Origin of the sequence: Martinezella lusitana (assembly GCF_014207095.1) — a bacterium.
GTDB classification, from domain to species: Bacteria; Pseudomonadota; Alphaproteobacteria; order Rhizobiales; family Rhizobiaceae; genus Rhizobium; species Rhizobium lusitanum_B.
In genome coordinates, this window is sequence record NZ_JACHBG010000010.1 from 1 (window position 1) to 56661 (window position 56661).

Annotated in this window: 54 protein-coding genes and 1 pseudogene; 24 read left to right on the top strand and 31 right to left on the bottom strand. The window is 58.4% G+C overall.

Going from position 1 to position 56661, the window contains the following annotated elements; all coding sequences use genetic code 11:
- Nucleotides 1-144: 144 nt before the first annotated feature.
- Together GGD46_RS19950 and GGD46_RS19955 are read right to left on the bottom strand one after the other, a co-directional pair.
- Complete coding sequence (locus tag GGD46_RS19950; RefSeq protein WP_184707092.1) at nucleotides 145-1506, bottom strand: hypothetical protein; 1362 nt, start codon at nucleotides 1504-1506, stop codon at nucleotides 145-147.
- A 1028-nt stretch (nucleotides 1507-2534) separates the two neighbouring features.
- The gene (locus tag GGD46_RS19955) at nucleotides 2535-3509 is read right to left on the bottom strand and encodes an NmrA/HSCARG family protein (protein WP_313206317.1); all 975 of its coding nucleotides are present in this window, start codon (nucleotides 3507-3509) and stop codon (nucleotides 2535-2537) included.
- 42 nt (nucleotides 3510-3551) lie between these two features.
- Between GGD46_RS19955 and GGD46_RS34260 the strand changes: the two genes are divergently transcribed.
- The 6 genes from GGD46_RS34260 (at nucleotide 3552) to GGD46_RS19985 (ending at nucleotide 9713) form a co-directional block, all read left to right on the top strand.
- Nucleotides 3552-3950 carry a helix-turn-helix domain-containing protein gene (locus tag GGD46_RS34260; RefSeq protein ID WP_184707373.1) on the top strand — a complete coding sequence of 133 codons (399 nt, stop codon included), beginning with the start codon at nucleotides 3552-3554 and terminating at the stop codon, nucleotides 3948-3950.
- Between the two features lie 508 nt (nucleotides 3951-4458).
- Complete coding sequence (locus tag GGD46_RS19965) at nucleotides 4459-5460, top strand: 3-oxoacyl-ACP synthase III family protein (protein WP_184707094.1); 1002 nt, start codon at nucleotides 4459-4461, stop codon at nucleotides 5458-5460.
- Nucleotides 5461-5465: 5 nt separating this feature from the next.
- Nucleotides 5466-6449, top strand: coding sequence for an NAD(P)-dependent oxidoreductase (locus tag GGD46_RS19970; RefSeq protein WP_184707097.1), 984 nt, complete (start codon nucleotides 5466-5468; stop codon nucleotides 6447-6449).
- Nucleotides 6446-7270, top strand: a complete 825-nt coding sequence (locus tag GGD46_RS19975; RefSeq protein ID WP_184707099.1) for an MBL fold metallo-hydrolase — start codon at nucleotides 6446-6448, stop codon at nucleotides 7268-7270. Before GGD46_RS19970 ends, GGD46_RS19975 begins: the two co-directional genes overlap by 4 nt.
- On the top strand, nucleotides 7267-8565 hold the full coding sequence (locus GGD46_RS19980; protein ID WP_184707101.1) for a F390 synthetase-related protein: 1299 nt from the start codon (nucleotides 7267-7269) through the stop codon (nucleotides 8563-8565). Before GGD46_RS19975 ends, GGD46_RS19980 begins: the two co-directional genes overlap by 4 nt.
- The gene (locus GGD46_RS19985; protein ID WP_184707103.1) at nucleotides 8562-9713 is read left to right on the top strand and encodes a hypothetical protein; all 1152 of its coding nucleotides are present in this window, start codon (nucleotides 8562-8564) and stop codon (nucleotides 9711-9713) included. Before GGD46_RS19980 ends, GGD46_RS19985 begins: the two co-directional genes overlap by 4 nt.
- Nucleotides 9714-9723: 10 nt before the next feature.
- On the opposite strand, the gene GGD46_RS19990 is transcribed toward GGD46_RS19985, so the two are convergent.
- The 3 genes from GGD46_RS19990 to GGD46_RS20000 all read right to left on the bottom strand — a co-directional run bounded on the left by GGD46_RS19990 (nucleotide 9724) and on the right by GGD46_RS20000 (nucleotide 13013).
- Nucleotides 9724-10716: a Rieske 2Fe-2S domain-containing protein gene (locus GGD46_RS19990; protein ID WP_184707104.1), complete on the bottom strand. Its 993-nt coding sequence runs from the start codon at nucleotides 10714-10716 to the stop codon at nucleotides 9724-9726.
- A complete protein-coding gene (locus GGD46_RS19995; protein WP_184707106.1) occupies nucleotides 10713-11840 on the bottom strand; it encodes a GNAT family N-acetyltransferase in 1128 nt (375 codons plus the stop codon). Before GGD46_RS19995 ends, GGD46_RS19990 begins: the two co-directional genes overlap by 4 nt.
- 252 nt (nucleotides 11841-12092) lie before the next feature.
- A complete protein-coding gene (locus GGD46_RS20000) occupies nucleotides 12093-13013 on the bottom strand; it encodes a flagellin (RefSeq protein ID WP_184707108.1) in 921 nt (306 codons plus the stop codon).
- Between the two features lie 431 nt (nucleotides 13014-13444).
- Here GGD46_RS20000 and GGD46_RS20005 point away from each other — a divergent pair.
- Nucleotides 13445-13549 (top strand): annotated as a pseudogene (locus GGD46_RS20005) (IS6 family transposase); the annotation flags it as partial.
- A gap of 111 nt (nucleotides 13550-13660) precedes the next feature.
- On the opposite strand, the gene GGD46_RS20010 reads toward GGD46_RS20005, so the two are convergent.
- The 3 genes from GGD46_RS20010 to GGD46_RS20020 all read right to left on the bottom strand — a co-directional run bounded on the left by GGD46_RS20010 (nucleotide 13661) and on the right by GGD46_RS20020 (nucleotide 16011).
- Nucleotides 13661-14674: a glycosyltransferase gene (locus GGD46_RS20010; protein WP_184707110.1), complete on the bottom strand. Its 1014-nt coding sequence runs from the start codon at nucleotides 14672-14674 to the stop codon at nucleotides 13661-13663.
- Between the two features lie 44 nt (nucleotides 14675-14718).
- Nucleotides 14719-15498 carry an HAD family hydrolase gene (locus tag GGD46_RS20015; protein WP_184707112.1) on the bottom strand — a complete coding sequence of 260 codons (780 nt, stop codon included), beginning with the start codon at nucleotides 15496-15498 and terminating at the stop codon, nucleotides 14719-14721.
- 63 nt (nucleotides 15499-15561) lie between these two features.
- Nucleotides 15562-16011 (bottom strand): OsmC family protein, encoded by a 450-nt coding sequence (locus tag GGD46_RS20020; RefSeq protein ID WP_184707114.1) that lies wholly within the window; start codon nucleotides 16009-16011, stop codon nucleotides 15562-15564.
- A 20-nt stretch (nucleotides 16012-16031) separates the two neighbouring features.
- Between GGD46_RS20020 and GGD46_RS20025 the strand changes: the two genes are divergently transcribed.
- A complete protein-coding gene (locus tag GGD46_RS20025) occupies nucleotides 16032-16721 on the top strand; it encodes a GntR family transcriptional regulator (RefSeq protein WP_210325652.1) in 690 nt (229 codons plus the stop codon).
- Nucleotides 16722-16745: 24 nt separating this feature from the next.
- On the opposite strand, the gene GGD46_RS20030 is transcribed toward GGD46_RS20025, so the two are convergent.
- From GGD46_RS20030 to ytfQ, 5 genes are all read right to left on the bottom strand, one after another.
- Entirely contained in the window at nucleotides 16746-17516 is a 771-nt protein-coding gene (locus GGD46_RS20030; RefSeq protein ID WP_184707116.1) for a FadR/GntR family transcriptional regulator, read from the bottom strand.
- Nucleotides 17509-18477 (bottom strand): galactofuranose ABC transporter, permease protein YjfF, encoded by a 969-nt coding sequence (yjfF, locus tag GGD46_RS20035; protein WP_184707118.1) that lies wholly within the window; start codon nucleotides 18475-18477, stop codon nucleotides 17509-17511. Before yjfF ends, GGD46_RS20030 begins: the two co-directional genes overlap by 8 nt.
- Nucleotides 18474-19502, bottom strand: coding sequence for an ABC transporter permease (locus GGD46_RS20040; protein ID WP_184707120.1), 1029 nt, complete (start codon nucleotides 19500-19502; stop codon nucleotides 18474-18476). The genes yjfF and GGD46_RS20040 overlap by 4 nt, the downstream gene beginning before the upstream one ends.
- Nucleotides 19499-21022, bottom strand: a complete 1524-nt coding sequence (ytfR, locus tag GGD46_RS20045) for a galactofuranose ABC transporter, ATP-binding protein YtfR (RefSeq protein WP_184707122.1) — start codon at nucleotides 21020-21022, stop codon at nucleotides 19499-19501. Before ytfR ends, GGD46_RS20040 begins: the two co-directional genes overlap by 4 nt.
- 128 nt (nucleotides 21023-21150) lie before the next feature.
- Entirely contained in the window at nucleotides 21151-22113 is a 963-nt protein-coding gene (ytfQ, locus tag GGD46_RS20050) for a galactofuranose ABC transporter, galactofuranose-binding protein YtfQ (protein ID WP_184707124.1), read from the bottom strand.
- 712 nt (nucleotides 22114-22825) lie between these two features.
- Between ytfQ and GGD46_RS20055 the strand changes: the two genes are divergently transcribed.
- Complete coding sequence (locus tag GGD46_RS20055) at nucleotides 22826-23446, top strand: PadR family transcriptional regulator (protein WP_184707377.1); 621 nt, start codon at nucleotides 22826-22828, stop codon at nucleotides 23444-23446.
- 4 nt (nucleotides 23447-23450) lie between these two features.
- Nucleotides 23451-24749 (top strand): NAD(P)/FAD-dependent oxidoreductase, encoded by a 1299-nt coding sequence (locus GGD46_RS20060; protein ID WP_184707126.1) that lies wholly within the window; start codon nucleotides 23451-23453, stop codon nucleotides 24747-24749.
- Nucleotides 24750-24792: 43 nt separating this feature from the next.
- Here GGD46_RS20060 and GGD46_RS20065 read toward each other — a convergent pair whose 3' ends face one another.
- On the bottom strand, nucleotides 24793-25257 hold the full coding sequence (locus GGD46_RS20065; RefSeq protein WP_184707128.1) for a cupin domain-containing protein: 465 nt from the start codon (nucleotides 25255-25257) through the stop codon (nucleotides 24793-24795).
- A gap of 156 nt (nucleotides 25258-25413) precedes the next feature.
- Between GGD46_RS20065 and GGD46_RS20070 the strand changes: the two genes are divergently transcribed.
- Entirely contained in the window at nucleotides 25414-26130 is a 717-nt protein-coding gene (locus GGD46_RS20070) for an MgtC/SapB family protein (protein ID WP_184707130.1), read from the top strand.
- Between the two features lie 216 nt (nucleotides 26131-26346).
- Here GGD46_RS20070 and GGD46_RS20075 read toward each other — a convergent pair whose 3' ends face one another.
- A complete protein-coding gene (locus GGD46_RS20075) occupies nucleotides 26347-27273 on the bottom strand; it encodes an alpha/beta hydrolase (RefSeq protein ID WP_184707132.1) in 927 nt (308 codons plus the stop codon).
- A gap of 109 nt (nucleotides 27274-27382) precedes the next feature.
- Here GGD46_RS20075 and GGD46_RS20080 point away from each other — a divergent pair, with 109 nt between their 5' ends.
- Nucleotides 27383-28102: a L,D-transpeptidase gene (locus tag GGD46_RS20080; protein WP_184707135.1), complete on the top strand. Its 720-nt coding sequence runs from the start codon at nucleotides 27383-27385 to the stop codon at nucleotides 28100-28102.
- An 85-nt stretch (nucleotides 28103-28187) separates the two neighbouring features.
- Nucleotides 28188-28781, top strand: coding sequence for a DsbA family protein (locus GGD46_RS20085; RefSeq protein WP_246806416.1), 594 nt, complete (start codon nucleotides 28188-28190; stop codon nucleotides 28779-28781).
- Here GGD46_RS20085 and GGD46_RS20090 read toward each other — a convergent pair.
- Nucleotides 28778-29386, bottom strand: coding sequence for a DsbA family protein (locus tag GGD46_RS20090; protein WP_184707139.1), 609 nt, complete (start codon nucleotides 29384-29386; stop codon nucleotides 28778-28780). The genes GGD46_RS20085 and GGD46_RS20090 overlap by 4 nt on opposite strands.
- Entirely contained in the window at nucleotides 29383-31218 is a 1836-nt protein-coding gene (gene dsbD, locus GGD46_RS20095; protein ID WP_184707141.1) for a protein-disulfide reductase DsbD, read from the bottom strand. The genes GGD46_RS20090 and dsbD overlap by 4 nt, the downstream gene beginning before the upstream one ends.
- A 110-nt stretch (nucleotides 31219-31328) precedes the next feature.
- On the opposite strand from dsbD, the gene GGD46_RS20100 reads away from it, so the two are divergent.
- Nucleotides 31329-31991: a response regulator transcription factor gene (locus GGD46_RS20100; protein WP_184707143.1), complete on the top strand. Its 663-nt coding sequence runs from the start codon at nucleotides 31329-31331 to the stop codon at nucleotides 31989-31991.
- Entirely contained in the window at nucleotides 31991-33349 is a 1359-nt protein-coding gene (locus GGD46_RS20105; RefSeq protein ID WP_184707145.1) for an ATP-binding protein, read from the top strand. The genes GGD46_RS20100 and GGD46_RS20105 overlap by 1 nt, the downstream gene beginning before the upstream one ends.
- Before the next feature lie 125 nt (nucleotides 33350-33474).
- On the opposite strand, the gene GGD46_RS20110 is transcribed toward GGD46_RS20105, so the two are convergent.
- Nucleotides 33475-34662, bottom strand: a complete 1188-nt coding sequence (locus tag GGD46_RS20110) for an MFS transporter (RefSeq protein ID WP_184707147.1) — start codon at nucleotides 34660-34662, stop codon at nucleotides 33475-33477.
- A 33-nt stretch (nucleotides 34663-34695) separates the two neighbouring features.
- Here GGD46_RS20110 and GGD46_RS20115 point away from each other — a divergent pair, with 33 nt between their 5' ends.
- Nucleotides 34696-36276, top strand: a complete 1581-nt coding sequence (locus GGD46_RS20115) for a PLP-dependent aminotransferase family protein (protein ID WP_184707149.1) — start codon at nucleotides 34696-34698, stop codon at nucleotides 36274-36276.
- Nucleotides 36277-36425: 149 nt separating this feature from the next.
- A complete protein-coding gene (locus tag GGD46_RS20120; protein ID WP_184707151.1) occupies nucleotides 36426-37010 on the top strand; it encodes a flavin reductase family protein in 585 nt (194 codons plus the stop codon).
- Nucleotides 37011-37153: 143 nt separating this feature from the next.
- Here the strand turns inward: GGD46_RS20120 and GGD46_RS20125 are convergent, their stop codons facing one another.
- A complete protein-coding gene (locus tag GGD46_RS20125; RefSeq protein WP_184707153.1) occupies nucleotides 37154-38086 on the bottom strand; it encodes an AraC family transcriptional regulator in 933 nt (310 codons plus the stop codon).
- Between the two features lie 109 nt (nucleotides 38087-38195).
- Here GGD46_RS20125 and GGD46_RS20130 point away from each other — a divergent pair, with 109 nt between their 5' ends.
- The 3 genes from GGD46_RS20130 (at nucleotide 38196) to GGD46_RS20140 (ending at nucleotide 39629) form a co-directional block, all read left to right on the top strand.
- Nucleotides 38196-38555 carry a carboxymuconolactone decarboxylase family protein gene (locus tag GGD46_RS20130; protein ID WP_184707154.1) on the top strand — a complete coding sequence of 120 codons (360 nt, stop codon included), beginning with the start codon at nucleotides 38196-38198 and terminating at the stop codon, nucleotides 38553-38555.
- Nucleotides 38556-38869: 314 nt separating this feature from the next.
- Nucleotides 38870-39397: a hypothetical protein gene (locus tag GGD46_RS20135; protein ID WP_184707156.1), complete on the top strand. Its 528-nt coding sequence runs from the start codon at nucleotides 38870-38872 to the stop codon at nucleotides 39395-39397.
- A 70-nt stretch (nucleotides 39398-39467) separates the two neighbouring features.
- Nucleotides 39468-39629, top strand: a complete 162-nt coding sequence (locus GGD46_RS20140; protein ID WP_069615659.1) for a DUF1328 domain-containing protein — start codon at nucleotides 39468-39470, stop codon at nucleotides 39627-39629.
- A gap of 216 nt (nucleotides 39630-39845) precedes the next feature.
- Here the strand turns inward: GGD46_RS20140 and GGD46_RS20145 are convergent, their stop codons facing one another.
- Complete coding sequence (locus GGD46_RS20145; protein WP_184707158.1) at nucleotides 39846-40220, bottom strand: hypothetical protein; 375 nt, start codon at nucleotides 40218-40220, stop codon at nucleotides 39846-39848.
- Nucleotides 40221-40868: 648 nt separating this feature from the next.
- Here GGD46_RS20145 and GGD46_RS20150 point away from each other — a divergent pair.
- From GGD46_RS20150 to GGD46_RS20165, 4 genes are all read left to right on the top strand, one after another.
- Complete coding sequence (locus tag GGD46_RS20150; RefSeq protein WP_184707160.1) at nucleotides 40869-42872, top strand: ABC transporter ATP-binding protein/permease; 2004 nt, start codon at nucleotides 40869-40871, stop codon at nucleotides 42870-42872.
- Between the two features lie 65 nt (nucleotides 42873-42937).
- Nucleotides 42938-43351, top strand: coding sequence for a hypothetical protein (locus tag GGD46_RS20155; RefSeq protein ID WP_184707162.1), 414 nt, complete (start codon nucleotides 42938-42940; stop codon nucleotides 43349-43351).
- A gap of 6 nt (nucleotides 43352-43357) precedes the next feature.
- A complete protein-coding gene (locus tag GGD46_RS20160) occupies nucleotides 43358-44590 on the top strand; it encodes an HlyD family secretion protein (protein ID WP_184707164.1) in 1233 nt (410 codons plus the stop codon).
- A complete protein-coding gene (locus GGD46_RS20165) occupies nucleotides 44572-46566 on the top strand; it encodes a glycosyltransferase (RefSeq protein WP_184707166.1) in 1995 nt (664 codons plus the stop codon). Before GGD46_RS20160 ends, GGD46_RS20165 begins: the two co-directional genes overlap by 19 nt.
- A 75-nt stretch (nucleotides 46567-46641) precedes the next feature.
- On the opposite strand, the gene GGD46_RS20170 is transcribed toward GGD46_RS20165, so the two are convergent.
- From GGD46_RS20170 to GGD46_RS20220, 11 genes are all read right to left on the bottom strand, one after another.
- Entirely contained in the window at nucleotides 46642-47307 is a 666-nt protein-coding gene (locus GGD46_RS20170) for a GntR family transcriptional regulator (RefSeq protein ID WP_184707168.1), read from the bottom strand.
- 54 nt (nucleotides 47308-47361) lie between these two features.
- Nucleotides 47362-48003 (bottom strand): flavin reductase family protein, encoded by a 642-nt coding sequence (locus tag GGD46_RS20175; protein WP_184707170.1) that lies wholly within the window; start codon nucleotides 48001-48003, stop codon nucleotides 47362-47364.
- A 4-nt stretch (nucleotides 48004-48007) separates the two neighbouring features.
- Nucleotides 48008-48955: a carbon-nitrogen hydrolase family protein gene (locus tag GGD46_RS20180; RefSeq protein WP_184707172.1), complete on the bottom strand. Its 948-nt coding sequence runs from the start codon at nucleotides 48953-48955 to the stop codon at nucleotides 48008-48010.
- A complete protein-coding gene (locus tag GGD46_RS20185; protein WP_184707174.1) occupies nucleotides 48955-49836 on the bottom strand; it encodes an alpha/beta hydrolase in 882 nt (293 codons plus the stop codon). The genes GGD46_RS20180 and GGD46_RS20185 overlap by 1 nt, the downstream gene beginning before the upstream one ends.
- A gap of 2 nt (nucleotides 49837-49838) precedes the next feature.
- On the bottom strand, nucleotides 49839-50525 hold the full coding sequence (locus GGD46_RS20190) for an ABC transporter ATP-binding protein (protein ID WP_184707379.1): 687 nt from the start codon (nucleotides 50523-50525) through the stop codon (nucleotides 49839-49841).
- Complete coding sequence (locus tag GGD46_RS20195; protein WP_184707176.1) at nucleotides 50525-51283, bottom strand: ABC transporter ATP-binding protein; 759 nt, start codon at nucleotides 51281-51283, stop codon at nucleotides 50525-50527. The genes GGD46_RS20190 and GGD46_RS20195 overlap by 1 nt, the downstream gene beginning before the upstream one ends.
- Entirely contained in the window at nucleotides 51276-52244 is a 969-nt protein-coding gene (locus GGD46_RS20200) for a branched-chain amino acid ABC transporter permease (RefSeq protein ID WP_184707178.1), read from the bottom strand. The genes GGD46_RS20195 and GGD46_RS20200 overlap by 8 nt, the downstream gene beginning before the upstream one ends.
- A 3-nt stretch (nucleotides 52245-52247) precedes the next feature.
- Nucleotides 52248-53162 carry a branched-chain amino acid ABC transporter permease gene (locus GGD46_RS20205; protein ID WP_184707180.1) on the bottom strand — a complete coding sequence of 305 codons (915 nt, stop codon included), beginning with the start codon at nucleotides 53160-53162 and terminating at the stop codon, nucleotides 52248-52250.
- Nucleotides 53163-53252: 90 nt separating this feature from the next.
- Nucleotides 53253-54443 (bottom strand): ABC transporter substrate-binding protein, encoded by a 1191-nt coding sequence (locus GGD46_RS20210; protein ID WP_210325654.1) that lies wholly within the window; start codon nucleotides 54441-54443, stop codon nucleotides 53253-53255.
- Nucleotides 54444-54502: 59 nt separating this feature from the next.
- Nucleotides 54503-55414, bottom strand: a complete 912-nt coding sequence (locus GGD46_RS20215; protein WP_184707181.1) for a fumarylacetoacetate hydrolase family protein — start codon at nucleotides 55412-55414, stop codon at nucleotides 54503-54505.
- 12 nt (nucleotides 55415-55426) lie between these two features.
- Nucleotides 55427-56551: a cupin domain-containing protein gene (locus GGD46_RS20220; RefSeq protein ID WP_184707183.1), complete on the bottom strand. Its 1125-nt coding sequence runs from the start codon at nucleotides 56549-56551 to the stop codon at nucleotides 55427-55429.
- Between the last annotated feature and the right edge of the window lie 110 nt (nucleotides 56552-56661).

Here is a 56661-nt window from a genome sequence, read left to right on the forward strand (position 1 = left end):
ATCGCCACACGCTACGACCAACTGGCAAACAGCTTCCTCGGCATGGTCCATCTGGCCACCGCCAGATACTGGCTCAAATTTGTCCACGCCGCCTAGCACGACGCCACAAAGCGGGCGCGGCTTTCAAAGGGCATCGGCCTCTATCTAGTTTATTATTCCGGCACGGTTCGACGCTTGGGGCCGGGAAGAGTTGAAATCATCCGGCTCTGGGGTTCCGTTGCCGCTTCGCCGCCATTGTCGTCCCTGCGCAAAACCGATCTCCAGCGCAGCGGCAAGCAGGCAAATCTTGATCGGCATGATGAGAACGCCATCACCCGGCGAACTCGGGCTACCGAAGAATAGCGTGATGGCCTGGGCAATCATCTGCCACAAAGGCAGATCATAAGGACCGATCAATCGGGATATGCCATACCAGGCCCATGCCGCCCCCCAATCCAGCACCCGATAAAGCAGAATGACGCTGAGCGTCAGTCCCACACCGGAATTCAGGGTCAGGCCAACCCCTTCGGCCAAGGCGCGATAGCGCTTTGCCGTTCCCGCGATGAAGTGCGAGATGAAGTCGCGTATCGCTTTCGGCAACGCCTCCCAGCGCGAAACGGCGCGCGCCATGCGACCTTCCGTCAGCGGTCGTTCTCCATTGATGTCATAGCCGTAGACCAAGGCAGCAAGAGTCAGCCAAACGACGGGATAGAGCGCGTATAGGAAGAGCCCGCGCATTTGCTTGGAAAGAGAAATCGAAGCGGCTTCCGCAGTTGGTGGAAAAGCGGTGGCCGCTGCGGCATCGCCAACCGGGTTGAGAAAGCCGAGGAAATGTCCGACCGTTTCTGGAAGCCTAGCAACCCAGGAGCGGATATCGCCCTCCCAGGTGGAAACAACGTAGAGACCGATAAATGCCCAGTTCGCCTCGCAAACCACAATGACGATCGCCCAGATTGGAGCCTTTGATCGCGTATGCATGAACTTTGCAAAGCGCCGAACTACCCAGGCAACTGCAACCGAAATCAGCAACCAGGCACTACTGCCGAATTTCAGCGGCGCATACCCCTCTCCCGCCAGCATCAGGTCGAGCGATAGTCGGGAATATTCTCTGACCGTATCACCCAGGAACCCCCAGGCTGCGTAGTAAGCGAAGAACGGCACGAGCGTCAGCGCAAGGATCGACGTAAAACCCGGCTCTGCGACCGTCTCGCCTGTTTCAGCTTCGGGTCGGGCGGCCGCGGCGCGCGAGGCAGCATCAAGTGCCGGTAATCCGGGCCGCACGGTTTCGAAAAGCCCGACGATGATCACCAGTTTGAGAAGCACGACAAGGGCCAGGGTCGACAAACCCGCCAATGCATTCAGCCGGCCGATCATGACGGCAAGTTCATTGAGAAGTGCGTTTCCGATCAGCCCAAGCAACCAGAGCGCCATCAGCTGCGGCCAGAAGCGCCATAGCAGTTGCAACGTCAGCGATGGCAGCCGAAACAGGGGCCGGATCAGCGGGCTGGCGTGAGAGAGAGCCGTCATAAAACTGATAGTAGCAATCGAACCGCCGATCGCCAAGTCAATCTGTGATCTGATCTACAGGTCGAGAGAAATGTCCTTTGGAACTCGTGCATCTACAGGTCGAATATTGGTCTGGTGCCGCCGAGGCCGATCACGGCAGACTGAAACCGCTGATCGACCGATGCGAGGATTCGGTACGCGGAGAGCGCAAACTCCGCGCCTTCCAGTGCTTTAACCCGCTATCCGGCTTTCCTACGATCAATGGCGCGAAATAGTGATCCCATTTTCAGGCCGAGTGAAGCACGCTTGAGTAGCTCTGCAGTTGATCCATAAGGCCACGGCAGGCGGCCCCCAGCTAAAGTCCCGCAGGCGCATATATCTCGCGCTCAGACCCAAGCCTTGGCTTTCGACCATAACTGACAACTCCCTCGCGCGTGTAGCGGATCGAGCTCACTGTGCTTGGGATTATCGCCAGTTCTGACTCGGCCTCGCTGAGACTATGATCTGCTCAGCGAGGGAGCACACAGTCGGCGGGGCGGGTTTCCGGACAATCCGGCAATTCCAGGAGGCTCTCACCCCAGACCTGCCGCTTTGTCCTCATTCTCCGGCGCAAATGTCGCAGGCGATCAATCGCTGGAGCTTTTGCCCTGCCATCAGAGGTTAGTCTGATGGCAGGGCAGACCGCCGACGGGTGGCAGTGGTATCGGCGATCGGGGCGATCACCCACTAGCCGGATAAATCTGCGTTGAACACGGACCTTGGTCTGATGGAGAGTGAAGTTTTTCTCCAACGTGGCGTCTGAGGCCGGCAGAATCGCATATTTACTTACAAGTGCCGCAAAAGTGCCGGTTTCGCACATGAACGGTTCATCGACACCCCGCCGCATTGAGCCATAGCTCCAGAAATTTTCAGCGCTCGCTGGTCCAAATTGCGAGCAAATTCACTATGCCCTGCAGGATTTCAAGGTTGGCAACGCGATTTAGCGCAAGCACGATCGCTTACGGCTTGCAGGTTAGGAGATGCCAAAGCGTGCTTTCAGCTGCCCGAGACTAAAGCCGGGTAGACTGATCCGCCTCGCCATTTCTTCCGAACGCGGCATCGAGCGCCTTACGATCGAGGCCAGCAAGCCAGGACCTGAATGAGAGCAGTTCTGGATTAAGTTCACGCATGAGGTTCAGATCGACAGGCTCTGCGAGCGGTCCATTCTCCAAGCTCGACGCCATGTGTGCGAGGTCAGTGTTGGCTGCCAATACTTCATCTGGAAACCGTGCATAGGCGATAGGGCGGCCTGCGGCCTGCGTGAGAGCAGATTCGAGCTGATGTCCCGTAATCCGATCGCCAGCAATCCTTATTGTAGTCCCTGCGAAGCGCGATTTGTCTGAAAACAGTGCGGCAACAATTTTCCCGATGTCGTCTACCGCGATCAGCTGCATCGAATGATCCGGTCGGATCAGGGACGTCAGCCGGCCCTGGTCCAGACCGAAGCCGGGGCGAACGAGCATTTCCATGAAGATCGGCGGTCGCACAATGGTTGCCGTCAGCGGCAGTGTGCGGATATGCGCTTCAATACGAGGCTTGGCGTCGAAACGCGGAACCCCGGTTGGCTTGTCGCCGACGCTCGCCCCTGAGGAATAGATGAAGTGATCGACATTGCTCGCTACTGCCAAGTCAGCGATGGATGTTCCATACCGGACTTCGTCTTCCGCTGACAGATCGGATGGCAGGACGCTGAAGACGCCGTAGGCATCCTTCATTGCAGCGGCCAATATGTCCGTGTCGTCTAACGACCCGCGCACCAGTTCGACATCTTGTTCCCGCAGCGCCGCCGACACGGGATGGATGGGATCACGAACGAGAGCGCGAACATTCCAGCCCGCCTTTAGGAGTGCCTTGGCAACCGATCCGCCTTGCCGGCCCGTCGCCCCCAAAACCAGGATCGGACGTCTGTGATTTGTCATGGGATACCCTCGTTCAGAACAAGGGCTATCCATATATACGAATTGATTCGCATCGGAAGACAGCACATTTCGTAGCCTCAGGCACAAGGATGATACGCTTTGGAAGAAATGGTCGTTGCTACATCGGACGAACAGCCTGAGGGTGGACGCGGTTTCAGGCCGTTGCCATCGAACGGTATTTGCGGACGGCTCGGGGACAAATGGACCGTTCAAGTTCTCTGGCATCTGTCGCGTGCGGGCGCAGAGAGGCTTCGGTTCTCCGCACTCAAGAAAGAAATTGACGGGATCACGCAACGCATGCTGACGCTGGCGCTGCGAAATCTGGAGCGAGATGGCCTTGTTGCCCGTTACTACTTCCCGGAGGTACCGCCACGAGTCGAATACGAACTGACCGATATGGGGTCGGGAATGTTACGCGCCCTGGAGGGTATCAATTCCTGGCTCATGGAAAATTTGTCCAGGATTGAAGAAAATCGGCGCGTCTACGATGATGCCGAGCAACGATAAAATGATTTCGGCGTGCGCGGCGAGAGCTTGAGGGTTGATCTCCCATGGGGTGACCTGCGCTTTTTAAGCATATTCGCATAGGCCGCCCTATCCGACCATGTGAAGGTCCTCGCAGCTATCTACCGTGCCACCAGAGTCGTGTTGATACACAGCTGGTCACAACAAGAGAAGCAATCGTCTCACCCAAACCAGACCGCAAAACCAGGTTCGGAGCAGGCGAGCGACTCGGTGAAAACCGCAATAACGCCCTAGACAAATCAATGGGATGCACTTCGTAGTCCCATAAGCGACCACCGAACGCCGCGTCGCCCCTCGGGGTTGCCCCATCCCATTTCATCTGATTGACCAATGTTTCTCGGTTTTGACAAGCAGGCAGCATGGGTATCGTCGCTCAGCAAGTTCAGGTCCTCAATCCCTGCGGCAGTTGTGGACGCGGTGAAAATTGGGCGTTTTGGCTGCACAGATGTGATACAGCAACGAAACCTGATTGCTGACACCGAGGAGATGGATGCCCTCCACATTTCGAGGAATGAAGATCGTTGGCTCCGGGTGCGCCGTACCGGAAGCGCGATTGCTGTCGACAGAGATCGACGCCCGTCTTGGACAGGCTCCAGGCTGGACCGAACAGCATGTCGGGATCGCATCACGCCACGTCTGTCAGACTGAAGACCAGATCGACCTCGGTGAATTGGCGGCTAAGCGAGCGCTGGCAGCTGCCAGCTATGCGGCGAGCGATGTCGACCTCTTGATTTTCGCGGCCGCCGTTCCCTATCAGTCCATCCCTGCAACCGCGCCGTTGTTGCAGAGACGGCTTGGCATCCCGGATGGGGCCTGTGCCGCCTTCGACGTCAACTCGACCTGTCTCAGCTTTCTAACGGCAAGCGACATCGCGGCCTCATTCCTTGCCGGCGGCAGCTATAAGTGCTGCCTGGTCGTCTCCTCGGAAATAGCCTCCCGTGGCCTGCCATGGCAGACGGATCCGCTTGTTGCCGCCCTTTTCGGGGATGGGGCCGCAGCCGCCCTGTTCGCTCCGGGAGACGGGCCTGCTGGTATTCTTGCCGCTCGCATGGAAACCTATCCATCCGGCTATGAAGACTGTGCGTTGGGCGCAGGCGGGACGCGCTATGATTTTCACAAGGATCCCGAGGCCTTCGCGCGCCATGCTGTGTTTGAGATGGATGGGCGCGCGCTCTTCCGCCATACGATTTCCTATTTCGAGAAATTTCTCGAACGTCTGCTTGCTGCGGCCGGATGGCGACGCGACGACGTCGATCTTGTCATTCCGCACCAGGCAAGTCCCATCGCCCTGGCGCATCTGGCCGATCGATGTGGCTTCGGTGAGCAGCGCATTGTCAATATCATGCGTGACCACGGCAACCAGATCGCAGCCTCCATACCGACGGCCCTCGATATCGCTCGCTCATCGGGCCGGCTGACCGACGGCATGAAGATGCTCATGCTGGGCACCTCGGCAGGACTGTCGTTCGGCGGCCTTGCCATGATCGTTTGATTTCCATGCGGGTGATCGTCAGCGGCGCAACGGGATTTCTGGGAGGCAGGCTTTGCACGCTGTTGCGGGAGCTTGGCCATGACGTGGTCGGCCTTGGCCGAAATACCGACACGGGTCGTGATCTCGAGACAGGTGGAACGCGGTTTGTCAGCGTCGATGTCAGTCAATCGCCGAGTGAATCCGTACTGAAAGAGCTCGGCAGTGCCGATATCTTCGTCCATGCGGCCGGGCTCTCGTCGGCCTGGGGTTTGAGAGAGGCTTTCCAGCAAGCAAATGTTGCGGGCACCCGCCATGCGATGGCGATGGCGCGGGCAGCAGGTGTACGTCGCTTCGTCTTCATCTCGTCGCCGAGCGTCACCTTCCGGTTTTGTGATCAGGCGGACCTGCGCGAGGACGCCCCGCTTCCCAAGCCCGTCAACGCCTATGCCTACAGCAAACAAATCGCCGAGAGCGATGTGCTTGCGGCGTCCGATCTCTCCCCGATCATCTTGCGGCCCCGCGCCATCTACGGACCTGGCGACGTAGCGCTGCTGCCAAGGCTAATCAGGGCGGTGGCAAAGGGTCCGCTGCCTTTGCTGCGCGGTGGCCGCGCGTCCACCAACCTCACCCATGTCGACGATGTCGCGCAGGCGATCCTCTGCGCGATAGAAGCCCCGCCACAAATCGCCGGGCGGATCTACAATATCGCTGGAGATGAAGCCCTGCCCTTGCGCCTCATCATCGAAAGTGTCGCAGCAAAGGCTGGAATTGCGGTTCGGTGGCAAACCGTCCCCTGGCCGTTGGCGCTGAGCGCGGCGCGCTTGGCGGAGGCGATGGCCCGGCTGCAGCGCGACAGGCCGGAGCCGGTCATTACCGCCTATGCTCTTGGCATTCTCGCTTTCACGCAGACGCTCGATATTTCGGCGGCGCGGCGGGAAATCGGCTTCCGGCCGCAGATCCGTTTTGCGGAAGGGCTGGCTCGAACCTTCGGCGGAGGTGCCGCGCGATGAGCGGTCCCTTGTTTATCAACAGTGCCGTCATACGCGCGCCCGAGCGCCTGGTGCTGCGTGGCGGACGATGGACCTTCATCGACATCGCGGTGCGCTACGGACTGTGGGGCCGTCCCCAGCTTGGAGCGGTGCTGATCGACACGGGATACACCAAACGCATCACCGAGGGCCGCGAGCGCTCCCTGGCCATGAAGCTCTATAACGCTGTTCTGAGACCGCGCCTTATCGAGGAGGCCTCCCCGATCGCCACTCTGCGAAGCCATGGGATCGGACCGGAGGATGTCACCTATATCGTCGTCACGCATTTTCATGCCGACCACATCGCCGCCCTTTGTGATTTTCCCAGAGCACGGTTCCTCGCAGATGGAGCGGCCTACGCGAGACTGTCCGCCATGACCTACCGGCAGCAACTACATAACGGTTTTTTTCCGGATTTGCTTCCCGCGGATTTTCGCAATCGGTTGATCTCTGTCGATAGCCGGCCATCGGTCGCCCTCCCCTATGATCTTGGGGACGGCTACGATCTCTTTGCGGATGGCTCTTGTCTTGCCGTGCCGCTGCCCGGTCATGCACTCGGCCATTTCGGATTGCTTTGGCCAAACATGTCGCCGGCATTGCTCTATGCGACCGATACGCAATGGCTGCTTCGCGCGGTTAACGAAGAGCGCGCTCCATCGGGGCCAGCGCGGCTGATCTACAGCGACCGCGATGCTGCGGCAAGGTCGATGGAGAAAGTCAGACGCTTCGCCGCGCAAGGCGGCCGGGTCATGCTTTGCCACGAACCATCCAATCCCACCGCCTTTGGCGGAGAGCGGTCATGAGGCTTGTCCGTCAGCCTTTTCCCATTCTGCGGCTGATCGCTTCATTTGTGCGCACGCGCCTGCTGGCGCGCCGTCTGAAGACGCGGGCCGACGTCGAAGCATGGCAACGACGACGCATCCGCAGCTGGCTGCGCCATACCGTGAGCTCGAAGGGCTACTATCGCGACCGAAACGTTGGCGAACTCGACGACTTGCCGATCGTCGACAAATCGATCGTGATGGCGACGTTCGAGCAGTTCAACAGCGCCGGAGTGTCAAGTGCCGAAGGCTGGCGGCTATTCAACAGCAACCAACAGCGAGACGGATATATTATCGGCGCCAGCACCGGAACCAGCGGCAATCGCGGACTGTTCGTCATCACCAATGCCGAACGATACGAATGGCTGGGCGTGATGCTCGGCAAGCTGCTCCCCGCCTTTCCCTTCGAGACGGCACGGATCGCGCTGATCCTGCCGCTGCACACGGCGCTTTATGATTCAGCCAATCGGACAAGGCGGCTCAATCTCGAATTTTTCGATCTGCGCCGGGGCGTGGCAGCAATCGCGCCGGAGATTGTCGGCTTTGCGCCGGACACCATCATTGCGCCGCCGAAAGTTCTGCGTTGGCTGGCCGAGCAGGACCACACATTGGCGCCGAAACGGCTCTTCAGCGCCGCCGAGGTTCTGGATCCCGTCGACAGAGAAGCCATCGAGAGACGCTACCGAACAAAGCTCGGTGAGATCTACATGGCGACTGAAGGTCTGCTTGCGACCAGCTGCGCCCACGGCACCTTGCATCTTGCCGAGGATGTCATGCATTTCGAATTGCAGCCCGTGCCGGATAGTGACCTCGTATCACCGGTCGTTTCCGACTTTACCCGCCGGACACAAGTGGTCGCCCGCTACCGGATGAACGACCTGTTGCGCATGCGGACAGGAGCCTGTTCCTGTGGCTCGCCCCTGCGTGCCGTGGCCGAAGTCATCGGCCGCTGCGATGACATTTTCGAACTTCCGCGGACGCCGGGTGCCAGGTCTGTTCTGGTCACGCCCGATGTGCTTCGCAACGCAATTCTGGACTCAGATCGAAGTATCACCGATTTCCGCCTTCTCCAGACCGGACCTGACGAGCTGCAGTTGATATTGCCGGATACGGTCTCGCCGAGCGCTGTCATTGCCGCAGAAATGGCGCTTGCGCGGCTCCTGCAGAAACTCGGCACCCAACCGCACATCTCGACTGAGAGACGGATCCTGTTACCGCCTGCCGTTAAGCTGCGCCGTGTGGAGCGGCGGTGGCATGCCTCAAGGAGCAGCGAATGAAGACCGTTCTGATTACCGGCGCACGTGCACCGGTTGCCCTGCACTGGGCGCGGCTTCTGCACATGGCGGGCAATCGCGTCATCCTTGCCGATAGCCATCGCTTTGCGATGGCGCGGGCGACGCGTTTCAAGGCCGCCTACGTCCGACTGCCCGAGCCTCGCAATGCGCTTCAGACCTATGCCAAGGCCGTTGAACGCGTCGTCAAAGACTATGATTGCGATCTCGTCCTTCCGACCTGCGAGGAAATCTTCTTTCTGGCGGCTGCTCGCGACGAAATTGGCGCCGTGATCCCGCTTGTCGCGCCGCCCCTTCAACTCCTCGCCCGCGTGCACGACAAATATAGCTTTGCCATGATGGCGGCAGGCTTCGGCGCAGATCCACCGAAGACAACGCTGCTGCGCAATTCGAGCGACCTTGACGCCTGTCGGAGAGCAAGCAAGGACCTTGTCTTCAAACCGGTCTGGTCGCGATTTGCAGAGCGCGTCTTGATCAGGCCCAGACCTGCTGAACTTGACCGAATTCTGCCCTCGCCAACCGATCCCTGGGTGGCACAGACCTTCCTGCCCGGGGAAGAGCTGTGTTGCTGGGCACTGGCAAGAGACGGAGAAATTCAGGCCTTGCAGGCCTACCGGCCGCTCTATAGGGCCGGGAAAGGTGCAAGCCTTGCCTTTGAACCTGTTAGCAACCCGCATATCCGTCGTTTCGTGGCCGGTTTCGTTGGCGCGAATGGCTGGACTGGCCAGATCTCCTTCGATTTCCGCCATGACGCCCAGGGCCGGTTGTCGGTTATCGAGTGTAATCCAAGAGCGACCAGCGGATTGCACTATTTCGGCGGTGCGGACGGTCTCGCAGAAGCCCTTGTTGCCGGTCATTCAGCAAATGCGTCGCTGACCGGAGCGATGACGCTGCCGCTCGCAATGCTTTGCTACGGTCTACCGGCGGCTATACGCGACCGGGCGCTCCGACGATGGTTCGGCGATTTCCGCAGCATGGGTGATATCGCAGCCTGGCCCGGCGATCGATCGATGCTGCGAGCGCAACTGCAGGCTCTGGCCGAAATAGTTTGCGTCGCAGCCCGCAGACGCACCGGGCTCAAAGCTGCAGCAACTGCCGATATCGAATGGAACGGCGAACCGCTCGGCAGATAGAAGATCCGCCTTAGAGTTCCATCACCAATATAGTCGGCTTTTCAGCAACCTCAGGCCTCTGGCCAGAGAGAATGGCATCGATATGCGGGCGCATGATGTCGAGCGGTCCAATCATCGGCCGGCGTTGACCAAACAGCCTGCGGTTCTTTTCAGCTGCGTGAAGAATATGCTGGTCCTGGCGTAGGGCGATGCGGAAGAACGGCTTGAACAAGAGCGCCTTCAGATAACCGAAGTTCCGCTGCCGCGGACCAGAAAGAATGCCAAAGCCGTGCACCATATCGTCGGTTTCCTGACGCAGGTGAAAGGTCGTCGCCAGGTTGATCGACTTTGCACCCCAGAATTCCAGCTCGGCGATGCCAGGATAACGGAAGCGACCGATGCTGATCGAGCGCTCGCCTTCAAGAAGCCGACTGACAAGCCCTTCCTGCTTCGGCTCGCCCACATAGCGCGCCTCCACCCAACCGTCGCCACCGGTCACGGTTACGGTCACCCGGTAACGTCTGGCGCTCAAACCCCGTAAAATCCCCCTATGCGTGAAATGGGTGTGCGTCGCGTCCAGAATGTTTTCAGCCACTTCGGCCAGCGACGACGTGACCCGGCTTTCGACCGTCATCGACACCGTATCGGCTGCAGCAAGCACAGTGGTATAAGGGATCGCATCGACGGCGTGTGCCGAAAAGAAGACCAGCCCGTCTTTCTCGCAAACGCCATAGGATGGCACAAGTGTCCGAGGGATCGCCCCGACCAGGCCCGGCATGGCCTTGCATGCCCCGGCACCATCGAACCGCCAACCGTGATAGGGACATTCGATTGCACCATCGACAACACGCCCATGCGACAGTGGCGCTGAGCGATGCGGGCAGATATCCGCCAGACAATGGAGCTTGCCATCCGCACGGAACAGGACAAATGCCCTGCCCCCCACCAATACCCGCAGGGGCTTATTGCGGACGGCCCTTGATTGGGCGATCGCGACCCATCCTTCGATTTTCTGATCGCTCAAAGCCTGTAGTTCCTCATGATCGGGATGCCTACCTTCTGCAGTATGGTCCGCACGATTGCCGCGGCACCACGGCTCTTCCATGACAAGTGTCGATTGTAAATTGCACTATACTCGATCGCGGGAACGCCGCCACGGTTCCGCTTGAATGAAGCCGCTCCAGCGCTCATGTTATATAGCAGCCGATGTTCCCTGGCGCGCTGCAACCCAATCGCCATCAGTCGACGATAGAGGCCAGCCTTCACGTCGATTGTTGTGTCGTAGCCGACCACCGGCGCCGACATGACGTCACCTCGGTCGAAGAAGCCGATGATGCCGTCGAGCTGCCCGTCGCGATTGCGGAGACCGTAAAACTGCAGGATGCCAGCCTCATACATCTGTTGCAGCCACAAGGCCGAGTATTGAGGATTCAGGCTGGTATATTTCTGGAGATAGAGCTTCGCGTAAAGCAGCTCGATACGCTGAAAATCCGCGGGCGCAATGTCTTGGTGCTCGACGACGGTGAGGTCGGACTGGATCAAAAGCGCCATGTCGCGCCTTTCATCGCGGTGGACCCGCACCTGCTCTTTGCGGCAGTCAAACAGGTAGACCTGCCGAGCTGGATAGAGCCCGTAACCGCAGGCGCGGAAGTCGGCAATTGTCGGCAGATCGCTGACGTCGTTCAACGAGCGCCAGACGATCGCCTTGCCCGGATGGGACGTGAGCAGCTCCTGTGTCACCTGCTGAATCTCGAGACAACCGAGAGCGCAACCGATGTTGGTTGCCATCAGCCAGTTGTTGGGCTGAACCTGATGATCGAACCCGGTCGCTTGCATCAAGGGCATCGCAAGCCTCAGAAAGCCGTTCAGTATTTGCATCGTGGCCGGGCTTTCGGCCAGATTGCGCAGCTCCTCGCGGGCATAGTCGATATAGGCGACGCTTGGACAGCAAAGATAGCAGGTTGGCGACCGTCGCCAATCGTTGATCGTGAGTGGCAAGAGCTGCGACCCGGCTCGAACCATCATCACTATCGTATCCAGATTGCCGATCAATTCCGATGCCGGATGAGCCTTGAATGCCCGCACCAGCTCTTCAGCCTGAAATGCCGTCGCGCGCGTAGAGATCATCGTCGTGGAAATAGCGGCCATGTCGGGACTGTGTCACTGTCTTACGCGATCAACAATCGCAAGAGGGCGGTATCGATTGAGAATGGCAACCTTGGCAGTAAGATCGAACCCCGAATCATGGCATGGCACACCCAGTGTGTATTCGCTCACTCTGTAGCATACCTGCCCTGGACCATCATCATGAGAGCCAAAAAGAAAACCGCGCCGTCAAAAGAGGGCGCGGTGAAATCTTTATTCTGCGTGTCACCCGGCGGCAGACGCCGAAGTTCCTCATCAGCCCTTGAACAGCGACAGGATCGACTGGCTCGAGGAGTTGGCGATCGAGAGGGACTGAACGGCGAGCTGCTGCTGCGTCTGCAGAGCGGACAGCTTGCTCGATTCCTGTTCCATGTTGGCATCGACCAGCTTGCCAACGCCCGACTGGATCGAGTCGGAGAGCGAAGAAGCGAAGCTCGTCTGCAGGTTGATGCGAGCCGAGATCGAGCCGAGGCGCGAGTTCATGCTGACGATGGAGTTCAGAGCGGTCTGAACCATGTTCAGGGCGCTGGAGATCTGGCCGGACGTCATCTTGCTGATGTCAAGGCTGAAGACCGAATACTGGGTGCCGCCAATGGACGTCTTGCTGCCGAGAATGCCCGATGCCGTGTCGATCGCACCGTTGTTCGCGCCGAACAGAACGTTACCGGTCGCGCCGGTGTCGAACTTATAGTTGGTCGAGCTGACCGAAACCGTGCCGTTGGTGCCGCGGATGAAGGAGGAGACGACCGAAGCCGAACCGCCGTTCTTCGCCATGACCCAGTTTTCGCCGTTGAACGAAGCCGACTGAGCAACGCTCTGCAGCTGCTGCTGCAGCTGGCCGATTTCTTCCTGGATGGACTTTTTGTCAACCGACGGTTCCATGGCGGTTGCAAGCTTGTTCTTGATCTGGCCGACGATGTCGACCGCGCTGGTAGCGGCCGTGGTAGCCGTATCGACCTTTGCGGCTCCGAGGCCGAGAGCGTCGGAAACAGCACCGATAGCGCCGTTGTCGGACTTCATGCTGGTGGCGATCGACCAGTAAGCAGCGTTGTCCGAAGCCTTGGCGATGCGCAGGCCGGACGAAACGTGGCTCTGCGTCTGCTGCAGACTGCCGCTGATGCCGCGCAGCGTCTGGAGAGCTGCCATTGCAGCGTTGTTGGTAAGAATGCTCGTCATTAAATTTCTGCCCCGTTTTTGGCAATTGTTAGAATAAGGGACATTCCGGACCTAGACCGGTAGCGGCATTCAGCATCATGCCTGTTAACCCAATCCGTTAAGGTTAACTCGCCGTTTCGATGGTCCTAAAAAATAGCAATATGGTTAAGGAAGACTAAACTCGACCCTCTTTGGAAGGCACATCCGAGAAAAATTCCCGGATCGGGAAGCACCTGAGTTGTCGAGTCTGGCAGCGGCTCGACCCGAATTTCGACTTGGCATTGATTCATTCAGTCACCAGGATGTCATTGAGGAACTTGCTATATCGACATCGAGGCAGGTCACGCGAAATGCAAAGCTGCTTGAGACCGCTCGCCGCAGCGGAGCAGCCGATATCATTGACCTATTTCAAGCCGGCAATTGAAATGTCCAGTTGGCGATCAGCATGATGGCAAGACCTGCCGCCGAAGCGGATTATCACCGACAAACTGCGCTTATACGGAGCGGCAAGGCGGGACGTGATGTCCGCTGTCGAACATCGATCGCACAACGGCCTGCCTTTTCCTCTACGTCCCAAAGTCCAACCGCAAACGCGCAAAAGAGGGCCGATCAGAGGTTCGCTGAAATGGCGACCGGGAACAGAACAGCCCATCGATGGCTGCGAATTCCTAGGGCCGCTCAGCGATAGAGCGCTTGTAAAGCGCGATCAGCCGCCTTGCGATTTCCGGCCATTCGCGCACCTTCAGCTCGGTGGCTCTAATCTCCGGCGCTGGGTCCGGAGGCAACGCGCCATCGATCAGCCGGGCGACGATGAGTGTTGCGCTTTCAGCGTCTTCTATCGGATAGGAGACCTGCTTCAACCAATCCGGCGTGGTCTCGCTATGAGTTGTCAGTAGCGTTACACCATGATCGAGACATGCGAGCGCCGAGCCACGCTTGTCTGTAACGCCGCCGGGAAAGGGCAAAAGTGCCATATCGGCTGCTGCGAGCTCTCGCGAGACGTTATTTGAGGGCAAGCTCAGTGCCAGGCGCACTCCAAGATCCCTCTCAGCGGCGCGGACCATTTCGACGATTTCGCTGTGACCATCCACGAGCGCCCCTATCATCACCGCTTCGATGTCGCGCCCCGCCGTCTTGAGGCGGCGCACGGTCTCAATGAAGACCTCTATTCCTTTATCCCGCGAAATTTGCCCGAAATAGACGATCCTGCGCGCAGCTCGACGCTCGAGCTGCACAGTATGTCTTGGGATGTTGTTACCGATCGGCATGACGACCAGCCGGCTTTTCGAAAAAGGAAACCAGCGAGCGAAGAGATCCCTTTCTTCTGAGCTGGAAAAGACGACAGCTTTCGACAATAGCGCATAGACCAGAAAGATCAGTTTCCGGGCAAGCGAGAAAAGCCGGAACTCATGCAGCGTCACGAATGAATATGAAAACAAAAGAGGTATGAGCGCCGGCCCAAACGACTTGCCCATTCCAAGCGATGGGTATTGCAGATGAAAAGCAGCGTTGCGGCCATGTCGCCGCCTGATGTCCATAAGCGTCGAGAGCGAGAAGTCGGCTGGATATTCAACAACGGCAGTAACGCCCGTTCCGGCGAACGCTGCCGCAAGTCGTGTCGTATAATCGGCCACACCGCACATGGAATCCCTCGGAGACGCGACAATAAAGACCACCTTCAAGGCATTCTCTCCGAAACTGGCATCCCTGCTATCGATTGCTTGGATCAGCCCCCATACAGACGCGGGCAATACACCAGCAAACTGATAAGATGTTGTAAATGCGCGGACTCTCTCGCCGAGCCAACAACTTTGTCAATGGCCTTGAGACAAGCTCTCTGATGCCAACGATCCTTGGGGCCATTGCCCAACGCGACGGAGCTGAAATCAAGGATCGAGCGGCAGGGACTATCAAAAGGAAAGGGCTGGGCCGCCTTTATTGCGACGACGTCGCAACCCGCTCTCATCCCGGCCTCGATCCCTGCCGGCGCATCTTCGAAGACCAGACACCGGCCGGGCGATACGCTCAGTCGCTCCGCGGCAAGAAGATACCCTTGGGGGTCGGGCTTCCCTCGAACAACATCCTGCGCAGTAATCAAGATCTCGGGAATGGGCAGGCCTGCCGCCGCCAGGCGCTTGACCGCGAGGCTACGGCCAGCGGAAGTCACAACCGCCCACTGGTCGTTCCCCAACTGGTCGACGAATTGCTGAGCACCGCAAACGGCGACGATGCCCTCATCGTCCGCCGCCTCAATTGCTTCGAGCTGCCGTGCCTCGTCGGCTGGATCCATGCCGGGAAGATCGAACTGACGGACAGTGTCTATCGTCCTGCGGCCATGGGAGACTGCCAGAATTTTCTGAAGATCCAGCCCATGTCGCCGAGCCCAGCCCGACCAGACGCGCTCAACGACGGCGCGTGAATCCACCAGTGTTCCATCCATGTCAAAGAGGACTGCGTCATAGTCGCGTTCAAAACACTGGATTCCGGGTTGCCGTTGGGGATTCATATGTGTCCTGCTTCCATTGTACCTGTAAACTTCGTCTGCCCTCCCGAACAAACCACGACGTATCTATGGGATCACCTCGATATGCGTCTTGACGGAGTTTGCGATGAAGCACTGCTCATGGGCCGAGTGATGGAGTTCCGCTTCCATTGCCGCGGCGGGCGCTTCGCCAGCATAGGTAATGGTTGGATTGAGCTCAACGCGGCTGACAACCAATTTTCCATCGACCTTCTCCATCACGCCAGTCGCCTTGTCGGTATAGCTCTCAACGACGATCCGCTTTGGCGCCGCAAGTGAGAGAAATGTTAACATGTGGCAGCTGGAGATCGCCGCGATATAGGCCTCTTCCGGATCGACGTTGGCTTCCACGGAATAAGGAATGGGCACGATATGCGGTGATGCCGACGCCGGCACGACGTGACCGCCGTCAAAGCGCCACGTGTGCGCCCGGCTGTAGCGTTTGTCGGTGAAGACGGCCCCTTCGCGCTCCCAATGCACCTCGACGGTCATTTTCATATTGCCTTCCCTCCTTGCGCATGGCGTGGATTCTGATATGTATACGCGTATACATAAAAACTCAGACAGGCAAGATGTCGATTAGCGAACAACTCAGATCGGAAATCCTTACGGGTGCATTGCCGCCGGGAACCTGGCTGTCTCAGACAGATCTGGCAGAGCGGTTTGAGGTGAGCCGCATACCCGTGCGAGACGCGCTCCAGCAACTCGCCTCAGAGAGATTGGTCGTTCTCATTCCCGGCAAAGGGGCTCAGGTCGTTCAACTTGACCAGAACGAACTTTCGCAGGTGTTTGATCTGAGAATACTGCTGGAATGCGATCTGCTGCGGCATGCCATGGCATCCGTCACCGAGGCCCATTACGGCGAGGTGAAGTACGCTCTTCAAAAGTCCGCTCTCGAAGCAGGCAGGCCGGGATGGGTTGAGGGCGACTGGCTCTTCCACTCGACGCTTTACGCGCCCGCAGGCCGTCAGCGTCAGCTTGCCATGATTGAGGAATTGCGTAGGAATTGCGTTATGTATTCGGCGCGCTACGACACGCTGATCGACGAAACGCCATCGTGGCTCGACGACCACGAAAGGATGGCCTGCGCCTATATTGAAAAACGAACCGACGATGCCGTTTCACTGCTCAAGCACCATATCGAAGGCGCAAGAAAGTATTTGCTTCGGCCACAGGTCCCTCCCTTGGACGCCATCTCGCAAACGTGATTGGAACGAGATTTGAGATGGATGTCAGGCATGCGCGAGGGCGGCGAAACCGCTGAGAACTTGCTGGCGCCCCTCGACGATCACAAACTCCATGGCTTTGTGCGCGGCGAGACCGTCCCGCGCCGCGATGGCATCGACGATCGCCATATGTGTGTCGGCAATATTGGCGAAGTCGTTGGTCGAGGCTGGCGCGCTCATGCGGAACATGCCGACCAACGCCGCCTCGATGAGCCCGCCGAGCGATCGCACGAACGGATTCTGCGAAGCTTCGGTGATGGCCAGATGGAAATGCAGGTCGGCCACGGCAAGACTGTCCGCGGAATGATGTGGGGCAGACATGGAGACTGCGAGCCGGCGCAGGAGATCGATGTCCTCGGAGCTGGCACGCTCCGCCACCAGGCTGGCCGCGAGCGGCTCGAATGCCATGCGTATGTCGTAGAGGTGAAGAAGAAACTCCTTGTTCACTCCGCTTTCGAAGTGCCAGTTAAGGACCTCATTATCGAACATGTTCCAGTAAATTCTATCTGTAACCCGAGTGCCCACGCGGGCGCGCGGCACGACCAGCCCTTTCGCTGCAAGCGTCTTCATACTCTCGCGAAGAACGGTGCGAGACACTTTGAAGCGCTCCAGAAGCTCATTATCACCCGGGAGGATGGTCCCGACCGGAAATGCGCCGGAGACGATGGCCTTGCCAAGGGCGTCAACAACGTGACCATGGCTCGTTCGCGACTTTCGCTCGGTTTTTCGGGTGCCAAGAAATCTGCTAGGCAAGCGCTCCGTCCTTCCCTCAGACATATTGTCGATTGAGGCGGGAGAGCAGCAGGAGGCCCTTCTGCATTACGATAAAGGCAAACAACAAGAAGCCGATCACTATTTTCGTCCACCAGCTGGAAAGCGTTCCATCGAAGGTGATGTAGGTTTGAATGAGACCCTGTATCAGAATGCCGATGAGTGTTCCTCCGACGAACCCCGCTCCTCCCGTCAGCAATGTTCCACCTATGACCACAGCGGCGATGGCATCGAGCTCGACGCCGACCGTGGCAAGCGAATATCCCGCTGACGTGTAGATGGAAAAAACTATTCCGGATAGACCGGCAAGAAAGCCGGACAAGGCATAGATCTTAATCGTCGTGCGGCCTACCGGCACGCCCATGAGCTCAGCCGTCTGTGCCCCACCTCCCAGCGCATAGACATTCGCACCGAAACGTGTGCGTTGCGCCAGAACAATGCCGCCGGCAAAGACGAGCAGCATAATGCCGCCAATCAATGTCAGTCGACCGCCGCCGGGCATCAGCCAATAGAGATCGTTGAGCTGCGTGTAGAAGTCATGCTCGATCGGAATGCTGTCGATTGACAGCACGAAGGCAATGCCCCGCGCCAGGAACATTCCGGCCAGCGTGACGATGAAGGGCGGCATGCTGAGATAATGGATGATCGCGCCCATGCCGGCACCGAAAATCGTAGTGATGACAAGGACGAGGACAAAGGCGACCAGGGGATGGATCGTCGTGTCGCGAAGGACGACCGCCAGGAAAATACCGGTAAAAGCGATGATCGAGCCGATCGACAGATCGATGCCTCCTGAGATGATCACGAACGTCATGCCGACAGCTGCAATTCCCAAAAAGGCGTTGTCGGTCAATAAGTTGCCGGCGACCCGGGTCGACAGCATGTTCGGATACTGCGTTACGCAGCCGGCATAGGCGAGAATGAAGATGAGGATCGTCGCAAGGAGCGGAAGATATTTCGAATTCACTTTACCTGCTCCTTTTGCACCATCTGCCCCTCATTGCGGCGGCGCCAGAAGAACGCGGTCGCGGACTGCATGGCAGGCGACTGGATGACCAGAATGATAATGACGATGATCGCCTTGATCACCAGGTTGAACTCCGGCGGAAAGCCCGAGAGCAGGATGCCTGTATTGACCGATTGAATGATCATTGCTCCGATCAGCGAACCGACAATGCTGAAGCGCCCGCCCAGCAGCGAATTGCCGCCAACGACCACGGCAAGGATTGCATCCAGCTCAAGCCACAAACCGGCATTATTGGCGTCCGCGCCCTTGATATCAGCGGTTACGATGATACCGGCGATCGAAGCGCAAAGGCCGCTCAACACGTAAACAGCCATCAGCAGTACCGGAGTCCGAATGCCGGACAGCGTACTTGCCCGCCGATTAATGCCGATGGCTTCGACAAGCACGCCAAGAGCCGTGCGGCGAACGAGCAGGATGACAATAAGTGCCACGATCAGCCAGATCACCACCGGCATGGGCAGTGCCGCGAAGGAACCACTGCCAAGAAAGATGAGCGCGTCATTGTTGAAAGTGAGGATCGTACCTTCGGTGATCAATTGCGCTATGCCGCGGCCGGCAACCATCAGCACCAGCGTCGCGATGATCGGCTGGATATCGAGGGCTGCGACGAGCAGACCATTCCACAATCCGCACGCTAGGCCGATACCGATTGTCAACAACAGGGTATAGGTAAGCGAATAGCCGGCAACGCTTGAAGATGCGGCTACCGCACCACAGATCGCAATGACTGCGCCGACAGAGAGGTCGATCCCTTTGGTGGCGATGACCAAGGTCATGCCGATGGATAGAAGCGCCACAGGCGCACCGCGCCGGAGCACGTCGATCAAGCTTCCGTAGAGCCTGCCATTTTGAATTTCAAGATGGAAGAACTGCGGAAACATGACGAAGTTCAGCAGTAGAATCGCCGCAAGCGCAATGAGCTGCGGCATCAAGCGAAGCAGGGAAGCTTTGATTTGCGGATTCATGCGTCTTCCCTCGTCTTCTCAGCCGTGGCAATGGCCTCGACGATGTTTCCAGCGGTCACGTCGCTTCCAGTCAGCTCGGCAATGTGCTCGCGATCCCGAAGGACGATGACGCGGGAACTATAGGCGACGAGTTCTTCAAGTTCAGACGAAATCACCACGAGAGACATTCCCTGCCGGCAGAGATCTTCGATCAGGCGAATGATTTCCGCATGGGCACCGACATCAATGCCGCGGGTCGGCTCATCCAGAATAAGAAATCTCGGATTGGTCGCCAGCCAACGCGCGAGGATCGCTTTCTGCTGGTTGCCGCCGGACAGAAGCCGGATGGGCTTTTCGCGGTCGGTCGTGCGTATATCCAGTGCCTTGATGTAGTGATCGGCAATCGCGTTTTGCTCGCTGCGGGCCAAAGGCCTTGCCCAGCCCCGCCGCGCCTGCAATGCCATGATGATGTTCTCGCGAATGGAAAGATCACCGATGATACCATCAGTCTTACGATCTTCCGGACAGAAGCCGAAGCCATTCCTGATGGCGGCGCGCGGGTTGGAAAACGTCACTGCATTGTCATCGATTCTTGCTTCACCGCTATCGGCACGCTCAACGCCGAAGAGCACTTCGGCGGTTTCGGTTCGCCCCGATCCGAGCAGACCGGCTATGCCGACGACCTCACCAACACGCACCTCCATATCGAAAGGCTTGATCTTGCCGCGCTTGCCAAAGTTGGTGAAGCGATACCTTACCGGGCCATTTTCCGTCTCGGTCTGCCTGGCCGCACTTTCAGTCTCCGCAAGCTCGCGTCCGAGCATCATGGCGATCAGCGTTTGACGTGGAAGATCCTCCGCGTCACGTGTTCCAACCAGGCGGCCGTTGCGCAGAACAGTGATACGGTCGCAGATTTCGTAAACCTGCTCAAGAAAATGCGTGATGAAAACAATTCCTAGGCCGCGCTGCTTCAATCGCCTGACGATGCCGAACAGCATTTCGACTTCGTGCGTATCAAGGCTTGCGGTGGGCTCGTCAAGGATCAGAACCTTGCCGGAGAGATCGACTGCTCGAGCGATCGCGATCACCTGTTGGATCGCAACTGAGAAGCGATCGAGCTGACGGCTGACATCGATATCGATCCCGTATTGCGCCAGAAGTTCTCTCGCCATGCTATTCATGATGCGGCTGCTGACCATGCCGAACCGCCGAGGCTGGCGCCCCAGGAAGAGGTTTTCCGCCACGCTCAGATTGGGTAGAAGGTTGACCTCCTGATAGACGGTCCCGATCCCGAGTTTTTGCGCCGCCAGTGTGTCGTGCGGATCGATCTCGGCTCCGCCAAGAACAAGCGAGCCTGCATCACGCCGGTAGGCACCGGTCATGCATTTTATCAAGGTCGATTTTCCGGCGCCGTTTTCGCCAAGCAGCGCGTGAACTTCGCCGCGCAGCAATGTGAAATCGACATGGTCGAGAGCGGTCGAGCCGGGGAAATATTTACAAATGCCTGTCGCTGTCAGAAGTCGCTCGACGTCGTGAGCCATGAAGCACTGATGTCCTTGCATTGAGCCAGTGGGCGAAAGCGATAGCCGGCGCTTCCGTCGAGGCGCCGGCATCTTTCATGAGGATCGCACCGGCGGCATGGCCAACCCGCTGCGATCGCGCTTTCGCCTCAGTAACCGAGGTCCTTCTTTTGCTCGTAGACCTTCTGCGGATCATCCGCCTGGGTGTAGAGCTTGGATTCGGTCTGGATCCACTTCTGTGGCTCCTTCTTGGTCTTCAGATAGGCATCGAGCGCATCGAAAGCGGGACCGGCCATGTTCGGGGTCAGTTCCACGGTTGCATTCGCCTCGCCGGCGGCCATCGCCTTGAAGAGATCCGGAACGGAATCGACCGATACGGTCAGAATGTCCTTGCCCGGCTTCAAGCCGGCTTCCTTGATCGCCTGGATGGCGCCGACGGCCATGTCGTCGTTATGGGCATAGAGCGCGCAGATGCTCTTGCCGCCATTCTCGGCCTTCAAGAAGCTTTCCATGACTTCCTTGCCCTTGGCGCGCGTGAAGTCGCCAGTCTGGCTGCGGACGATCTTCAGGTTGTCGTGGCCCTTGAGCGCCTCTTCAAAACCCTTCTTGCGGGCGATGGCCGGCGAAGAGCCGGTCGTACCCTGCAGCTCGACAATATTGCACTTCTTGTCGCCGACCGCTTTCACCAGCCAGTCGCCGGCAACCTTGCCTTCGTGGATCTGATCAGACGTGACAGCCGTCAGATAGAGATCCTTCGGCGCGTTGATCGTGCGATCAAGCAGGATAACAGGGATTTTGGCTTCTTTGGCCTCTTTCAAGACGGCATCCCAACCGGTTTCCACGACCGGTGCGAGCAGGATGGCGTCAACGCCCTGAGCGATGAACGAACGGATCGCCTTGATCTGGTTTTCCTGTTTCTGCTGCGCGTCTGCGAATTTCAGATCGATGCCGCGCTTCTTGGCCTCCTGCTTGGTCAAAGTGGTTTCGGCCGCACGCCAACCGGATTCCGAACCGATTTGCGAGAAACCGACGACCAGATTTTTGGCCGATGCAGATGTGAACATGCAGGCAGCAAGGATCGTAGCGCTGATCAGTGCAGTCTTCAATTTCATGATGTCCTCCAAAGGGCCATCTCCAAGGCCCACGGTCAAAACATCATATAGTAATACTTTTGTAAACCGACATTCGACGATGCAGTGCAGCAAAAATGAAAGCCCTGGGACGACCTGCCGCTATTGAGACAACTGGAGGTGGCTGAGAACCCCTCCCGGGGGGCCGTTGCAGCCTCGTTATGCAACCTCGAACAGGAAGTTGCGATGGCTGCGGGCATGATGCAGATGGTGATCACTCGCGTTTCTTTCCGCAGATAGCCGGTCCCGTGGAGCTCAGGACGGACAAGCAGCATGTCCTCGTGCATCTGCTCTCACCGATCATCGGAGTAAGCTCACATGCTGTGCAGGGGCGAGAAACCAAGCAGGTCGCTTTAAGACAGGCAGCGCTGGCCATCTCGGTGCACCTCGAAAACGCAAGGCCCGTTCCTGCTTGATGCTCCTGCTCAATTTGAAGAGTCGGTGGCCCCTATCCTTCACAAGCAGGCGATTTGTGCGCTCACATGGAAAGACGCAAGTTGATGCGCTTGCGCTGCGGCTCGTCGCTTTTTCCGGCCGGACGCCCCCCGAGATATGGCGGCAAATCCGAATTCGAAAATCGCCGGAAGCGCATGCCCATCAGCTTTGGCATCGATCATAGTCCTTGTTCACCAACGCCGAGAGTGGTCTCATTTTGAGGTTGATTAGTCATAATATAACTAGTATTAATCTTACTATGAAAACTCCTAAACGCTCTCCCATCGCCCTTGCCGTACTGGCCATGCTCTTTGAGGCACCCATGCATCCCTATCGAATGCAGCTCCTCATCAAGGAGCGCGGCAAGGACGAGGTCATCAACGTCTCGCAGCGCGCCAGCCTTTACCAGACGATCCAGCGGCTCGATCGGGATGGCCTGATCCTGGCGCGCCAGACCGCCCGTGCCGACAAGAGACCCGAACGCACCGTCTACGAGATCACCGAAAGAGGTAGGGAGATCGTGATCGCATGGATGCGCGAGATCCTCTCGAAGCCGGCGATGGAATATCCTGAATTTCCGGCAGCTATTTCTTTCCTGCCGCTCCTCTCTCCCGAAGACGTCCTGCAGCAACTCGAACGTAGGGCAAAGGCGATCGAGGTGGAGCTCCAACGGACAGCGGAACTTTTGGAGCAGGCGGCCGCAGTGCCGCGGCTATTCCTGCTGGAGTCGGAATATCTGCGATCGGTGCAGGCCGCGGAACTTGCCTGGGTGAAGGCCGTTGCCGAGGATCTCCGCGCCGGGCGCCTCACGTGGAGCGAGGCGTGGCTTCGGCAGATTGCCGCTGAATTCTCGTCTGAACAAAAAAAGGACCTCGAGTGATCCCATGCGCGTTCTGATTATCGGCGCCGGAACCGGCGGACTGGCCTTGGCTCAAGCGCTGAAACAAGCGCATATCGACGTTTCCGTGTTTGAGCGCGATCTTGTGCCGAACGCTGATACCGGCGGCTACCGCGTCGGTATCAGTCCGGCTGGAAGTCGTGCACTCAAGGCCTGTGTTCCGCCAGATCTATATGATCTGTTCGCGGCTACTTGTGCCCGGGCGCCGACCAATTTCAGCATGCTCACCGAGCGTTTCCAAGAAGTTCTATGCCTCGAACTGGATGGTCACGCGACCGACGCAATGGATGGCGAGAAAAACGTCATCCGCAAGACGCTGCGGCGCGTTCTGCTCATGGGGCTCGAAGATCGGGTCTCCTTCGGCAAGCGCTTTGAGAGCTTTAAACATAATCCGGATGGAACGGTAACCGCTTGCTTCGAGGATGGGAGCCGCGCGACTGGCGATGTCCTCGTCGGTGCCGATGGATCGGGCTCGGCTGTTCGCAAACAGCGCCTGCCACAAGCCCGGTTGGAAGACACGGGGATCGTTGCCATTGGCGGCAAGCTTCCGATGACCGCCGAGAGCAAGGCGCTGCTTTCACAGAAGATGTTCCACGGCATGTCGATGATCATGGCGCCGAGGGGCTTCGGCGCCATCATTCATTCGCTCGAATTTTCGCAAAACCGATCCAGTCGGGACTTCGCCGCACGCTGGCCGAATTTTCTCGAATTTCTCGATGTCGACAGCATCAGCTGGGCCCTTTGGGGCGCTCGCCAGAATTTTCTTAAAGATCCCGCACCCTTGAGCGGAGTGGAACTGCAACGGCTCGGCTTGGAGCTGACCCGAAATTGGCATCCGCATATGCGCGCGCTCATACAGATGACCGACCCCATGGCGCTAACCTCTCTCTCCATGAGAACGTCGGTCCCGCTATCGCCTTGGGACAGCTCGAACGTCACTCTGCTTGGCGATGCGGTCCATACCATGACGCCCGGGCGCGGTGCGGGCGCCAATACGGCGCTTCGTGATGCCGCCCTCCTCGGCAAGTCACTTATCGCAGCCAGTCTAGGGCAGAAACCACTTCTCCAGGCCATTCACGCCTATGAAGTCGAGATGCTTCGCTACAGCGCCGAGGCGGTCAGAGAATCGAAGAAGCAGATGAGCGCATCCGACATGATCCATCGGCCGGCTGCAGGAAGGCTGCAACTTACCTTCATGCGGGGTGCAATGCGCGTCATCAACGTCGTCCCCATGCTGAGGCAGCGCGTGCTACGGAAAATCATGATGGTTCGCGGCGAGAATTGATGGGCGCTACCGTTCCGCATCGTTTGACGTCAAAGTCGCGCCTTCAGCCATCATAAGGGTTCGGGACCGGCTGACCCGCTGCGTTGCGGAACTCATTGATCCCGGCAGCATCATCGATGATGAGCTTAAGGTCAGCCTCGGGATAAGTGCAGACATCCTTTCCCGATCGCGTGCCAATGACAAGAAGGCGTAGCGGTGCGTGGGAGCGGTTCTCGAAACTATGCGACAGGGCAAGGCCGGCGGGATAGGCGCAGACGGCTCCGGGGCCGAGGACATGCGCCTCGCCGCCCTCCAGAAGCACCGCCTCGCCTTCGAGCACCTGAATCAACTCGTCCTCGGATGAATGCCAATGTGGGATCGAGCTCCGGGAGCCAGGCGGAATCACGACGATCCAGGCACCGAACTGGGTGAGCCCGCCGGCATCGGAGAGCGGAATGCACTGCGAGGGGCCACAAGGAGCACTGCCATTGTCGATCAGTGGCAAGTCAGAAAGATGGTATTTCGGCATCTCGAACGGGCCTCCGACGCGGTGCGATCAGAACTTTATAGCCCAGCGCGAATCCGGGGTGAACCACCAGGCAAGTCAATCGCTGTCATCTTTCCGTTGCCTGGAGCATGCTATTGCCATCGGAATATCCGGCTAAGAATTCTTGGGGCTCTTTTCATGCAGTTCGTGCGCACGTTCGAGCTTTATCCGTTTCTCGACACCACGATCAGTCTTGCCGCTGCCTTTCTCCTCGGCACGCTGATAGGAGCTGAGCGTCAATACCGCCAGCGCACGGCGGGCCTGCGCACAAATGTGCTTGTGGCAGTCGGTGCTGCCGCCTTTGTCGATCTGGCGCAACGTATAGCTGGAACCACCGAAGCCGTACGCGTCATCTCCTATGTCGTTTCGGGAATTGGCTTTCTCGGCGCCGGCGTGATCATGAAGGAGGGTATGAATGTCCGGGGCCTCAATACTGCGGCGACCTTGTGGTGCTCGGCGGCCGTGGGCGCGTGCGCCGGAACGGATATGATTGCCGAGGCTGCGTTGTTGACGGTCTTCGTGCTTGCCGGAAACACACTGCTGCGCCCCTTGGTCAATGTCATCAACCGTATCCCGATCAATGAACAGGCCGCCGAGGCAACCTATGAAGTCAAGGTGATGACCAGTCGCGAGGCAATGCCGGAGATGCGAGATCTTCTGATCGAACGTCTGGAAGAAGCCGATTATCCGGTTGGTGATGTTGAAGTCACCGATCGAGGCGCAGACAGTGTCGAGATCATCGCCACCCTTGTCAGCACCGCGGTCGATCCTGAGGAGATCGACGCTGTCACGTCCTACATGGAAGACCAGCGGGATATTGCCAGCGCAACCTGGGAAGGAAGCACCAAGGATTGAAGGCCACTTCGGCAACGGTAGTGATCAATGCGGCTGTAGCGGCGGCGCGGGGGCTAGCGCGAAAGGCCTTGCTGGAATGATGGCCGTCTCGCCCATCTCGTATCCGGCGTCCGATGGTCGGTCACATGGACTTGCTGGGTCGTTGTTCGCAAGAGGCGCCGGTCGGCAAGAGCGTTCGGCCCTCCAAGATTGGCTGGGGATCGGTAGGTCATGGGCTCAACTGCCCGGTTGGAACGCCAGACGCAGCCCCCATGTAATGCCAGGCCCAACTGAGGTGACGTGATCCTTATCAGGGATGACCATAAATTTCGTCGTCAGGCCCTCATAGCTTCTTGATCTGAGAAGCTGCTCGAAGGTCTTCGCGTCCTCAACCATGTCCTTCGTGAAGCCGTGGCGGCCAGCCTCGTATCGGCTGACTTCCTTGCCGCCGACATAGAGGAAGACGTTTGCCGGAAGGCTGTGATGTCCGGCTGCGAACTGCTTTTCCATCTCCAGGATCACGTGTGAACCATACCAAAGGGACGGGCTGCCGATGATGTAGGTCTGGAATATGCCGGGGTCACGCAGAAGGATGGTCGTCGCGAGGAGCCCGCCATAGGAGTGACCCCAGAATATCCGTCTGGCCGGGTCGGTGCGGTAGTGCGCCTCAGCGAACGGAATGACGACGTCCTTGATGTATGCCTGATAGGCAGTTGATCCGCCATAGACATGGCCCGTCGAAGGTTGGGCGGTCGGCGTGTAATCACGGCGGCGGCTATCCTCTAGCGATTCGCCATCCGCGTAGCCCAGCCCGACAACGACAAGGTCCCTTTTATCGGCCTCCGTCAGGTCACGGATTTCGCAGATGTGACGCGGAAACGCCCGGCCCCCGTCTGCCAGGAACAGCACCGGACGTAGCGCGGGACTTGCGGGATCAAACCCTTGGGGAAGACTGACGAACAACTGGTATCTGCGCCCTGAGACCGGATCGGGCAGCGGGACAGAGTAAGTCTTCGCGTCGCATTGCTTCGCCCCCGGCGTTGCCACCGCGCCACGCGGCACAAAGCACAGCGAGAGGAGAAATGCGGCAAGGACAATGCCAAGATGCGATGGGATCCGGCCGGAATTTCCCAGATGAGCTTTCTCTCGCTGGTGAAGGGGCATGCAATCCATTCCGTTTGTCTGACGCTCACGGCGGCCATTTTCCCATTGCCTTAAGACTGGCTTAAGGTGGTCCCCGTCTGTCTGACTTCAAAGCGGAGACAGACTCGAAATGCAAGACGTTGACATCATCATTCGCCGCCGAACGCTTCTCGTGGCCGCAGTCGCGGGTCTCCTCGCAGGCTGTTCCACCACGACGCCTCCGATACAGACCGTTTCCTTAATCGCGCCAGCCAGCCATGATCCACTCCCAACCGCACTCGCGATCTATGCGGCGATGCCGCAGGAAGAGTTTCCAATCCCGGCGGTGGATCTGGGACAGGTCGAGCCACGGTTCAGGCGGCAGGTCGTCGACTATCCGACGAACGAAACGGTCGGGACGCTGATCGTCGACACGCCCAACAAGTTCCTCTACCACGTCCTGCCTGGTGGCAAGGCGATGCGGTATGGCGTCGGCGTCGGTCGTGATGGCTTCTCCTGGTCGGGGCGGGCGACCGTCGCCTACAAGCGGGCCTGGCCGAATTGGACGCCGCCGGACGAGATGGTCGCGCGTGATCCGCGCCTGCGACCGGTCAGCAAGGAGAATGGTGGCATGCCGCCCGGCCTTCGAAATCCGCTTGGCGCCCGGGCGCTCTACATCCACCAGGGTGGGAAGGATACCCTCTACCGCCTTCATGGCACCCCCGAAGCATTCTCGATCGGCAAGGCGGTGTCGTCCGGCTGTATCCGGCTCCTGAACCAGGATGTCATCGGCCTCTACAACAATGTCCGGGACGGCAGCACGATCGTCGTCCTGCCCGATCCGTCAATGCGGGAGCAACCCAGTGCGTGACGTCCATTCCAGAGTCTTGAAAAGGAGAGCAGATGTGAGAAACGAAATCGAAATAGGGGCGCTTGGACGTCGCGCCTTTCTTCAGATGTCCGTCCTTGCGGCGGCGGCAGCACTTCCGGCGATCGCCTTTGCGGACGATGACCTCGGCATGGAGATGATTCTGCGCGATCCGGCCGCACCTGTCACCGGCAACCCGATGGGGAATCTCACCGTGGTCACCTTCCTCGACTATAATTGCCCTTGGTGCAAGAAGACGGCCGTGCCGATGCGTGAGGCGGTCTCGAAGGATGGTGGTGTGCGACTGGTCTACAAGGACTGGCCGATTATCACGAAGGACTCGGTTGACGGCGCCCGGCTTGCGCTCGCTGCAAAATATCAGGGCCGTTACGACGCCGTCCACGAGGCCTTGATGGCGATCAAGACACCTAAGGTGAAGGTTGACGAGATGCGGGATGTCGTCAGAAACACCGACGGTGTCGACTTCGCCCGCCTTCAGGATGATCTTGCAAAGCATGAAACGGAGATCTCTGCGCTGCTGAAGCGGAACGACGATCAGGCGAGGTCGCTCGGCCTGCGCGGCACGCCCGCCTTCATCGTCGGCAAATATCTCGTTCCCGGGGCAATCCAGAGCGCCGACGAGTTCACGGACCTCTTTGCCAAGGCCCGTCAGCAGGGCTAGCCACGTGCCTTCGCGATCGCGTCCTTCAGACCCTTGCGGTCGAGGACGCCCGCGAAGGTCGTCGACCCCACCACGAAGGAAGGGGTGCCAACGAATTTGAAGGCGGACGCCTGCAGCCAGTTGCGATCCAGCAGGCTGGAAATCCATGCCTGGTTCTTGACCACGGCCTTGCCGACGTCGTCGAAGGTGAATCCGACCTTGGCAAGCGCCTTTTCCACATCGGTCTGCTGCAGTTTCATGGGCGTGTGGAACATCGCATCGAGCGCCTTCTCATACTTGCCAAGCTTTGCGGTCGCGAGCACCGCTTGCGCCGCGATGATCGACGCGCCGCCGAAGACTGGCCAGTCCTTCATCACGAGCCTGACCTTGCCATCCTGCTCGACGACCTCCCGGACCGTCTCGTATGACGTCTTGCAGTATGGGCATTGATAATCGAAATACTCGACCACGGTGACATCACCGTTCGGATTGCCGAGAACAGGCGCTTCGGGATCGCTGAGAACCAGTTCGCGACTGGTTGGATCCGCCATGGCTCGCGCAACTGAGGGAGGAAGTGTGGCGGCAAGGGCTGCGCCCACTGTGAAATGTCGGCGTGTAAGGTTCATGAAGGGGCTCCCCTGCTAGAATTGATGGATTGCGCGGTGGCTGCTGCTTTCGCGGCAGCATCGATCACATCCTGCGCAGAGATCTCGCCGACCAGACTGTCGGCCGCAGAAGCGTCACTGCGGAAGAACAGCATGGTCGGAGGGCCGACAACGTCGTTGTCCGTCATCAGCTTCTGCTTGGCCGGCGTCATTTGCGACAGATCGACAATGACAAGATGAGTATCCGCAAGGCCAACGGCAACCCGGGGGTCGCTCAGCACCGAGCGGTCGATGACATGGCACGAAACGCACCAGTCGGCGGTGAAGTAGACGAGGCTCGGCTTGCTACTCTTCGCAAGAGCGCTCCGCAGTTCCTCCTCGTTGGAGACGCTCGCAAAACTCGCCTTGCTCAGGCCGGGTGAGGTCGTCGCGACGCTGCCGCCGAATCTCTTCAACGGCTGGAGCATGCTTGTCGCGCCGCTTGCTGCTCCAAAGGCGAGGAACGCGCCATAGAGAATGGCGAGAAGACTGCCGGATTTTACCAACCTCCGCCCAAGCCCCGTCCCCGGAGGCATGGTATCGAATGCACCGAAGCACACACCGACGGTCACGAGAACGGCCGCAGAAAGTCCAAGCGTCACGGACGGCTCGACCAGACGGTCGAGATACCAGACCGCGGTGCCGAGGAACATGAAGCCGAACAGCCACCGGACCTGGGTCATCCAGGCGCCCGCGCGCGGCAGCAGCGCTGCCCCCGACGTCCCGATGACGATAAGAGGGATGCCTTTCCCGATCCCGAGTGCGAACAGCGCGGCGGCGCCAAGCGCGATGTCGCCAGTCTTGGCGATGTAAAGGAGCGCACCCGCAAGCGGGGCAGTCACGCACGGGCCAAGCAGCAGCGCGGAAGTGAAACCCAGAACGGCCGTCGACCCGATCGTTCCGCGGGGCGCGCGTTGGCGACGAGCAAGTCGGTCCCGTAGGAATGCCGGTAGCTGGATCTCCACCATTCCGAAGCTGGCGATGGCGAGAAGAGCGAATAGCCCCACCATCACCCCCACGGCCGTTCGTGACTGAAGCGCGATCTGGAAGCTCTGGCCAAGCCATGCGGCAAGCACGCCGAAGAGGCTGAAGGCCGCAGCGAGCGCGACGACATAGACGACGGACAGGAAGAATCCCCGTTCAGGCGACAGCGAAGTGCCCTGCCGCCCAAGGGTCGCCGCAAGGATCGGATACATCGGAAAAACGCAAGGCGTGAAGGCGAGAAGCATGCCGAGACCCACGAAGGATGCCAGCAGTAGGGCCATACCACCGCGGCTCAGGATTCCCTCGACCATCCCTGCACCGGCAGGTGTCGCAGGTTTTTGGACCGTCTCCGCGATCGCTGAAGGCGGAATGGGCGTGAAGGACTTGAAAGCGGTGGCGTCTGGCGGCCGCGGCGCCAAAGGGTCGTCCGACGCCATGCGCAGGCCATCAACCTGGACCGTGCGGACCGGATAGCATATGCCGCCGTCCTGGCAGCCCCTGAACGACACCTTGAGCTTTACCGGGGCGTTGGCAAGCTTTGCCGCCACCTGATCGAAATAGACCTCGGTGCTACCGAAACCGGGATCGTCCTTCATCGCTCCCGATGGCGTCTGCAGATCGAGTTTTCTCCCATCGTCCGTATTTGCCTCGAGGGCGTCGCGATAAAGGTAATATCCCTTTGTGATCTCCCACCGGAACGTCGCAGTGGGGCCTGACCGATCGACAGAGAGCTTGAAGGCGTCCTCCATCCTCATCGGCGCATCGACGGCAAATGCAGAGCCGCATAACGACAGTAAGACAAGGATCGCGAACGGAAGATTGAGACGCATTCTTTCTCCTTATGGGATAGGCCATTAACAGATACGACCTGCGGCCGCCAGCTTAAGGCAGCCTTAAGGTACGCAGCGGAGATCTCCGCTGCCGACAGATGGAGTGTTCGATGCGCCTGCTCGTGGTGGAAGATGACGATGTCCTGCTTGATGGTCTGAAGGTCGGATTGGAACTTGCCGGCTTCACGGTCGATACAGTGACGACGGTGGCGGATGCGCGCTCTGCCCTTGAGCACGTCCGCTTTGACGCGGTCGTTCTTGACGTGATGCTCCCCGACGGAACTGGCCTCGACCTGCTGCGGTACGTCCGGGACCGCCGCGATCGGGTGCCTGTCCTGTTGCTGACAGCCAAGGACGCGACGGCCGACAAAATATCCGGCCTTGATGCCGGGGCTGACGACTATCTCGGCAAGCCGTTCGATCTCGACGAGGTTGCTGCGCGCCTGCGGGCCATCATCAGACGCGGCGAAGGACGTGCGGAAGGTATTCTGGAGAGCCAGGGGGTGACGCTTGATCCTGCCAGGATGGAGGCTCGAAAAGACGGCGGTATCATCCCGCTCTCACGCCGCGAGTTCGCGATCATCAACGCGCTCATGCAGAACCCGGGCATGATCTTCTCCAAGTCGGTGCTCGAAGAGAAACTTTACGGCTGGCAGGAGGACGTCGAAAGCAACACGATCGAGGTCCATGTCCACAAGCTTCGGGCGAAGCTCGGCACGACGTTTATCGAGACCGTCCGTGGAGTCGGCTACCGGGTAGGAAGGATCGCCTGATGTCCATCAGGGTAAGACTATTTACCGTTCTTCTTCTCATGACTGGTGTCGTCTGGCTCTCGGCCTGCGTCTGGATCTATGCGAGCACCAAGGAGCGTCTTGAACATGTCCTCGACGCACGACTGGTCGAGTCCGCTAAAATGGTCAGTTCGCTCGTCGGAGATCGGCCTGTCATGGCGGGCTTCACCGGCGAGGCTACAAGTTCCGGGTCAGGCCTTGAAGCCGAGCCTATGGAAGCTCCGTCCTATGAGCGTCAGCTCGCTTGCCAGATCTGGTCGGTCAGCGGGAAGCTGCTCAGCAAGTCCGACAGCGCGCCCGTCGCGTCGCTTTCTGATCACGCTACTGGGTTCCAGAACACGACGATCAACGGCGCGGCCTGGCGCGTCTATGCCGTAATCAAGCCCGACCTTGGCGTGAGAGTGCTTGTCGGGGATAGCCTGCAGGTCCGGGACCGCCTGGTCGACGATGTCATCAAGGGCCTGTTATATCCGGCAATCCTCATCATGCCATTGATGGTCGGGCTGATCTGGTTGTCGGTATCCAAAGGACTGGCTCCCTTAGCGCGACTGGCAGCAAGCCTGACCGCCCGCGACGCCTCGCAGCTTCATCCATTTGTCGACCGGAGCACAGCCTCGGAGCTTCGCCCCATGATCCGCGCCCTCAACAGTCTGCTCTCTCGCGTCCAGTCTGCCCGGGAAAGGGAGCAGGAGTTCATCACCTACGCTGCGCATGAGCTGAAGACACCGCTTGCGGGACTGAAGACGCAGGCGCAGGTCGCAATACGTTCGACCGACCCGGAAGTGCAGCGTCAGGCGCTGAAACGGATCGAGCAGAGCGTCGACCGAACGAGCAGGATGGCGCGACAGCTTATCGACCTGGCGGCGGTCGAGGCTGTTGAAAGTGTCGCCCGACCCGAACAGATGGTCGACGTCTCGGCCCTCATTCTCGATGTCGCACACGATCTCGAATTCCTGCAGAAATCGCGGGGCGTCCAGGTGATCTACGCACCGCGCCATCGGGCAAGACCTATCTCCATTGCTGCCGACGCATCACTTCTGCGACTGGCGATCCGAAACATCATGGAGAACGCAGTGCAGCATGCACCGTGCGGATCTGTCGTCGAATGCATAACACAAGCGACCGACGGGAAGCTCAGCGTCATCGTCTCCGACGAAGGGCCTGGCATCTCGGTCGACGAGCAGGAGAAGGTTCTTCAGCGCTTCTATCGATCACCGCGTTCCATGCCCGGCGGAAGCGGGCTCGGGCTTGCCATTGTCAAGATGTCGATCGAACGTCTTGGAGGCACGCTCAGGTTTGGAGGACCAGCCCCCCGATTCCACGTCCGGCTCGAAGTCTAGCGCCAGCGGACGGTCAGTAGAATGCGCGCGACTGGAGGGGTGTCGACTTAACTTTGCAATGGGCGATACCCCTCGAGATATGCGCGCATCCGATCGATCGTCAACGAGCGTTGAGGCGACCCATCTTAGGAACGAGCGCGTCTCGTTTCACTTTTGCTCACGTTCAATCTCCCACCGATACTTGCCGCGATGGCGAGTTCGGCCAGCGCCGCGACGAGCATGATCGCAAGAAAGACATTCCGTCCGAAATGGACGAGCACCCAACCGCCCATGGCCGGGAAGCCGAATATGCCCACAAAGTAGGACATGGCGAACCAGGTCAGCGCTGCATGGCGGTAGCGGGGTACGGTGTTGTTGACGGCCCAGGTCTGGATGACCGAATAGACGAGACCGTAACCGATGCCGGTGAGGATCGCCGAGAGGATCTGGAAAGCCGGGTGGATGCCGATGCCGAACATGGCGGCGACACCCAGGCACATCGAGGTCAAGAGAGCGGCGGCAAGCTGCGTCTGCGGTAGCGTTGCCAGGAAGCGGGCAAGCAACAGCCGGGCGGCAACGACGGTGATGGCATAGACGCCGAAGAAGGTTGAGGCCGTGGCCGCCGTGCCTTCGACCAGCGAGGACTGGAAGGTCAGCAAGCCGGAGAAGACGCAGGCGCCGAGCGCGACCATCAGGATTGGCCGGATCGAAGCGCTACGGGCAATCGCGCCGATATCGCGCACCCAAGGGCGGAGTGCAACCGTTCGCGGCGCGCCCGGCGCCATCGAACCGAAGCTCCAGAGCAGGACGGAAGCGGCAAGGCATGCAGCCCCGACCAGCATGAAGGTGGTCTCGACCGAGAGCCCCGCCTGCGTCAGCACAAGGTTGAGAATGACAGGGCCGCCACCGATTCCCGCCATCTGGAAGGCTCCGAAGCGGGTAAACCAGAAACCGCGATCGGCATCGGTGACACGCTCGGAAAGCGCCATCGGAGCGCCGATATAAAACATCCCCCAGCCGAGCCCAACCAGGAAGCCCGATACGAGCGGTAGGCCGAGGCCGCTGCCTCCAGCGAAGGCAAGCAGCAGGAACCCGAGCGCCACGGCGGCGCTGGCAATGGCGCTCATGCGCGCCGCGTCGATGCGCCCGGAAAGCCAGCCGACCAGCGGCACGCCGGTGAAGGTTCCCACCATGGCGGCACCGAGCGTCAGACCGGTATCGACATCGCTGCCGCCATGGGCACGGTAATAGGTCGAAAACAGGAAGGTAGCGCCATAGCCTGCCGCAGCAAGCATGGTGCCGGTGAAAAGGAAGGGTGCAGCAGACTGGCGCATGGGCATTTCCAGGCAACGGTTGAAAGTGGCCTGATGAAAGTAGATAATGGAGATAATTTCCAGAGCCACTTCGAGTCGATGATGCAAGCCACTTCACCCCGCCAGACCGGCGCCCGGACCCTCCGCCGCGAAAGTGCGGCAGCCGGTTTCCTGCCCGAATTCGATGCGTCCTCGTCCGTTCCCGCCGTGCGTCAGCTCTATCTGCAACTGCGCGACGGCATCGTCGCGGGAACGCTGCAGCCCGACCACCGACTGCCCTCGACCCGAACGGCGTCGGTCGAATGGTCGCTGTCGCGCGGGCTGATCGCCGAGGCCTATGAGATGCTGATCGCAGAGGGCTACGCAGAGGGGCGGCATGGCTCCGGCACTTATGTCGCCGCCGGCCTGCCGCCAATGCCAATTGGAAGCGGCGGCGCGCGCGAGCCGGCTGACAATAGCGCGCGGCGCGGAATTTCCACCGCGGCGCGACTGGCGATGCGCACGGACCTTTCGCCACCCGCCCAGATCGCCTTTGCCACCGGCCGGGTAATCCACGACAAGCGCACCGCCGGGCTCTTGAAGCGGCTTGCCAACCGCCATATCGATTATGCCAGCGACGGCTACCGCGATCCGCAGGGTGAACTATCGCTACGCCAGGCCGTGTCAGCCCATCTCGCCGCCTCGCGCGGCGTGCGCTGCGATCCCGGTCAAATCTTCATCAGCTCAGGTACCCAGCAGGCGCTGGATTTTGCCATTCGTGTGCTCGTCTCGCCCGGCGAGAGCGTGATGATCGAGGATCCCTGCTACCCGCCGGCGCGGCTTGCCTTCCTCTTGAACGGCGCCGAGATCATCGGTCTGCCTGTCGATAGCGAGGGACTGATTACCGAGCGGCTGTCTCTCCATGACGGCCCAGCGCCGGCGGCGATCTACGTCACCCCGTCGCATCAATATCCTTCAGGTTCGGCCCTGCCGCTGGCGCGCCGGCTGGAGCTGCTCGCCTTCGCGCAGGCCCGCGGCAGCTGGATCATCGAGGACGACTACGACAGCGAATTCCGCTATGACGGCCATCCGATCGCCTCGCTACAGGGCCTCGATGCGACGCGGCGGGTCATCTACGCCGGCACCTTCAGCAAGGCACTGCTGCCGGGCTTCCGCGTCGGTTATTTGATCGTTCCCGACGATCTCGTCGCTACCTTCCGCGCGGTGCGCCCGATCATCGACCGCTTCCCGGCGCCACTCCACCAGCTTGTTGTCGCTGATTTTCTCAACGAGGGCTATTTCCCGGCCCATCTGCGCCGCCTGCGCGAAAGCTATCGTGCCGCCCGCGACAATCTCGCCATGCTCCTGAAAGAGCGGCTCTCTGCCCATCTGATCGCTCAGGTGCCTGAACAGGGCATTCATTTCACCGTCAGAAGCACCGGCACATGGACCGATGACCAGGCACTGGCCGAAGCTGCGCTGAAGGGCGGTGTCGTCGTCATTCCGGTCTCGCCGATGCATATCTCGGCTTCCCCGGAACCGCGGCTGCTATTGGGTTTCTCGGGGCTGACGATTGCGGAGGCGGATATTGCGACACGGCGGCTGGCAAACGTTTTGGAGCACACCCGGTTCACACGGCGTTTTCCACCGACATAGCGCGCGTACTTTATCGGCTCCCGCAACCTGATGAGCTCACCGAAACCTTTTTCGCACGCGGTTTTTGATCTAGCTTCCGCTTGGCAATTCCCAAGGTTGCGGATCTGTGAGTGCACCGCCGAACAACATCATCTTTTTTGGTTTTCTCAATGAATGAACATGTCAAACCCGTAGAGCTCAGGAAAGCGTTTCGCCTGGTCAATCACGGCCCGACTGTCCTGTTGTCCGCACGCAACGGCAGCGTCGACAATGTCATGGCAGTAGCCTGGTGCTGCGGGCTCGACATTGACCCTCCGAAGCTCACTGTCGTCGTCGACACGATCGCTCACACACGCTCGTTGATTGAGTCTAGCGGAGTTTTCGTGGTGCAAGTGCCAACCGTCGCACAACTCGAGCTGACACGCGAGGTTGGTAGCAGGACATTGTACAAGGAGCCCGATAAGCTCCGAAATTCAGGGGTGTCGATCTGCGAGATGGCGGGTCATGACCTACCATTTGTCGAAGGTTGTTCTGCATGGCTTGCCTGCCGGCTGATCAGCGAGCCGCACATTCAAGATGCCTATGATCTCTTCATCGCAGAGGTTATCGCCGCATGGGCGGATGATCGCGTGTTTCGCGACGGACACTGGCATTTCGAGACTGCCGGGCCGGAATGGCGCAGCCTTCACCATGTTGCAGGAGGGCATTTTTACGCAATCGGAGAAGCATTTCCTGCCGATTCTAACGGAGGTTAGATCATCGGTGACCAGGCCTGGCCTGGTAGGAAGCCGCCGAGCGTGGCGCAATCCGCACACTTGGCTTGGGGCGGCTATTCGTCGCTGCCGGCTCAAATTGCAACCGACACCACTCGAAGCCGGATAAAACCTCGGCGGCAACCTCAATCAGGTCGGGGATCAGCGCCTGCGCGACGCAGGGCGCCAGGCCGAATGGCGAAATGGCGAAGGAGAGCCCGGCTCAGCGCCGATTCTGACTGGTAGCCGACATCGGCAGCAATCTCGCCCAGTGAGTCTGTCGTGTGAGCGATGCGGTTGCGAGCGATCCCGAGCCTTATCTCGGTGAGAAAGGCAAGAGGCGACATTCCGCATATGCGGCGAAAGGCGCGGACAAGTGTCGCGCGCGAAACCGCGCCGATGGAGGCAAGTTCGTCCAGGCTCCAGTGACGCGCCGGTGCGCCGAGCATGGCAAGAGCCGCTTTTGCCGTTTCACGATGACCAAGAAGCGCCAGTAGCCCATCTGCCGGAGGCTCGGCCTCCAGATGCGCCCTTAAAAGCATGACGAAGAGCGCGCTTGCCAGATCGCGCGCGATTGCCGCCGCGCCGGCTCGATCGGCGTCCAGCTCGTCGCGGATGGTCTCCACCAGTTGGCGGCAAGCGACTTGTCCGCTGAAACGAAGTACGACTGCCTGGGGCAGCAGCATCAGCAGTAGATCGTTGGTTGCGCTTTCCAAATTCAACCGGCCACAGATCAGTTCGGTCTCGGAGATACTTCCTTCCGTTTCCTTGATGCGGATGGCATTTGTTTCGGTGATCCGGATCGCCTGATGAACATGATCTCCGTCGCCGCCATAAGCGACATGGGCATCACCGTTTGGAAGCAGCAGCACATCGCCCGCCTCCAGCCGGATGGTCGGCTGCCCTTTACGCTCAACCAAGCAGGCACCCTTCGTTACGATATGAAAAGCTGCCCAGCCCTTAGCTTCCGACCTATGGGCCGAGCGCCAGCTGCCGCCGAAACGGCAGAAATCCTGCAACTCCGGCCGCACTCTCAGCAGTGGGGCAAGCAAGCCCAATACGTCTTGGTGTCCAGTCATGAGCGCGCCCAGGCAATTTGATCCGCTCGGCCATATCGTTGCGCCCGGCGGATATCAACAGGCAGATCGAGGAGGTGCAGTATCCCTTCGTCAACAAAGGAGACCAAAGATGCATATGATGGATTGGAACGGCTATCGAAGCCAGGTTGTCGCCGGAGTTGGCGATGTGGCCAAACTGTCGCCGGACACGGTAAAAGGATACGCCCAGCTCAGCGCCGCCAACGCCAAGAATGGCCATTTTGACGCGAAGACGCGCGAGCTGATCGCGCTGGCTGTTGCCGTTACCTTGCGCTGTGATGGCTGTATCACCGTCCACACGGCGGCGGCCAAAAAAGCCGGCGCAACCGCAAGCGAGATCGCAGAAGCGCTCGGTGTCGCGATAAGTGTGAATGCAGGGGCGGCGCTGGTCTATACGACCCGCACACTCGATGCCTTCGCCGCAGCGGCGGAAGCGAACGACCCGGCATGAATTTCGGTCCCTCCGGTGAGGCTGCGGACGCCCGGCAATGGGAGTTGATCCGCCGGAGGGACCGAGCCTAGACCGCTCTTCCCCCGGATTATGACGGTTATCACAGGTGCTATGGACTTCGTGCCTTTCGTGATGACCAACGGTACCCACAGCCATCCTCGCTCAGGCAATCACCGTCTGGTTCTCGACCGCATCATCCGTCGCGGGGGGACCGGCGCTCAGTGGAGCAAATTATATTGCCGGATGTTCAATCTTGCCATGCTGACGCCGGATTGTTCTGATGTCTGACTGCGCCGACATTGGAAGGGCGCATCATGGAATTCCTCAATCGCTACATTGACCTTCCGCTGCTTCGCGGCGGATCGGCAGCCATGCGGATGTGGCATAAGCAAACTGGCCATTCTCCGCAGAAGCTCTCCCCCTCGTGGAGCCTCGTCGTCATCCTTGTCCTTATGTCGGCAAGCGGCCTGCTGCTGAACGGACCGGTTTACGTTTTCGCAATCGGCGCGCTCATCATGCTTTCCGTACCGTCATTGCGCCTTTTGCTCCCTTCCCGAACAGAGCGGAATTACGATATGCGATCTTATCAGGCGCTTGCGGCTGCAGCCACTCGCAAACGAGAGGCCGAATGGGCGATCCGTATGACCGTCTTGTTCACAGCCATCATCTTTCCCTTCTGTGTCTCCGCCGGTGATGAGACAGCGGGTCTCTTCCTGCTTGGCGCCAGCCTTTGGTTTGTGCTCACAGCTCCCGTGAAAATGTACCTTGACGCCGCCGAACCACCACCACCGGGCAGCGGAAGCAGGCAGGCATGGCTGAGACAAGCGGCACGATCTGCTTGACGCCACCCGGCATGCAGGGAACAAAGTGCCCTATGCTCCGTTCTTCATTCAGCAACGAATGGAGAGCGAAATGCTTTATTATGCACTGGTATTTCTCGTCGTAGCCTTGATCGCAGGTGCCCTTGGCTTCGGCGGCATAGCGGGCGCGTCTGCGTCTATCGCACAGGTCCTGTTCTTTATCTTTCTTATCTTCTTCGTCGTTTCTCTCATCATGAATGTGATGAGGCGCTGAGGCGAAGAGACACGATCGCGTGCCAGCCAGCAGCTCTTACTTTTTGTCGGATGGTTGGCGCGCGCCTTTGAGTAATCGACGGAGATCGACGATCCGCCCTGAATGCCCTAGCCCCCTCCCAGCGTCGCAGTGGCCGACGTCCGGAGCGCGCATGGGGATCCTCGCTTGAAGCAGGCCTACGCCGTCAAAGGCGATCAATTCAATCTTGAAGAGTTGCTATTTTTCAGATCGTTGTAAAAGAATGCGCATTTCTTCAAAATGTCTCTTGCGCTCTGCATCGCCGTCATTGGGCACATAGCATGTGCTTGAGACGCAGAACTTGACAAGGTTGTGAGGCTTGTCCGCCTTCTCGAATTCGCACTCGAACGTGTCGCTCATATCGGCCGCGGCAGCGCCTGGCCGTGTGGAGTAAGTCATGCGCACGCCAGGCGGCTTGAGTTCAGGAAAAGACTGCACCGTCCCGATAGCAAGGCCATCCGATAGAAAGAAGTTCTTGGCGACAGTCTTGCAGGTTGCCTCCAGATCAGAAGACTGGGCAAGAACAGCCGTTGGAAACACCATAATGCTGAATAAAATAGGATACTTCAACATGGCGACCTCCTGTGAACGTCTCCCAGACGAATAAGAGCACGATCAGCAAACGTAGCTGGAAACGCAGAGTTCCATAAAACTGCACAAAGCTATTTCCCCAACAGCACCGAGGCTACAAAGATCAGCAAGGCTCTCCCAGTGTCAGAACGGACGATCGCGAGCGCGCTATTGCTCGGCGCTACATCTCCACGAACCTGATTTTCTGGCCGTCAAGGTAGCCGTGCTCGTAAGCTTTCGCCTGTTCACTATCGTCGGGATAGGGGTTCTTTCTGTCTTCCGCTTCGCACTTTCCAGCCTTCACGCCCTGTTCATAGGCTTCCTTTTCGCTCTCTGAAGCGGGAAGACGAGGCGATGGCTCGGGGAAGTACTGTATGGGGTTCGGTAGTCCTAGCGCGGGTGCGAAGACTGAGGCTCTCGGCGGCGTTTGCGGGCACATGGTAAATTCCTCCTGCCATGGAAACGCTGGTTGCGCCCGTCGGTTCCCTAGAGTCGTCGAGCCATCGCAATGTCTTTTCGGCAGTGTCGCGCTCCAATCCGGCGATGGGATGCAGGCGCACGATCTTTCGGTCGGGCGTGCCATCCAATTGAGCCGATGCGCCCCGTCATCGAAGGGTGAAACCTTTTGAATGATGGGCCGTTGTCTTGCTTATGACCGACACTAAATCCAGCCCGAAATCGGTCGACGGCAACGAGTCGGCTGATGTCGAAAGGTCGCAGCAAGAGAAGAGTTCGACTGTCGAGGCCGAGCAGCCACCCGATTTAGTCGAACCTGACCCGGATTTGACCCCTGAGGAAACCGAGCGCGCACGCAAGAGGTATTTGCTCACACGTTTCTGGATAAGTGCGAGAGGCTATTGGAGCCGTCGTGGAGATCGTTTTGCCTGGCCATATTCGGTCGGACTACTTGCATTGATCGGCATCAATGTCTGCTTTCAGTATGGGATCAATATCTGGAACCGAGCAATTTTTGACGCGATCGAGCAACGTAACGCTCACGCCGTCTATTTCCTGAGTGCGGTGTTTCCGCCGCTCGTACTCGGTAGCGTCGCCCTCGTCACAGTACAAGTCTACGTTCGTATGATGATCCAAAGACGATGGCGCTTCTGGCTGACGACCGCCCTGATCGCCCGATGGCTCGCCAATGGTCGCTATTATCAACTCAACCTGATCGGCGGTGACGACCACAAGAATCCCGAGGCTCGTCTTTCGGAGGATTTACGGATCGCCACGGAATCGCCAGTCGACTTCATCGCCGGTGTTATTTCCGCGTTCGTGTCGGCCTCGACCTTCATCGTGGTGCTTTGGACGATCGGCGGTGCCCTGACTTTTCAGATCGCAGGTTCGATCTTCACAGTTCCCGGCTTCCTCGTTGTTACCGCGGTCCTCTATGCCGTGATCACATCCACCTCCATGGCGGTTATCGGTCGGCATTTCGTCGAGGTCTCCGAGGTCAAGAACCAGGTGGAAGCGGAATTTCGCTACACGCTGACGCATGTCCGCGAAAACGGCGAGAGCATCGCGTTGCTCGGCGGGGAGGAAGAAGAGCGCAGTGACCTCGAGCGGACTTTCGGGAATGTATTGAAACAGTGGGCGTTGCTCGCCCACCAATACATGCGCACGACCCTTGTTTCGCAGGTGTCCATGTTGATTGCGCCTGTTGTGCCGGTCCTGCTTTGTGCGCCCAAATTTCTCGAAGGAAGCATGACGCTCGGCCAAGTGATGCAGGCTGCCTCCGCCTTCGCCATCGTTCAGACCGCGTTTGGATGGCTGGTCGACAACTATCCGCGCCTTGCCGATTGGAACGCTTCCGCGCATCGTGTCGCCTCGCTTATGACATCGCTTGACGGGCTCGAACGAGCCGAAGCGAACGATACTCTTGGACGAATCAAGCATGGCGAAACGGGCGACGAGGCGATGTTGTGCCTCAACGATCTTTCCGTAACACTCGACGACGGCACCTCCGTGGTCAAGGAAACGGAAGTTGAAATCGACCCGGGCGAACGCGTGTTGGTCGCCGGAGAATCCGGCACGGGCAAAAGCACGTTGATACGGGCAATTTCCGGTCTGTGGCCCTGGGGCCATGGCAGCGTCAACGTCCATCCGGATAGCCGTTTGTTCATGTTGCCCCAACGACCTTACATACCGTCAGGCACGCTTCGCCGTGCGGTCGCCTATCCGCGTGCGGCCGACGACTGGACGACGGACGAAATCAAGGCCGCCATAGGAAAGGTCGGCCTCGACTATCTCGACGATAAGATCGAGGAAGAAGCGCCATGGGATCAGACGCTGTCGGGCGGCGAGAAGCAGAGGCTCGCATTTGCGCGCCTTCTGCTGCACGATCCCGACATCATCGTGCTCGATGAAGCAACGTCAGCCCTCGATGAGAAGAGCCAGGATAGAATGATGGAGATGGTGATAGCCGAATTGCCGAAGGTCACCATTATCAGCGTGGCGCACCGCGCCGAGTTGGAAGCCTTCCACAGCCGCAAGATTACCCTGGAGCGCCGCGAAGGTGGGGCAAAGCTCGTCAGTGATATCGATCTTGTTCACCGCCACAGAAAGGGGAATCTGCTTTTGCGCCTCTTGGAAAACAGAAGGCCCATGCAAAAAGGCAATTTGGTCTCCGGCAAGGAAGGGCGCCCTCCAAGTTAACCGACATTGGCGCGATTGCTGAGCACTTCCAAGTCGATCCGCTCGCATTCGAGGGGAAAGGAAGATTGACCTACAACGTGTATTCCGGGAGGAAATACCATCTATTCGTCGAGCAGCCGACAGCCAGCTTTCAGAAAGCTGCACTGCCTCCCTCGCCGCTCTTTGCCGCCTATGATTGGGGCAACGCCAGAACGCGGCATCTCAAAATATCGCCGTCCGACGCTTTGCCTCTGATCAGCCTACTTTGCTGGCCGGACCTCAATGAGGCTGGTAGGAACGCATCCCAGGAATGCGATAGCACAGCTTGCAGTGCCGCATCAAAGCGACTGTTAATGGGACACCGCAACGCCTTCATTAACACAAGCTCACAGCCGCCACTTGCCGCTATTTTTCTCTGCGCTAAACTACACAAGACTTGGTTGTATTTTGCCGGCCGCCAAATCGGTGGTCCGATCACCGCTAACCCGATGGTCTTGTAAGCTGACATGATTTGGAATCATCGCATCACCCGTGTCACCGTAGGTCTGCTGCTGCTGGCGCTTGCAATTGCGGTCTCTTTGCCAGCAATAACCGGCTATACAAGCCGGGACGGTACCGTCAACGCCCGCCTGGCGCTTATCAATGCGCCCATCGACGGCGTGATTTCGGGCGAGCCCGCCAAAGTCGGCGTCGCGGTCAAGTCCGGCGACACTCTCGCCGAGATCAACAATCAGCGCGTCAACCGCGCAGTTCTGGCGTCACTCGAAGCGGAGCGCAATACGGCACGCGATCGCGTCACGTCGCTTAGGAAGGAACGCGAGGATCTGACACAACTTCGCGAGCAACTCGCCACCCGCATGGAAGTCTTCAAACAAGCGACGATTTCCAATCTTGAGCGCGAGGTCGAGATCCTGCGGAAAAGGGTCGAGGTTTCACAGGCACAAGATCTCGCCGCTCAGGTCGATCTCGATCGCCGGAAAGAACTGGAGTCCAAGGGCATTCTCACCCAAAGAATGGTCGATGCGGCCCGCGCAGCCGGTGCCGCAACTGGTGGCGAGGTCGAAGTGAGCAATCTGACCGTCGATCAATTGCAACAGCGGCTGGACGCCGTTCGGAAGGGTATCTTCGTCTTCGGAGACGGTCAAAACGACGTGCCTTACTCCCGCCAGCGCCAGGATGAAGTTATCGTTCACATCAGCGACCTGAATTCTCGGATCGCGGAGAATGAAACCCGAGCCACGGAGATCGAAAAGCAACTGACGGAAGAAGGCATTCGAGTGAGTAGCCTCGAGTCGGCAGCAGCAACGGCGCCATTCGATGGCGTCGTATGGAGCCGAAACGTCGTGAATGGCTCCAATGTCGTGCTCAATAATGAGCTTATGCGGATTCTTGACTGCCGGGAACTGTTCGTCGACATCCTTCTGCCGGAAGTTGACTACGACGAAATCTATCCGGGGTTGGTTGCTCAAGTTCGGCTGCTCGGGCGCAGCGACGTGTTCAAGGGAACCGTCGTTTCCGTAAAGGGAAGTTCGGCGGCAACGGACACGGATTCCTTTGCCGCCAGCCTGCCGGTCTCGTCGCAGCGCAATGCTCGTATCCGGGTTCTTCTAGAGCCTTCCTTTATGAACGGCGACTTCCAAAACTTCTGCCAAGTCGGACGAACCGTGCAAGTTCGGTTTCCAAGGCACGGGTTCGGCATTACGAATTGGGTCAAAAACCTGTGGTTCAGTATCTTCTAGCGCTTGTTCCGACATTCCTTGTGATGGCATTTTTTCTGCTGGGGCCATTCAATTGGTCGCGCCATCATAGCTGGACCAGACTGGTCACCTGCGCCTTTGTCGGCGCCGTCGCACTGCGCTATGTGGTATGGCGGCTCACGCAAACCGTCCTTCCATACCCCTTTGATGGGGCCAACTTCTTCTGGGTCTGGCTGGTATTTTTCGTTGAGCTTCTGGCATTTGTGGACGTCGTGCTTTTCCTCGTACTCATGAGCCGTTACGTCAATCGAAGCACCGAGACAGACGAGCTTGGGGCGATCTTTTTTTCACGTCAGGATCGCGACCTTCCGACAGTGGACGTCTTTATTCCCACCTACAATGAGCCCCTCGATGTCCTGGAAAGAACGATTGTCGGCGCACTTTCGCTCGACTATCCGCAAGACAAACTCAAAGTCTACGTCCTGGATGACCAGCGCCGTGATTGGCTCAAGACGTTCTGCGAAGAGAAGAACGCCATTCACGTGACACGCAACAACAATGCACACGCCAAAGCCGGCAACATGAACAATGGGCTGCAGGTAAGCTCTGGTGAGTTCGTCGCCGTCTTCGATGCCGATTTCGTACCCTACCGGCACTTCCTTCGTCGAACCCTGCCCTTTTTCTCCGATGAAAGCATTGGCATCGTCCAGACACCCCAGCATTTTTTCAATGCCGATCCCGTGCAGACGAATTTGGGGCTTGAGAATATTTGGCCGGATGAACAGCGCCTGTTCTTTGATGAGATCGCTCCCAGCCGGGACGGATGGGATGTCAGCTTCTGCTGCGGGTCATGTTCGATCGCCCGCCGCAAAGCAGTCGACGCGATTGGTGGCTTTCCAACGGAGTCGATCACTGAGGATTTGCTTACGACGCTTTCCATGCTCAACAAGGGCTATAAGACGCGCTATCTGAACGAGCGCCTATCGATGGGCCTCGCGGCCGAAAATCTGACCGGCTATTTTGTTCAGCGAGAGCGCTGGTGTCAGGGCGGTATTCAAACGCTTTACTTGCATAACGGGCCGCTGCGCGGCCCAGGACTATCGCTTTTTCAGCGCATCATGTTCTTGCCGGCCTCATGGATCGTCCAGTACCTGGTCCGCTTGATGATCCTGGTCATCCCGATTGTCTATCTCTGGTTCGGATTCTTGCCACTTTATTTCACGGATATTGCCGACTACGTCTCATACCAGGTTCCGCTGCTGACGGCCTATTTCCTTCTGATGCTCTGGATAACGCCAACGCGATATTTGCCCATAATCTCAAGTGCCGTCGGAACCTTCGCAACGTTTCGCATGCTACCGACCGTCATCTCGAGCCTGGTAAGGCCATTCGGCAAGCCCTTCAGGGTCACGCCGAAAGGCAGTAGTAACCAGGCCAATCAATTTGACAAATATACGTTCACCTGGATTGCAACCTTGATTACGATTACGGCAATCGGGCTCATGATCGACATTGTTCCCGAGACAACACAGATTGAGGCGCAATTCTCTCCGATCGCCGCCTTCTGGGCAGGCATCAACATTGTCGTTCTGGTGATTGCATCGCTGATTTGCTTCGAAAAACCCCAACGATTGTTTCATGCGTTCAAATTGGATGAACCAGCCGGAGTCGACGACGTTCCCGGCCGGTTGGTCAGCCTGGCGCTGGACAAGGCCGTTGTCGCCGTGCCGGTCGATTCGCGCTTCGAGTCAAAATTGGTCTCGCTGCATCTCCAGGGCTTTGCACCCTTCGAAACCGAACTGAGGCAGGTCACCCAACGGCGCAGGAGCGTAAGCCGGGGCGGTGATCGACAAGCCTATTATCTCCACCTCCATTTCGACCTCGACGGTGCTATTCGAGACGAAATGATCGTGAAGCTCTATACTGGAGAATATTCGCAAGACATTCCCGACATCGACAAGGTCGCCGTTTCGGTCAATTTGCTGCTGCGCTCCTTCGGTAGAACGCGCAAATTCTAATCGATAAAACGAAGGTCGGTCGACCACGACGGTTTCAAACTACAGACTGTCCTGACAAAGCCGCAAGGTTATCTCTCACCGTGCGCCGACGATATCCTGCGCAGTGCGTTCGTAGTGGGCCTGTAGGAGCCGAACGGCATCCTCTACCTTTCGACCAAGAGCAGCCTCCATGATGTCGCTGTGCTCGGCCAACAGATTACGGCTAGAGGAAATCGGACCCTCGCCAAGAAAGCTAGGCAAGCGATAGCGTTGCGTTTCGGCGTACAACTGCTCGAACAAGCTTAGCAGCCGCGGCGAGCCGCAGGCGGCTAAGAGGGAACGATGAAACTCATGGTGGCGCGTCTCGAATTGCGTCAGCGCACTGTTGTCGCCTACGGTCTCTGCCTCCTTCATACGACTCGATTGGAGGTCGAGCTTATGAAATGCGGCGACGAGCCCGGTTTCCCAATCGTCGTCGCCTTTTTCTATCGACAGGCGCAACGCCTGGCTTTCAACCAGAATGCGCACGCTCATCACGTCGCGAATTTCCGCAGGAGAGACTGGCGCAACCGTAAATCCTCGCGGAGGATCATTGACGACAAATCTCTCCGCATGCAGCCGGTTCAGCGCTTCTCGCAACGGCGAAAAGCTAAGGCCATACTGCGCTTTCAGAAACTCCAGCCGCAGGGCTTGCCCAGGCGCTAGCCGACCATGCAATATATCGTTGCGCAAACTAATGTATGCGGTTTCTGCGAGTGTCATTGCGCTACTCGGCCTGCTCCCTGTTCCTTCAGCGGCTCGGACAGATGGTTGCTTTCACGAGCTTTTGCGATTCTTGCCATCATAATCTTTCCACACGGGCCTATCGATCTGAAAATAATCGCCGGAACGAAGGTAACCCCCACTTCCGTGCATGCGCGCGATCAGGCCGAGACGGGTCGTGTCAATGTAACAGCGCCCGGCGTCCAGCACGAAGTCGTCACGAATGTGCACCATAGTCACTTCTCCAACGATGATCGTCTGAAGTGGGCCAGTTGCAATCGATGTCAGCATGCGGCATTCCATGCTGACCGGTGCGGTCGATATCCGTGGTGGTGCGATGGTATCGGAAGGCGCAACGGAAAGTCCCGCCAGATCGATTTCATCGACATCTGAAGGGGCGTCGATGCAGGTGAGGTTCATGGCTTGCGCATTCGGCTCGTCAACCAGATTGATGACGAACTCGCCTGTTGCGAGAATGTTTGCGGCCGTGTCTTTCAATTGGCCCGCCTGCGGCATCAAGCCGATAGCGACGGTCGGTGGCGAATTGCCCATCATATTAAAGAAGCTGAAAGGTGCTGCGTTTCGAATGCCATCGGCCGAAAGGCTCGTAATCCATGCAATCGGCCTCGGGACGATGGAGGAGGCAAGGATCTTGTAACGCTCCTGACCTGACAGCAGGTTCATGTCAAATCGCATGGCATCATCCTTTCCCAATTGTGGAAAGCGGATTGACGGTGTTCTTGGGCCTGTCATCGACCGTCAGCTGAAAGATGTCGGGGCGACCATAGTGCCCGACAACATCGAAATCGAATTTGCCACGTTGGACGTCATCAGGATCGATCTCGGCATAAAGGATTGCCTCGCCGCCAAAATGGGGGCCGGCAAGCACGTTGCCGAGCGGATCGATGATCGCGCTGCCGCCACGCATCATGACTGTATCCGGCTCGTTGCCCAAAGAAGATTCATGGTCGCCCGGATAGGCGTCGCGCGTCAGATACTGGCACGCGGTGAGTACGTGGCACCGCCCTTCGAGCGCAATATGTCGCATCGAAGGAAGCCAGCTGTCGCGATCGTCGGCAGTCGGAGCGCAATAGATGCTGATCCCCTGGGAGTACATATGCATGCGCAGCATCGGCATATAATTTTCCCAACAGATGACCGCGCCCACCCGGCCCATCGGCGTATCGAAGACCGACATGGTCGAACCGTCGCCAAAGCCCCAAATGAGCCGTTCGCCTGCCGTGGGCATTAATTTGCGGTGTTTGCCGACAAGCCCGTTCTTTCCATCGAAGAACAAGGCGGTGCAATATAAGGTTCCGCCATCGCGCTCGATACATCCAATGACGACGAAGATTTCGGCTGCGGCTATCGCCTCAGTGACAATCCCGATTTCCGTACCGGTCAGGTCGATGGCCGCGTTGTAATATTGCAGATATGCCTGACGCCCCTCCGGCTTGCGCACTCCTACAGGGCAACCGAAAGACGCTCCTTTTGGATAGCCGCCAAGAAAAGCCTCCGGGAAGACGACCAATTTTGCGCCCTCACTGGCCGCTTGACGGATAATGCCAGCAGCCTTACGCGCGGATGCGATCGGATCGTCTGGAATAGACCCAAACTGAGCGACCGCCACTTTCCAACGCGCAACCATCAAAAGCTCCTCCTCTCAAATCTGGCGCAGGCGTCAAGAACCGCGCGCACGAGCTTTCCATCCGGAGCTTGCAACGTCAGAGGCAAATCAAAGTGATTGTGCTCCGGCATATCGATGATCACGGCCTGGTGGCCCACTTGTCGCCAGGCGGCAGCATAGGCGGACGTCTGTCGGCGAAATTCTCGAGTCTCCAGACCGCCGACCGAGACGATCAGGCACGCGGAGGAGGTCTTCGGGATCATGAACTGCGGACTGTTGCGGACCACCATGGCCTCATCGAAATTCATCCAGCCATTGATATGAGTATGCGGCAAGGGCGTCAGGTCGTGCAGGCCGGAAAGATCGAGCGCGACACCGACAATACCGTCAGGCACGTCGTAAGCGCGTTGCCAGTCATCGGACAGAAGCATGGCTGTCAGATGACCGCCCGCTGAGGTTCCTCCGACAACGAACGGAGCAGCCCCGATGCCAAGGGAACTCCGATTGCGATATAAATAGGAAATTGCCGTACGCACCTGTCGAACGATCTCGTCAAGCGTGACGGCGGGCGCCAGCGTATAGTCAATCACCGCTACGGAGAAGCCGTGGGCATGCAGGCCCGGCACGGCAAAAGCGTTGTCGGCCGCATTGCCGCCACGCCAGTAGCCGCCATGGATCCAGACGAACAAGGGCGCGTTCTTGCCGGCGGGATAGATGTCGAACGTCTCACCGCTCCTCTCGTCGTAGACGATCCTCGCTTGATGCTCGAAATTCTGCATCACTGCCTTGCTGACATCCACGAGCCTTGCATATTCATCCTCGAAGGAGGCCACGCTGGCGCGCGCATTGTATTGAACATCCAAAGCCGCGATGTCGTAACCCTCATAAGTGAATTCAGTCATCGTCAAATTCCCAGATAGCGATGTGAGAGTTCCTGATTTTTCGCAAGTTCGTCAGGGCTGCCTGTCCATACCACTCGCCCCTTGTCGATGATGTTGTGGCGATCCACCAAGGTGGCCATTTCGGACAGGTTCTTGTCGATAACCAGGATAGTCTGGCCGACGTTTTTCAATTCGTGTAGGCAACGCCAGATTTCAGTGCGGATGATCGGCGCCAGTCCTTCTGTCGCTTCATCGAGGATGAGGAGCTTGGGATTCGTCAGCAGAGCGCGGCCAATCGCCAGCATCTGTTGCTCCCCTCCAGACAGAGTTCGGGCCAATTGGCGCTTGCGCTCCTCCAGCCGCGGAAAGAGCTGTACGACGCGCTGTAGCGTCCACGCTCCGGGGCGTGAGGTCGCAACCAGGTTTTCCTCGACGCTCAATGAAGGGAAGACGCGCCGGCCCTCTGGCACCAGCCCGATGCCCAGCCGTGCGATGGCATTTGGTGGCAAATGATTGACGATCGTATCCGCGAACCTGATTGTTCCGCCCGTTGGCTTGAGCATGCCCATGATCGATTTGACGGTCGTCGATTTGCCCATACCGTTGCGGCCTATCAGTGAGATGATCTCGCCTGCCTTCGCTTCCAACGACATGCCGAACAAGACGCGCGCCTGACCATATCCGGCCTCCAATTTATCGAGCGTCAGCATCAAGCCTCCTCCCCCAGATATGCGGCACGGACCTCAGGGTGAGCGCGGATCTCGCTCGCCGTCCCTGTAAAAATGACCTTGCCGTAGACAAGAACACTGATCCTGTCGGCAAGGGCAAAAACAGCATCCATGTCGTGTTCGATGAGTAGAATGGGGTATTCCCGCTTGAGATCCTGCAACAGCGCAGTCAGCGACGCGGACTCCTCCGATCCCATTCCGGCCATTGGCTCGTCAAGCAGGATCAGCCGCGGGTGACGCGCTAAAGCGACTGCGATCTCGAGCTGCCGCCTCTGGCCATGTGCCATGTTGGACACGACACGGTCTGCCTGGTCGCCAAGCCCCGCCCGCTCAAGCCAAGTTTGGGCCATCTCTCGATGGACGGCATTACGTCGTGGATTTCTGAAAATATCGATCGAGCCGCCGCCCTTCGCTTCAAGTGACAGCAAGACATTTTCCATTGCCGTGAAATCTGCGCATAGCTGTGTGAGCTGAAAGGAACGTCCCATACCCATGCGTGCACGCTGATAGGCCGGCAAGCTGGTAATATCCTGCCCGCCAAACAGGATGCGGCCGGAGTCAGGGCGGATTTCCCCGCAGATCTGCGCGATCAGAGTGGACTTTCCCGCACCGTTCGGACCGATCAGCGCGTGAAGCTCGCCTTGCCGTATATCGAGATTGACGCCATTGGTGGCGACCAACGCACCGAATTTTTTGTGGAGGTTCTCAAGGACAAGAACGGAAGCGAGCGGATCAGCCATGGTTTTTCCCCAGCAGACGCCCGAGCATGCCATGCTGTCCGAACAGAGCAATCAGGGTCAAGGTCGGTCCCATGATGATCATCCAATGCTCGGTCCAACCGGAAAGGATCTGTTCCAGGATGATGAATACGGCGGCGCCGGCGATCGGTCCGATAAATGTGCCGAGGCCACCGAGAACGACGATCGCCATGAACTCGCCGGATTTCGACCAGGAGGCCATATCCGGTGTCACGAACAAAGCATAATTGGCCCAGAGAATACCCGCCAACCCGGTGCCGAAGGCAGATATGACGAAGGCGGTCAGCCGGAAACTTAAAGGGCGAACGCCGAGATTGATGGCCCGCCGTTCACTCTGCCGCAGTGCCTGAAAGACGAGGCCGAAACGGGAGCTGACGATCATCATGCAGAACATCGTCCATAAGACCAATGTAAACAGGCAGAGATAATAGAAGGTCGATCCGTTGGCGATGTCGATCAAAGGGAAGGTGTTGCGGGCATTGATCAGCAGGCCGTCGTCGCCACCATATGTCGCCAGCGAAACCAGGACGAAGAATACCATCTGCGCAAAGGCGAGCGTGATCATGATAAACTGGACGCCGCTGGTCTTGAGTGCAAACCAACCAACGACCACCGCAAGAACAACGCATGCCAGTAAGCCGATCGGCCAGACGATGAGGGCTGCATTCGTGCCTTGCCAGCCCCAGAGAGGCTCCCCGTTGCTAGTGTGATAGGCGATAATGCCGACGGTATATCCTCCAAGCGCAAAGAACATGGCATGACCGAAGCTGACGAGCGCTCCGTAACCAATGATAAGATCGAGGCTAACGGATGCGATCGCATAGATGACGACTCGCGTCGCCAACCCCTCGATAGAGGCGTTTCCTGCCAGTCCCGCCAGCATTGGAACTAATATAAATGCCGCAAGGCCGATCACGATAATCGTCAATCTCGTTGATCGCATCAATCAACTCCTCGCCGGTAGCAGGCCCAATGGGCGGAAAAGAAGTACCACGGCCATCAAAAGATAGATGCTGGCCGACACGAGCCCGGCGCTCAGTGTGTCAGCGGTAGAAGGAGGCAGCAATAGTTGCATCAATTGCGGAAGATAAGCACGCCCCATACTGTCTACCATGCCAACAAGCAACGCACCGACAAGAGCGCCACGGATTGATCCGACACCGCCGATGACGATGACGACGAAAGTGGTGATGAGAACCCGTTCACCCATTCCGATCTCAATGGCCAGGAGCGGCGCGGCCATTATCCCTGCCAGTCCGCATAGCGCACCACCAAGACCGAAGAGCATGGTGTAAAGGCGTCGGACGTTGATCCCGAGCGCATCTACCATTTCCCGGTCGTCCGCGCCCGCCCGGATCAGCATGCCAATGCGAGTTTTGTTGACGAGCAACCATAACCCCACCGCAACGATGGCTCCGACGACGATAAATGCGAGGCGCATCACGGGGTAATCCAACCCCGGCAAGACCGGAACGGCACCCTGCAGAGCAGGAGGAATGTCCACGAATGGCGGTTGACGCCCAAAGATCATGCTGACGGCCTCATTGGTGAACAGAATGAGCCCGAGTGTCGCCAAAACCTGATAGAGATGATCGCGTCGGTAGAGCCACTGAATAACCGAAAGCTCAATCGCCATGGCATACAAGCCGGCCCCTACAACCGCAGCGACCATCCCCAATAAGAAGCTTCCTGTTCCAAGAATGGTGAAGGCGGCGCAATAGGCTCCGACCATGTAAAATGCACCATGGGTCAGATTGATCACTCCCATGATACCGAAAATCAACGTCAACCCGGACGCCAGCATGAAAAGCATCGCGCCGTATTGCAGGCCATTGAGCGCTTGTTCGATGAATAGCAACATTCACCTTCCTCACCATAAAATACGCAAGCCGAAGGCCCCATCCAGGGATTGCTTGCGCTCCTCCCTGAAAGGGGCCGTCATCAAGCGCCGTTACTTCATCGAGCACTTGGACGCATAGGCGTCGTGGTAGTCGGATGCGACCTTTCTGACGATTTTCTGGACAATCTTGCCGTCCGCGTTCTTTTCAAACTTCGTCAGATAGTAGTCCTGGATCGGATGCTGATTAGACCCCATCTTGAAATTGCCGCGGATCGCCGTGAAATCGGCTTTGCGCAGGGCACTGCGGAAATCGCCATCCTTGCTGAGATCGCCGTTTACGGCCTTCAAACCCGCCCCGATCAGGTGAGCAGTGTCGTAAGCCTGTGCGGCGTAGATCGTCGGATCGCGGCCATAGTCCTTACGAAAGGCCTCGACGAAAGCCTTGGAGGCGGAATTGTCGGTTTCTGTGGTCCAGAGCGCGGAGGCATACACGCCGTCCGCAGCATTGCCTGTCGCCGCGATCATGCGCGCATCCATGGAGAAGCTCGGAATGACCATCGGGATCGATGTGCTCATACCCGAATTGGCATATTGCTTGGCAAAATTGATACCCGCACCGCCGGGGTGGAACTGATAGATGGCCTCGGGCGCAAGCGACTTGATGCGCGCAAGCTCGACGGAAAAGTCGGTCTGGTCGAGCTTGGTATAGATCTCGCCAGCAATCTCTCCCTTATACGTCCGCTTGAAGCCCTCAAGCGCATCGCGCCCGGCCTGATAGTTCGGCGCGAGAATGACCATCTTCTTGAAGCCGAGCTCGTTGGCCGCAAGGCCGGCAGCCTCGTGAAAGGCGTCATTCTGATAGGAAGCAACGAAATAGTTCGGATTGCATTTTTCACCGGCAAATGGCGAAGGACCGGGATTGTTGCTCACGTAGAAAGCATTTGCACCCAAGACGCTCGGCAGGGCCGCCATCAGTACGTTGGAGAAGTTGATGCCGGTATAGAGCTTGATGTTGTCACCCAGCATCTTATCGACGATCTGCTTGCCGTTGGCGGGCTTTAGTGCATCGTCTTCGACTTTCAGCGTGACCGGCACGCCACCAAGCTTGCCCCCCTCCTCCTTGAGGGCAAGATTGAAGGCATCGCGAATATCCTCGCCGATATAGCCGGCCGGCGTCGACAGCGTGGTGATCAACCCGATCGTGACGGGCGGCTTATCCTGCGCCATCGCCGGAAACGAGGCGACGATGGCGCCCATCGCAACCACGTTCATAAGGCTACGTCTTGTCCATTTCAGTGACATATCAAATTCCCCTTTTTGTTGAATGGAGCCAGAGGCTTCGATTTTGATTTTGTTTGCCGTCAGACGGCGACTACAGGATGCCGGATCGTACCTATTCCCTGCACCGTGGCTTCGACGACATCGCCTGGCCACATCCATTCCTGGGGCGTGCGGCCAGCGCCTACCCCCTCCGGCGTACCCGTGGCGATGATGTCACCCGGCTCCAACGTGATACCGGAGCTGATATCAGCAATCAGCGTCGGCACGTCGAAGAGCATGAAACGCGTATTGGAACGCTGCTTTTCCACGCCGTTGACGGTGAGCCAGAGATCCAATTCGTGCGGATCAGGGATTTCATCCGCCGTGACGATGCAGGGGCCGAAGGGTGCATAGGTGTCCTGACCCTTGGAGAATATCCATTGTCCAGCGCGACGGTTATCACGGGCGCTGACGTCGATCATGACGCTATATCCGAAGACATGAGCGAGCGCCTGCTCCTTGGAAACGCGTTTGGCGGTGACGCCGATGATAGCTGCCAGCTCCACCTCCCAATCAAGCTGTTGAGTGATGCGCGCATTGTGCTCGATCGCGTCACCGGGTCCGATGACCGTCGTCGGCGGCTTCGAAAAAATAACCGGCTGCTTCGGGAGGTCCTTAGACGTATCGAGCGACTTTGCCGATTCCGCGACATGCTCGACATAGTTGAGGCCGATACCGAAAATGTTCTTGCGCGGACGCGGAATGGGAGCCAGCAGCTTCACATTGGCCAGCGGCTGAGCGATCCCCGCAGCGAAGCGACCCTGACAATCGCTGAGGATTTCCCCCAGCCGCTCGACGCCAATGCGTCCGAAATCAATCAAGCCCAGCATCGTGTCGGGTAGATCCACACCGACCGTTTGCCCAAGCAACGCCACGTCCACGACGAGATCGCCCTGGATGACACCAAGCCTTGCCGCAGCCTCCGCTCCGCTTCGGTAGGTTACAAGACGCATGATATATCTTCCTTATTCCTTGATCGGCTGATTGCCGCCATTGTCCGCGAACGCCTGTTCGCGATAGAGTCCGAGTGAATGCATGACCGGCATGTCGTTGAACGAGAACAGGCAGGCATCATCGCGGTCCGAGGCGTTGGCATGTTCGTGCCAGGCCCAGGAGGGTACGCAGAAAATGTCGCGCTCCTTCCAATCAAACCGCTTGCCGTTGATGACGGAGTAGCCGCTGCCCTTGGCGCATTGATAGAGGACGCTGCCAGTGTGTCGGTGGGCCTTGGTCGCCTCTCCCGGGCGCAGCATCTGCATGGATGCGCCGATCGTCTGCATGACCGGCCCACCCGTCATCGGGTTGACATAGTTCATGAACACGCCGTCGAACGCCGAACCCGGAGTGGCCTTGGCGTAGCGGGTAAGCGCCTCATAGGTCGGTGCCCACTCATATTTGAACAGCGGCGAATAGGCGTGACCCCATTTGCCTTCGGCCGGCCGCAAGCCAGGGTTCCCCCAGGTCGCCGTCATGTCATCTATCGGGTGGCCCACCGCCTGGCGCAAATCCTCATGCACCGCGTAGAAATTGGCTTCGAGCGCATTGACCAGTGGGATATCCAAACCATCCTGCCAAATGCAGGGCGTACCGTCCTCGGAAATGCCGTGCTCATGCCAGGTGCCGTTTGGCGTGAGAACGAAATCATTCGCGCCGAGGGTCATCTTATGACCGTCTACGATGGTATAGGCGCCCGATCCTTCCATGATGAAGCGCAAGGCGGATGCGGAATGCGCATGGGCAGAGGCCGCCTCGCCCGGATGCATCACCTGAAGGCCGGAATAGAGCCAACCAACCGCGGCCGCAACATCTTGCCGGCCGGGATTGTTGAGGTAGATCACACGGCGACCAGCCTTTTCGGGCGTAACCAACTCGACTGAGCGCAGCACGTGATCACGCAGGTCAGAATAACGCCACAGAACAGGCACCGACGCCGATTTGGGCTCCCAAGGCTCGATCTTGTTGGCGACCGTCCACAGGGCGCCGGCCTTATGCTTTTCCAGATCATCATAGTAGGCCAGCAGCTCCGGGGTGTCTTCGACATTTGCACGGCCCGCCGTGTTCTCGCGATGGTTTTCGCGTGCGTTGCTCATAACAGATCCTCCTAACCCTCTTAATTTCCACAATACACACGATTTTATAAAATCAAAGAGATTTTGGATAGAAATGCAAACCCGTGCGAAAGCTTGTATCCGTGAAACAA

Excerpts from the sequence above, each read along its gene's own strand:
- GGD46_RS20020 (WP_184707114.1), bottom strand. The coding sequence starts at position 16,011 with ATGAAAATGACCGTCGAGGTGCATTGGGAGCGCGAAGGGGCCGTCTTC.
- GGD46_RS20000 (WP_184707108.1), bottom strand. The coding sequence starts at position 13,013 with ATGACGAGCATTCTTACCAACAACGCTGCAATGGCAGCTCTCCAGACG.
- GGD46_RS20065 (WP_184707128.1), bottom strand. The coding sequence starts at position 25,257 with ATGCCGAAATACCATCTTTCTGACTTGCCACTGATCGACAATGGCAGT.
- GGD46_RS20110 (WP_184707147.1), bottom strand. The coding sequence starts at position 34,662 with ATGCGCCAGTCTGCTGCACCCTTCCTTTTCACCGGCACCATGCTTGCT.
- GGD46_RS20100 (WP_184707143.1), top strand. The coding sequence starts at position 31,329 with ATGCGCCTGCTCGTGGTGGAAGATGACGATGTCCTGCTTGATGGTCTG.
- GGD46_RS20060 (WP_184707126.1), top strand. The coding sequence starts at position 23,451 with ATGCGCGTTCTGATTATCGGCGCCGGAACCGGCGGACTGGCCTTGGCT.
- GGD46_RS20160 (WP_184707164.1), top strand. The coding sequence starts at position 43,358 with ATGATTTGGAATCATCGCATCACCCGTGTCACCGTAGGTCTGCTGCTG.
- GGD46_RS20190 (WP_184707379.1), bottom strand. The coding sequence starts at position 50,525 with ATGCTGACGCTCGATAAATTGGAGGCCGGATATGGTCAGGCGCGCGTC.
- GGD46_RS20115 (WP_184707149.1), top strand. The coding sequence starts at position 34,696 with ATGAAAGTAGATAATGGAGATAATTTCCAGAGCCACTTCGAGTCGATG.
- dsbD (WP_184707141.1), bottom strand. The coding sequence starts at position 31,218 with ATGCGTCTCAATCTTCCGTTCGCGATCCTTGTCTTACTGTCGTTATGC.
- GGD46_RS20075 (WP_184707132.1), bottom strand. The coding sequence starts at position 27,273 with ATGCCCCTTCACCAGCGAGAGAAAGCTCATCTGGGAAATTCCGGCCGG.
- GGD46_RS19950 (WP_184707092.1), bottom strand. The coding sequence starts at position 1,506 with ATGACGGCTCTCTCTCACGCCAGCCCGCTGATCCGGCCCCTGTTTCGG.
- GGD46_RS20150 (WP_184707160.1), top strand. The coding sequence starts at position 40,869 with ATGACCGACACTAAATCCAGCCCGAAATCGGTCGACGGCAACGAGTCG.
- GGD46_RS19975 (WP_184707099.1), top strand. The coding sequence starts at position 6,446 with ATGAGCGGTCCCTTGTTTATCAACAGTGCCGTCATACGCGCGCCCGAG.
- GGD46_RS20200 (WP_184707178.1), bottom strand. The coding sequence starts at position 52,244 with ATGCGATCAACGAGATTGACGATTATCGTGATCGGCCTTGCGGCATTT.
- GGD46_RS19970 (WP_184707097.1), top strand. The coding sequence starts at position 5,466 with ATGCGGGTGATCGTCAGCGGCGCAACGGGATTTCTGGGAGGCAGGCTT.
- GGD46_RS34260 (WP_184707373.1), top strand. The coding sequence starts at position 3,552 with ATGGTCGTTGCTACATCGGACGAACAGCCTGAGGGTGGACGCGGTTTC.
- GGD46_RS20025 (WP_210325652.1), top strand. The coding sequence starts at position 16,032 with ATGGCGTGGATTCTGATATGTATACGCGTATACATAAAAACTCAGACA.
- GGD46_RS20210 (WP_210325654.1), bottom strand. The coding sequence starts at position 54,443 with ATGTCACTGAAATGGACAAGACGTAGCCTTATGAACGTGGTTGCGATG.
- GGD46_RS19965 (WP_184707094.1), top strand. The coding sequence starts at position 4,459 with ATGCCCTCCACATTTCGAGGAATGAAGATCGTTGGCTCCGGGTGCGCC.
- ytfR (WP_184707122.1), bottom strand. The coding sequence starts at position 21,022 with ATGGCTCACGACGTCGAGCGACTTCTGACAGCGACAGGCATTTGTAAA.
- GGD46_RS20140 (WP_069615659.1), top strand. The coding sequence starts at position 39,468 with ATGCTTTATTATGCACTGGTATTTCTCGTCGTAGCCTTGATCGCAGGT.
- GGD46_RS20070 (WP_184707130.1), top strand. The coding sequence starts at position 25,414 with ATGCAGTTCGTGCGCACGTTCGAGCTTTATCCGTTTCTCGACACCACG.
- GGD46_RS20040 (WP_184707120.1), bottom strand. The coding sequence starts at position 19,502 with ATGAATCCGCAAATCAAAGCTTCCCTGCTTCGCTTGATGCCGCAGCTC.
- GGD46_RS20135 (WP_184707156.1), top strand. The coding sequence starts at position 38,870 with ATGGAATTCCTCAATCGCTACATTGACCTTCCGCTGCTTCGCGGCGGA.
- GGD46_RS20085 (WP_246806416.1), top strand. The coding sequence starts at position 28,188 with ATGTCCGTCCTTGCGGCGGCGGCAGCACTTCCGGCGATCGCCTTTGCG.
- GGD46_RS19985 (WP_184707103.1), top strand. The coding sequence starts at position 8,562 with ATGAAGACCGTTCTGATTACCGGCGCACGTGCACCGGTTGCCCTGCAC.
- GGD46_RS20125 (WP_184707153.1), bottom strand. The coding sequence starts at position 38,086 with ATGACTGGACACCAAGACGTATTGGGCTTGCTTGCCCCACTGCTGAGA.
- GGD46_RS20090 (WP_184707139.1), bottom strand. The coding sequence starts at position 29,386 with ATGAACCTTACACGCCGACATTTCACAGTGGGCGCAGCCCTTGCCGCC.
- GGD46_RS20215 (WP_184707181.1), bottom strand. The coding sequence starts at position 55,414 with ATGCGTCTTGTAACCTACCGAAGCGGAGCGGAGGCTGCGGCAAGGCTT.
- GGD46_RS20170 (WP_184707168.1), bottom strand. The coding sequence starts at position 47,307 with ATGACACTCGCAGAAACCGCATACATTAGTTTGCGCAACGATATATTG.
- GGD46_RS20030 (WP_184707116.1), bottom strand. The coding sequence starts at position 17,516 with ATGTCTGAGGGAAGGACGGAGCGCTTGCCTAGCAGATTTCTTGGCACC.
- GGD46_RS20195 (WP_184707176.1), bottom strand. The coding sequence starts at position 51,283 with ATGGCTGATCCGCTCGCTTCCGTTCTTGTCCTTGAGAACCTCCACAAA.
- GGD46_RS20120 (WP_184707151.1), top strand. The coding sequence starts at position 36,426 with ATGAATGAACATGTCAAACCCGTAGAGCTCAGGAAAGCGTTTCGCCTG.
- GGD46_RS20105 (WP_184707145.1), top strand. The coding sequence starts at position 31,991 with ATGTCCATCAGGGTAAGACTATTTACCGTTCTTCTTCTCATGACTGGT.
- GGD46_RS20015 (WP_184707112.1), bottom strand. The coding sequence starts at position 15,498 with ATGAATCCCCAACGGCAACCCGGAATCCAGTGTTTTGAACGCGACTAT.
- GGD46_RS20130 (WP_184707154.1), top strand. The coding sequence starts at position 38,196 with ATGCATATGATGGATTGGAACGGCTATCGAAGCCAGGTTGTCGCCGGA.
- GGD46_RS20055 (WP_184707377.1), top strand. The coding sequence starts at position 22,826 with ATGAAAACTCCTAAACGCTCTCCCATCGCCCTTGCCGTACTGGCCATG.
- GGD46_RS20220 (WP_184707183.1), bottom strand. The coding sequence starts at position 56,551 with ATGAGCAACGCACGCGAAAACCATCGCGAGAACACGGCGGGCCGTGCA.
- GGD46_RS20180 (WP_184707172.1), bottom strand. The coding sequence starts at position 48,955 with ATGGTTGCGCGTTGGAAAGTGGCGGTCGCTCAGTTTGGGTCTATTCCA.
- GGD46_RS20185 (WP_184707174.1), bottom strand. The coding sequence starts at position 49,836 with ATGACTGAATTCACTTATGAGGGTTACGACATCGCGGCTTTGGATGTT.
- GGD46_RS20145 (WP_184707158.1), bottom strand. The coding sequence starts at position 40,220 with ATGTTGAAGTATCCTATTTTATTCAGCATTATGGTGTTTCCAACGGCT.
- GGD46_RS19995 (WP_184707106.1), bottom strand. The coding sequence starts at position 11,840 with ATGGCCGCTATTTCCACGACGATGATCTCTACGCGCGCGACGGCATTT.
- GGD46_RS20080 (WP_184707135.1), top strand. The coding sequence starts at position 27,383 with ATGCAAGACGTTGACATCATCATTCGCCGCCGAACGCTTCTCGTGGCC.
- GGD46_RS19980 (WP_184707101.1), top strand. The coding sequence starts at position 7,267 with ATGAGGCTTGTCCGTCAGCCTTTTCCCATTCTGCGGCTGATCGCTTCA.
- ytfQ (WP_184707124.1), bottom strand. The coding sequence starts at position 22,113 with ATGAAATTGAAGACTGCACTGATCAGCGCTACGATCCTTGCTGCCTGC.
- GGD46_RS20205 (WP_184707180.1), bottom strand. The coding sequence starts at position 53,162 with ATGTTGCTATTCATCGAACAAGCGCTCAATGGCCTGCAATACGGCGCG.
- GGD46_RS20175 (WP_184707170.1), bottom strand. The coding sequence starts at position 48,003 with ATGCGATTTGACATGAACCTGCTGTCAGGTCAGGAGCGTTACAAGATC.